46 protein-coding genes, 1 tRNA gene and 1 rRNA gene (1 of these 48 running past the window's edge) are annotated in these 57,671 nt (G+C 35.1%); 25 read left to right on the top strand and 23 right to left on the bottom strand.

Annotated features, from left to right (window positions below):
• From E0F98_RS07490 to hpt, 7 genes are all read right to left on the bottom strand, one after another.
• Nucleotides 1-1,118 carry the 5' portion of a UDP-N-acetylmuramate--L-alanine ligase gene (locus tag E0F98_RS07490; protein ID WP_132110088.1) on the bottom strand. The gene continues 241 nt to the left of window position 1, outside the view, so 1,118 of the gene's 1,359 nt are visible here — the first part of the coding sequence; it begins with the start codon at nt 1,116-1,118; its stop codon lies beyond the left edge, outside the window.
• 50 nt (nt 1,119-1,168) lie between these two features.
• Nucleotides 1,169-1,873: a tetratricopeptide repeat protein gene (locus E0F98_RS07485; protein ID WP_132110086.1), complete on the bottom strand. Its 705-nt coding sequence runs from the start codon at nt 1,871-1,873 to the stop codon at nt 1,169-1,171.
• A 125-nt stretch (nt 1,874-1,998) separates the two neighbouring features.
• Nucleotides 1,999-4,143 carry a S46 family peptidase gene (locus E0F98_RS07480; RefSeq protein ID WP_132110084.1) on the bottom strand — a complete coding sequence of 715 codons (2,145 nt, stop codon included), beginning with the start codon at nt 4,141-4,143 and terminating at the stop codon, nt 1,999-2,001.
• 183 nt (nt 4,144-4,326) lie between these two features.
• The gene (gene obgE / locus E0F98_RS07475; protein WP_132110082.1) at nt 4,327-5,328 is read right to left on the bottom strand and encodes a GTPase ObgE; all 1,002 of its coding nucleotides are present in this window, start codon (nt 5,326-5,328) and stop codon (nt 4,327-4,329) included.
• An 83-nt stretch (nt 5,329-5,411) separates the two neighbouring features.
• Entirely contained in the window at nt 5,412-6,632 is a 1,221-nt protein-coding gene (locus tag E0F98_RS07470; protein ID WP_243699216.1) for a hemolysin family protein, read from the bottom strand.
• Between the two features lie 121 nt (nt 6,633-6,753).
• Nucleotides 6,754-7,326: an adenylate kinase gene (locus E0F98_RS07465; protein ID WP_132110078.1), complete on the bottom strand. Its 573-nt coding sequence runs from the start codon at nt 7,324-7,326 to the stop codon at nt 6,754-6,756.
• 16 nt (nt 7,327-7,342) lie between these two features.
• Nucleotides 7,343-7,873, bottom strand: coding sequence for a hypoxanthine phosphoribosyltransferase (gene hpt, locus E0F98_RS07460; RefSeq protein ID WP_132110076.1), 531 nt, complete (start codon nt 7,871-7,873; stop codon nt 7,343-7,345).
• A gap of 112 nt (nt 7,874-7,985) precedes the next feature.
• Here hpt and E0F98_RS07455 point away from each other — a divergent pair, with 112 nt between their 5' ends.
• The 3 genes from E0F98_RS07455 (at nt 7,986) to purE (ending at nt 10,312) form a co-directional block, all read left to right on the top strand.
• Nucleotides 7,986-8,516, top strand: coding sequence for a hypothetical protein (locus tag E0F98_RS07455; RefSeq protein WP_132110074.1), 531 nt, complete (start codon nt 7,986-7,988; stop codon nt 8,514-8,516).
• A 56-nt stretch (nt 8,517-8,572) separates the two neighbouring features.
• On the top strand, nt 8,573-9,730 hold the full coding sequence (locus E0F98_RS07450; protein ID WP_132110072.1) for a 5-(carboxyamino)imidazole ribonucleotide synthase: 1,158 nt from the start codon (nt 8,573-8,575) through the stop codon (nt 9,728-9,730).
• Nucleotides 9,731-9,823: 93 nt separating this feature from the next.
• Entirely contained in the window at nt 9,824-10,312 is a 489-nt protein-coding gene (gene purE, locus E0F98_RS07445) for a 5-(carboxyamino)imidazole ribonucleotide mutase (protein ID WP_132110070.1), read from the top strand.
• Nucleotides 10,313-10,393: 81 nt separating this feature from the next.
• Here the strand turns inward: purE and E0F98_RS07440 are convergent, their stop codons facing one another.
• Nucleotides 10,394-11,065 carry a hypothetical protein gene (locus E0F98_RS07440; RefSeq protein WP_132110068.1) on the bottom strand — a complete coding sequence of 224 codons (672 nt, stop codon included), beginning with the start codon at nt 11,063-11,065 and terminating at the stop codon, nt 10,394-10,396.
• A 235-nt stretch (nt 11,066-11,300) separates the two neighbouring features.
• Here E0F98_RS07440 and E0F98_RS07435 point away from each other — a divergent pair, with 235 nt between their 5' ends.
• The gene (locus E0F98_RS07435) at nt 11,301-13,328 is read left to right on the top strand and encodes a M3 family metallopeptidase (protein ID WP_132110066.1); all 2,028 of its coding nucleotides are present in this window, start codon (nt 11,301-11,303) and stop codon (nt 13,326-13,328) included.
• Nucleotides 13,329-13,379: 51 nt separating this feature from the next.
• Here E0F98_RS07435 and E0F98_RS07430 read toward each other — a convergent pair whose 3' ends face one another.
• Together E0F98_RS07430 and E0F98_RS07425 are read right to left on the bottom strand one after the other, a co-directional pair.
• Nucleotides 13,380-14,495 carry an ATP-binding protein gene (locus E0F98_RS07430; RefSeq protein ID WP_132110064.1) on the bottom strand — a complete coding sequence of 372 codons (1,116 nt, stop codon included), beginning with the start codon at nt 14,493-14,495 and terminating at the stop codon, nt 13,380-13,382.
• A gap of 124 nt (nt 14,496-14,619) precedes the next feature.
• Nucleotides 14,620-15,432, bottom strand: a complete 813-nt coding sequence (locus E0F98_RS07425) for a hypothetical protein (protein WP_132110062.1) — start codon at nt 15,430-15,432, stop codon at nt 14,620-14,622.
• Nucleotides 15,433-15,570: 138 nt separating this feature from the next.
• On the opposite strand from E0F98_RS07425, the gene gcvP reads away from it, so the two are divergent.
• The 6 genes from gcvP to E0F98_RS07395 all read left to right on the top strand — a co-directional run bounded on the left by gcvP (nt 15,571) and on the right by E0F98_RS07395 (nt 22,976).
• Complete coding sequence (gene gcvP / locus E0F98_RS07420) at nt 15,571-18,414, top strand: aminomethyl-transferring glycine dehydrogenase (RefSeq protein WP_132110060.1); 2,844 nt, start codon at nt 15,571-15,573, stop codon at nt 18,412-18,414.
• Nucleotides 18,415-18,705: 291 nt separating this feature from the next.
• Nucleotides 18,706-19,764, top strand: coding sequence for a 3-oxoacyl-ACP synthase III family protein (locus E0F98_RS07415; RefSeq protein WP_132110058.1), 1,059 nt, complete (start codon nt 18,706-18,708; stop codon nt 19,762-19,764).
• A gap of 176 nt (nt 19,765-19,940) precedes the next feature.
• Entirely contained in the window at nt 19,941-20,468 is a 528-nt protein-coding gene (locus E0F98_RS07410) for a methyltransferase domain-containing protein (protein WP_132110451.1), read from the top strand.
• 61 nt (nt 20,469-20,529) lie between these two features.
• Entirely contained in the window at nt 20,530-21,381 is an 852-nt protein-coding gene (locus E0F98_RS07405; RefSeq protein WP_132110056.1) for a glycosyltransferase, read from the top strand.
• Between the two features lie 87 nt (nt 21,382-21,468).
• The gene (locus E0F98_RS07400) at nt 21,469-22,218 is read left to right on the top strand and encodes an MlaE family ABC transporter permease (protein ID WP_132110054.1); all 750 of its coding nucleotides are present in this window, start codon (nt 21,469-21,471) and stop codon (nt 22,216-22,218) included.
• A complete protein-coding gene (locus E0F98_RS07395; RefSeq protein ID WP_132110052.1) occupies nt 22,215-22,976 on the top strand; it encodes an ABC transporter ATP-binding protein in 762 nt (253 codons plus the stop codon). The genes E0F98_RS07400 and E0F98_RS07395 overlap by 4 nt, the downstream gene beginning before the upstream one ends.
• A 381-nt stretch (nt 22,977-23,357) precedes the next feature.
• Here E0F98_RS07395 and E0F98_RS07390 read toward each other — a convergent pair whose 3' ends face one another.
• From E0F98_RS07390 to E0F98_RS07375, 4 genes are all read right to left on the bottom strand, one after another.
• Entirely contained in the window at nt 23,358-23,957 is a 600-nt protein-coding gene (locus E0F98_RS07390) for a SprT-like domain-containing protein (RefSeq protein ID WP_132110050.1), read from the bottom strand.
• A 38-nt stretch (nt 23,958-23,995) separates the two neighbouring features.
• Nucleotides 23,996-24,673, bottom strand: a complete 678-nt coding sequence (locus tag E0F98_RS07385) for an SDR family NAD(P)-dependent oxidoreductase (RefSeq protein ID WP_132110048.1) — start codon at nt 24,671-24,673, stop codon at nt 23,996-23,998.
• A gap of 56 nt (nt 24,674-24,729) precedes the next feature.
• The gene (locus E0F98_RS07380; protein ID WP_132110046.1) at nt 24,730-25,707 is read right to left on the bottom strand and encodes a M28 family peptidase; all 978 of its coding nucleotides are present in this window, start codon (nt 25,705-25,707) and stop codon (nt 24,730-24,732) included.
• Nucleotides 25,708-25,924: 217 nt separating this feature from the next.
• Nucleotides 25,925-27,064 (bottom strand): acyl-CoA dehydrogenase family protein, encoded by a 1,140-nt coding sequence (locus E0F98_RS07375; RefSeq protein ID WP_132110044.1) that lies wholly within the window; start codon nt 27,062-27,064, stop codon nt 25,925-25,927.
• A 222-nt stretch (nt 27,065-27,286) separates the two neighbouring features.
• Here E0F98_RS07375 and E0F98_RS07370 point away from each other — a divergent pair, with 222 nt between their 5' ends.
• The 7 genes from E0F98_RS07370 (at nt 27,287) to E0F98_RS07340 (ending at nt 33,252) form a co-directional block, all read left to right on the top strand.
• Nucleotides 27,287-28,357, top strand: a complete 1,071-nt coding sequence (locus E0F98_RS07370; protein WP_132110042.1) for an anhydro-N-acetylmuramic acid kinase — start codon at nt 27,287-27,289, stop codon at nt 28,355-28,357.
• 67 nt (nt 28,358-28,424) lie between these two features.
• Nucleotides 28,425-29,651, top strand: coding sequence for a Glu/Leu/Phe/Val dehydrogenase dimerization domain-containing protein (locus E0F98_RS07365; protein WP_132110040.1), 1,227 nt, complete (start codon nt 28,425-28,427; stop codon nt 29,649-29,651).
• A 226-nt stretch (nt 29,652-29,877) separates the two neighbouring features.
• Nucleotides 29,878-30,582 carry a MotA/TolQ/ExbB proton channel family protein gene (locus E0F98_RS07360; protein WP_132110038.1) on the top strand — a complete coding sequence of 235 codons (705 nt, stop codon included), beginning with the start codon at nt 29,878-29,880 and terminating at the stop codon, nt 30,580-30,582.
• Nucleotides 30,583-30,584: 2 nt separating this feature from the next.
• The gene (locus tag E0F98_RS07355; RefSeq protein WP_132110036.1) at nt 30,585-30,977 is read left to right on the top strand and encodes an ExbD/TolR family protein; all 393 of its coding nucleotides are present in this window, start codon (nt 30,585-30,587) and stop codon (nt 30,975-30,977) included.
• A gap of 34 nt (nt 30,978-31,011) precedes the next feature.
• Entirely contained in the window at nt 31,012-31,809 is a 798-nt protein-coding gene (locus tag E0F98_RS07350; protein ID WP_132110034.1) for an energy transducer TonB, read from the top strand.
• 57 nt (nt 31,810-31,866) lie between these two features.
• Entirely contained in the window at nt 31,867-33,087 is a 1,221-nt protein-coding gene (locus tag E0F98_RS07345) for a bifunctional folylpolyglutamate synthase/dihydrofolate synthase (protein ID WP_132110032.1), read from the top strand.
• 87 nt (nt 33,088-33,174) lie between these two features.
• A tRNA-Val gene (locus E0F98_RS07340) sits at nt 33,175-33,252 on the top strand.
• Nucleotides 33,253-33,406: 154 nt separating this feature from the next.
• Here E0F98_RS07340 and E0F98_RS07335 read toward each other — a convergent pair.
• Nucleotides 33,407-33,619 (bottom strand): transposase, encoded by a 213-nt coding sequence (locus E0F98_RS07335; protein ID WP_132110030.1) that lies wholly within the window; start codon nt 33,617-33,619, stop codon nt 33,407-33,409.
• Between the two features lie 104 nt (nt 33,620-33,723).
• Nucleotides 33,724-34,374, bottom strand: coding sequence for a DUF1349 domain-containing protein (locus E0F98_RS07330; RefSeq protein ID WP_132110028.1), 651 nt, complete (start codon nt 34,372-34,374; stop codon nt 33,724-33,726).
• Nucleotides 34,375-34,522: 148 nt separating this feature from the next.
• On the opposite strand from E0F98_RS07330, the gene E0F98_RS07325 reads away from it, so the two are divergent.
• Nucleotides 34,523-35,293 carry a response regulator transcription factor gene (locus E0F98_RS07325; RefSeq protein ID WP_132110026.1) on the top strand — a complete coding sequence of 257 codons (771 nt, stop codon included), beginning with the start codon at nt 34,523-34,525 and terminating at the stop codon, nt 35,291-35,293.
• 382 nt (nt 35,294-35,675) lie between these two features.
• Here the strand turns inward: E0F98_RS07325 and E0F98_RS07320 are convergent, their stop codons facing one another.
• Nucleotides 35,676-36,959 carry a UDP-N-acetylmuramoyl-tripeptide--D-alanyl-D-alanine ligase gene (locus tag E0F98_RS07320; protein WP_132110024.1) on the bottom strand — a complete coding sequence of 428 codons (1,284 nt, stop codon included), beginning with the start codon at nt 36,957-36,959 and terminating at the stop codon, nt 35,676-35,678.
• A gap of 67 nt (nt 36,960-37,026) precedes the next feature.
• Nucleotides 37,027-38,685 carry a gliding motility lipoprotein GldJ gene (gene gldJ / locus E0F98_RS07315; protein ID WP_132110022.1) on the bottom strand — a complete coding sequence of 553 codons (1,659 nt, stop codon included), beginning with the start codon at nt 38,683-38,685 and terminating at the stop codon, nt 37,027-37,029.
• A gap of 210 nt (nt 38,686-38,895) precedes the next feature.
• Between gldJ and porU the strand changes: the two genes are divergently transcribed.
• From porU to E0F98_RS07285, 6 genes are all read left to right on the top strand, one after another.
• On the top strand, nt 38,896-42,735 hold the full coding sequence (gene porU, locus E0F98_RS07310; protein ID WP_132110020.1) for a type IX secretion system sortase PorU: 3,840 nt from the start codon (nt 38,896-38,898) through the stop codon (nt 42,733-42,735).
• Between the two features lie 38 nt (nt 42,736-42,773).
• On the top strand, nt 42,774-43,943 hold the full coding sequence (gene porV, locus E0F98_RS07305; RefSeq protein WP_132110018.1) for a type IX secretion system outer membrane channel protein PorV: 1,170 nt from the start codon (nt 42,774-42,776) through the stop codon (nt 43,941-43,943).
• A gap of 94 nt (nt 43,944-44,037) precedes the next feature.
• Nucleotides 44,038-44,520: a cytidine deaminase gene (cdd, locus tag E0F98_RS07300; RefSeq protein WP_132110016.1), complete on the top strand. Its 483-nt coding sequence runs from the start codon at nt 44,038-44,040 to the stop codon at nt 44,518-44,520.
• Nucleotides 44,521-44,663: 143 nt separating this feature from the next.
• Nucleotides 44,664-45,662 (top strand): pyruvate dehydrogenase (acetyl-transferring) E1 component subunit alpha, encoded by a 999-nt coding sequence (gene pdhA, locus E0F98_RS07295; protein WP_132110014.1) that lies wholly within the window; start codon nt 44,664-44,666, stop codon nt 45,660-45,662.
• Nucleotides 45,663-45,669: 7 nt separating this feature from the next.
• A complete protein-coding gene (locus tag E0F98_RS07290) occupies nt 45,670-47,319 on the top strand; it encodes a pyruvate dehydrogenase complex dihydrolipoamide acetyltransferase (protein WP_132110012.1) in 1,650 nt (549 codons plus the stop codon).
• Between the two features lie 325 nt (nt 47,320-47,644).
• The gene (locus E0F98_RS07285; RefSeq protein ID WP_132110010.1) at nt 47,645-48,016 is read left to right on the top strand and encodes a RidA family protein; all 372 of its coding nucleotides are present in this window, start codon (nt 47,645-47,647) and stop codon (nt 48,014-48,016) included.
• Between the two features lie 64 nt (nt 48,017-48,080).
• Here E0F98_RS07285 and E0F98_RS07280 read toward each other — a convergent pair whose 3' ends face one another.
• A complete protein-coding gene (locus tag E0F98_RS07280) occupies nt 48,081-49,325 on the bottom strand; it encodes a glycosyltransferase (RefSeq protein ID WP_132110008.1) in 1,245 nt (414 codons plus the stop codon).
• Between the two features lie 110 nt (nt 49,326-49,435).
• Between E0F98_RS07280 and miaE the strand changes: the two genes are divergently transcribed.
• Complete coding sequence (gene miaE / locus E0F98_RS07275; protein WP_132110006.1) at nt 49,436-50,017, top strand: tRNA-(ms[2]io[6]A)-hydroxylase; 582 nt, start codon at nt 49,436-49,438, stop codon at nt 50,015-50,017.
• 51 nt (nt 50,018-50,068) lie between these two features.
• Here the strand turns inward: miaE and E0F98_RS07270 are convergent, their stop codons facing one another.
• The 4 genes from E0F98_RS07270 to rrf all read right to left on the bottom strand — a co-directional run bounded on the left by E0F98_RS07270 (nt 50,069) and on the right by rrf (nt 57,618).
• Nucleotides 50,069-51,940 (bottom strand): OmpA family protein, encoded by a 1,872-nt coding sequence (locus E0F98_RS07270; RefSeq protein WP_132110004.1) that lies wholly within the window; start codon nt 51,938-51,940, stop codon nt 50,069-50,071.
• 16 nt (nt 51,941-51,956) lie between these two features.
• Entirely contained in the window at nt 51,957-52,874 is a 918-nt protein-coding gene (locus E0F98_RS07265; protein ID WP_132110002.1) for a PorP/SprF family type IX secretion system membrane protein, read from the bottom strand.
• A gap of 65 nt (nt 52,875-52,939) precedes the next feature.
• On the bottom strand, nt 52,940-57,115 hold the full coding sequence (locus E0F98_RS07260; protein ID WP_132110000.1) for a T9SS type B sorting domain-containing protein: 4,176 nt from the start codon (nt 57,113-57,115) through the stop codon (nt 52,940-52,942).
• A gap of 393 nt (nt 57,116-57,508) precedes the next feature.
• Nucleotides 57,509-57,618 (bottom strand): 5S ribosomal RNA (gene rrf / locus E0F98_RS07255).
• Nucleotides 57,619-57,671: the final 53 nt, after the last annotated feature.

Below are 57,671 nucleotides of genomic sequence, written 5' to 3'. Positions count from 1 at the left end.
GCATGTTCTAAGGCGCCTTCGTATTCTTTCAAAAACTCTGAATTTAAACTACTATAAGTATGCAATTCTAAACAGGCCACGAGTGTTCTGTTCGGATATTGTTCTTTTACTGCCTTTGTGGTAGCAGCCACCTTACTTGGGGAATGCGCAAAATCTTTGTAAGCTACTGTAGTTTTACTTTCAGCAATTTTTTCTAATCGTTTAGAGGCTCCTTTAAAACTAGCAATCGCTTCATAAAAATCAGCTTCGTCCACGCCCATGTTTTGGCAGATCCATTTGGCTCCAGCCAAATTATTTAGATTATGAGCACCAAAAACTTCGATAGGCATATCACCTTCTGGAGTTTCTAATAGAGTCATTCCGTTTTCTACTTTATAATTGGGAGTTGTATAGCCTAATTTACGTGTTGGGTTTACAGCCGCTTCCGATACACGTTTCACTTCGGCATCGTCTTCATTATACACTAGAATTCCGCCACGCGTGATTTTCTCAACGAAAATCTCAAATTGTTCTACATAATTTTCATAGGTAGGAAAAACATTGATATGGTCCCAAGCAATTCCTGATATCAAAGCAATATTTGGTTGGTATAAATGGAATTTTGGCCTTCTGTCAATTGGCGAAGACAAGTATTCATCTCCTTCTAAAACAATAAAATCATTTTCCTCCGTAAGATGCACCATGGTATCAAAACCTTCTAACTGCGCTCCCACCATATAATCCACAGCGATATCATTATAGTGCATCACATGTAAAATCATCGAGGTGATGGTCGTTTTCCCATGAGATCCGCCTATTACAACACGCGTTTTGTTTTTAGACTGCTCATATAAAAATTCAGGATACGAATATATTTTAAGTCCTAATTCTTGCGCTTTTAAGAGCTCTGGATTATCCGCCTTAGCATGCATCCCTAAAATTACAGCCTCAATATCATTTGTGATTTTTTCTGGAAACCAGCCTAATTCTGCAGGTAAAATTCCTTTTTTGTCCAGTCTTGATTTAGAAGGTTCAAAGATTGCATCGTCACTTCCTGTTACCTTGTATCCTTTATTATGTAATGCTAATGCAAGGTTGTGCATAGCACTTCCTCCTATTGCGATGAAATGTGTTCTCATTTATGTATATTCAATTGTGCGTTTGTACGTTTTTTTAATCAAATTAATTATCAGTTAATCTCTTGACTTCGTTTCTTGTATTCGGCTAAGGTGATTCTCGCTCTTTCAGGATCATTCATCTTGTTTTTATATAATTCAGCAAGCTTTTGATAACTCTTGGCTGAATTACCTATTTCAATTGCTTTCTTATATTGGATCTCTGCTGCTTTATATCTTTTATAATATTCTTCGATACGCGCTCTTGACATATAACCATCAACAGGAGATAACTTTAGCAATTCATTAGAATATCGTATCGCTTTCCCCTCACTTCCCCCTACAATCCTTGGCAACTGAATATTTAGCTCCACCAAAGCCCACCTAGCATCAACATGTTTTGGGTCTAATTGAATTGCTTTTTCGAATGAAGTTCTTATATCATCAATCATTCCAAGCGCTTTGAACTTATTTACCTCCAAAGCTCGCATACCTGTTGCCCCTCCATATTTATAAAAATAATCAGCTTCCGAAGGTTTTAGATTTTTCAGTTTTTCATAGTAGTCTATCGCTTGTTCCCATGACTTACGACTGCCTGCAATGTCACCTAAATATTCGATTACTTCAATATTAGACGGATTGGTTTTTAGAAGTGCTTCAAAAATAGGTTGCGCCTGATCGTACTTTTCAGCTTTGAAGAGTTTTTCAGCTTTTTCGAAATTAGATTGCGACCAAATCATCATTGGTAAAAATAAAAAGAGGATTACAATGTTTTTCATTCTTCAAAAATAAGGAATTTCTAATTGTAAACTATTTTCTCATCAAAAAGCTTTCACAATAAAAAACCTCTTAACTTGATTTGAACACAAGATAAGAGGTTTTTCTAATTATTTAATGCAGTATGTTATTTCACTATTGTCATTTCATCAACAATATGCTTAGCACCAGCATACTTGTCAATTATCCAAAGTACATAACGAATATCTACACTAATAGTTCTTTGCAATTTGGCATCAAAAATAACATCACCAGCCATCGCTTCAATGTTCCCATCAAATGCGATACCAACTAGCTCTCCTTTACCATTCAATACCGGAGAACCAGAATTTCCACCTGTAATATCATTGTCAGTTAAAAAATTAACTGGCATATATCCATTTTTATCAGCATATTGTCCAAAATCCTTTGCCTCGTTCAATTCCAATACTCGAGCTGGCAAATCAAATTCTGGATCACCTGCTTTATACTTTTTAACCAAACCGGTCATAGTCGTATAATTATTTACTTTTGCATCATTGCGCTTATCAACAGGTAAAGCACGCACTTTTCCGTAAGTCAATCTCAAAGTTGAATTTGCATCAGGATACTTTATCGAATTCATCTTAGATTCACGTAAACCTTCTACTAATGAACGGAATGCTTTAGCAAAATCATCATCTGCTTTTAATTGCGCATCTGATTTAGCTCTAATTTTTGTCATTAAATCATTCGACACTACATACAAAGGATCGTTTGCAATATTTTCTGGTTTTGGATCTTTCATGAAAGCAAAAACACTTTCTTTAGTGGCAAAAATACTTTTGGCAACAGCGTCATTCACATAAGAAGTAAAATCACCTTTATTTTCCTCTTTTAATTTCGCAACACTTTCAGGAAGTCCGTAAGCAGCCGCTTTTGAAGAGTATAAATTTAATTGTGCCGTAAAAACATCTTTCTCTAAAGGAGCGTGAAATTTCCCGTAAACACCATCAATATATTGGGTAACTCGAGGTAACATCTCTTGTCTCTTAGCTTCATTCTCTTTGTAATAAGCGATCAAGGTATTTCCTATATTAGCAGGAGCAGCTCCATAAGTAGCTGTTCTTATTAATTGAGTTAAATAATTATCATGCGTTGTTTTTAAGTTATTTTGAGAATAGTAGTTGTTGATCGTAGCGATTACATTACCATATTTTGCTTTGTTTGCTCTCTTGTTAGCCCAAGCATTGAATTTAGTTTCTTCTTTTGCCTTAGTAGCTGCAGTTCCCGCTTTTGTCAAAGCATCAATCATTCCTTGGCGGTTTTTCCAGTAGTTAGCAGTTGAAGCGTACTTAGAAGCATAATCTAAATTAACTTTTTCATTCGCATCCATATACACCTTCATTCTATCCATTCCGGTTTTTGCACCTTCAACCCAAGCAGGATAAGCAAACTTTACGTTTTGTTCAATTCCACCCGCTGGCATCCAACGATTTGTACGCCCTGGATAACCTAAAATCATGGCGAAATCATTTTCCTCCACTCCTTTTAAACTTACAGGCAAATGATGTTTTGGTTGCAATGGCACATTATCTTTAGAATATTCTGCTGGATTTCCATTTGCATCAGCATAAACTCTAAACATAGAGAAATCTGCGGTATGTCTTGGCCATTCCCAGTTATCAGTATCACCACCAAATTTCCCTAAACTTTCAGGTGGTGTTCCCACTAGACGAACATCTTTGTAGTCTTGGTAAACAAAATAGTAATATTCATTTCCTTCAAAGAAAGGTCGAACAGAAACAGTATATTTTCCACCTTCGTTATTCTCTTTTTCGATCAAAGCCATTTCTTGCTGAATCGCTTTGTTACGTTCAGTTTCTGTCATTTTATCATTTACTTTCGATAAAATTCTTTTAGAAACGTCATCCATGCGCACAAAAAAGCGAACGTATAACGATTTTGGTTTCATCTCTTCACTTTTGTCTTTTGCCCAAAAACCATTTTTTAAATAATTTTGTTCTTCAGACGAAAGCTCAGCGATCGCACCGTAACCACAATGATGATTTGTTAAAACAAGTCCTTCTCTTGAAACGATTTCGGCAGTACACCCACCGTTAAATTGAACAACTGCGTCTTTCAAACTGTGGTTGTTAATGCTATAGATTTCCTCAGCTGTAAGTTGCAATCCCATTTTCTCCATATCTCTATGGTTCAATCTTTCGATAAACATCAAAAACCACATTCCTTCGTCTGCTTTCACTGGGAAAGTCATCAGACACATGGTCAAGAATAAAATTATTTTTTTCATAATTTAACTATTTTTTTTGTGCTGCGAATATAAATCATTTTCGCAATTTTAAGTACTATCTGTCTTAAAAAACAACAACTACGCATCTGGTTTTAACTTAATTTTATGGATTTAATAATTGTTTAAATAAAAAACCGTTTCAATTGCTTGAAACGGTTTTTCTTATATCAGTAAAATGATTACTTAATCATTCAACATTTTCCATAATTTGTCTTTCAACTCTGTCAATCCTTGTTGAGCAACCGAAGAGATAAACATATAAGGAATCCCTTTGAAGGAAACATCTAATTCTGCTTTCAGTTCTGCTTTTAGATCATCATCTAGCATATCACATTTAGAAATAACAACCATACGCTCCTTATCAAGCATTTCTGGGTTGTATTTTGTCAATTCGTTTACCAAAATATCATATTCTCCTTTAATATCTGGCGTGTCAACAGGAACTAAGAATAGTAAGGTTGAATTTCTTTCGATATGTCTCAAGAAATAATGACCTAGGCCTTTTCCTTCTGCTGCACCTTCTATAATTCCAGGAATATCTGCTATTACAAAAGATTGAAAATCTCTGTAAGCTACAATTCCAAGGTTTGGCTTTAAAGTTGTAAACGGATAATCTGCAATTTTTGGCTTAGCCGATGTTAAAACAGACAATAGTGTTGATTTTCCAGCATTTGGAAAACCTACTAAACCTACATCTGCTAAAACTTTAAGTTCTAAAATAACATCCATCTCCGTTCCAGGTAATCCCGGTTGCGAGTATCTAGGAGTTTGGTTTGTAGAACTTCTAAAGTGCCAGTTTCCTAAACCTCCTTTACCACCTCTAGACAATACTTGTTTTTCACCGTCTTCGGTGATTTCAAACAAGGTTTCACCAGTTTCTTTATCTTTCACAACAGTTCCTAAAGGAACTTCGATAAACTTGTCATCACCATCGGCGCCAGTGCTTCTATCTCCACTACCGTCACCACCGTTTCCAGCTTTGATGTGACGAGCAAATTTAAGGTGAAATAAAGTCCAAAGCCCTTTGTTCCCTACAAGATAAACATGACCTCCACGTCCTCCATCACCCCCATCAGGTCCACCCTTTTCAATAAATTTTTCTCTATGCAAATGCGTAGATCCTTTTCCACCTTTACCCGATGAAACAAATATTTTTACATAATCTACGAAATTCCCTTCAGTCATAACTTTTAGTATTCAGTGGTCAGCAATTATTTTTTCAAGTACTCAGTGTAATTACTTTGTACTAAAATCAATCCTTTGCACTATTATTTTAAGGCTCTCACCATTACTTTATCAATCTTCACTCCATCCATATCAATCACTTCCAATTCGAATTTACGCCAAATCAATTTTTCCCCTTGTTTTGGAATATGCGAAAGTTCCGTCATTATTAAACCACCAACGGTTGTCACGTCATAGTCATTTATTAATTCGTCCAAATCAAAGTACGTTAGAAAATCATGTAGCGAATAATGTCCGTCTACCATCCATGTTCCATCTTCTCTTTTAACCAATTGGAATTCTTCTCTATAAAAATCAGACACATTTCCCACTAAGGCTTCCAGAATATCATTTAAGGTGATCACTCCTTGAAAAATACCATATTCATCAGCGACCATGGTATAATGAACACCTGTTTTCTTAAATCGCTCCAATGCCTTGTAAGCAGTCGTTTGTTCCATCATGAACGGAGCTTCAGTCATTAAATTTGCCAAATTGAAATTCTCATCATCAATATGTGCAAAAATATTTTTCAAATTTACCACTCCCACAATATCGTCGTAATTCTGATTGTAAACTGGGTAAACAGAATGCAACTCATGTCTCATTAACGTCTTCACCTCTTCTTTATTCGAATGTAACGGCAAATAAACCACAGATTTTCTATGGGTCATTAACGAATTTATTTTCCTGTCTCCAATGTAAAAAACGCGCTCTACAATATCTTGTTCAATCTCTTGAACTTCTCCAGTTTCTGTACCCTCTTTTATAATCGCCTTAATTTCTTCTTCGGTAATTTTTCCGTCAGATGAAGGTCTAATTTGAAGAATATCTAATAAAAACTCTGTAGAAGTTGTCAGTAACCAAATAAATGGAGCAGTTACCACAGAAATTATTTTCATGGGCATCGCAAAAGTTTTTGCGATCGCTTCAGGATGATTTAAACCAATTCTTTTGGGCAGTAACTCTCCTAAAACCAAGGAGAAAAAAGTCAATATTACGACAACAATACCTACTGCAATCGTCTCAGCATAAGGTTTTAAAATCTCGAATCCCACAACGAATGTTTCAACATCAGTCGTGATCTTATCCCCACTGTAAATACCAGTAAGAATACCTATCAAGGTAATTCCTATTTGAACTGTAGACAGGAATTTATTTGGCGAATTAGCCAAATTAAGTGCAATTTGAGCACTTTTATTCCCCTTCTTCGCCGAAGACTCTAATCTGCTTTTTCTAGCCGAAATTAATGCGATTTCAGACATGGAGAAAACTCCATTTAATAAAATCAGAAAAAGTATTATTAATATTTCCATTTACACTATTTAAAGCCAAAAGTCAATTGATACTATACCTAACTTCGACTTTTAAAAAAACCGAATTTCACTATAAATTATCGATAACTGCACTTAAACGCTCGGTAATTTCTTGAACACTTCCTATTCCGTTTACAGCGTGAAATTTCCCTTGATCGTTATAATACTGCATTAAAGGAGCCGTTTTTTCATTGTATTCGTCGTACCTGTTTCTAATTTTATCTTCATCTTGATCATCAATTCTACCACTTGTTTTTCCTCTTTCAAGTAAGCGTTTAATCAAAATTTCATCATCAGCTTCTAAGGCTACTGTAGCAGTCACTTTAGAACCAATCGACGACAAAAACGCATCTAAAGCAACCGCTTGTGAAATCGTTCTTGGATAGCCGTCAAATAAAACACCGTTAGTATCTGTATGTTTATTTACCTCATCAATAAGCATCTTAGTAGTCAATTCATCAGGCACTAAATCTCCAGCATCCATATAAACCCTCACTTGTTTACCTAGCTCTGTATCGTTTTTTAGATTAAAACGAAAAACATCACCTGTAGATATGTGTGTTAATTTATATTTTTCTTTCAAAAATTCTGCTTGAGTTCCTTTTCCTGCTCCTGGTTTTCCAAATAAAACAATGTTGATCATAATGTGTGTTGCCTAGTTATTCTTTTAGTTTATATACTTCTGGTAAGTTTCTTCCTAACCCGTCATAATCAAGACCAAAACCGACTATGAATTTATTTGGAATCCTGATTCCTACATAATCTATTTTAATGTCTTTTTGATATGCTTCTGGCTTAAAGAAGAGGGTAGCTATTTTAAAATGCTTTACGTTTTGCGCTTTGAATAATTGTTTCAATTCAACCAATGTATTTCCGGTATCAATGATATCTTCGATAACAATAACGGAGCGCCCGGTTAAATCCTGATTCAATCCTATCAATTGTCTTACTTCATTTGTAGAAGAAGTTCCTTCATAGGAAGACATTTTTATAAAACTTACTTCACATGGCTTTTTATACGCTTTCATAAAGTCAGAAACGACCATAAAAGCACCATTTAAAACTCCCACAAACACAGGAATATCATCAGCAAAATCGGCTTCTATCTGTTCGGCCATTTTTGTTATTGCAAACTGTATTTCTTTAGCAGAAATAAACGGAACAAATTCTTTATCGTGAAGTTGAATCATGATTATTCTATTTAAAATAATTCGCAAATATAGGAATTTCTGAATTGAGAACTCCGTTTTAAACCCATAAGAATACCGTACATTTGAAAATAATATGTTTTTTTAACCTTAGATGAATAACGACCTTTATAAAAATATCGCGAACAGCACTGCATATAGATCTAGTAGAGACGAAAATGCCCAGCATATTTTAACCAATTCCAACTTATTTCCTGATTTACTGCAAATTGCTTTAACAATCGAGGATAAAAACCACCACAAAGCCTGTTGGATCCTAGAATTAGTTCTAGAAAAACAACTCCATTTACTTACAAATCATCTTCCAGTCTTCTGTAGTAGTCTTTCAACATTTACAAACGAAAGCGCCTTGCGTTCTATTTCGAAAATTTGTATGTTCTTAAGCCAACACCTCAGCTTAACCAACATACAAGAACAACAAATTACCGAAAGCTGCTTTGATTGGCTCATTAACGAAAACGGAAAAGTAGCCACAAAAGCCTACGCCATTCGAGCTTTGTATGAATTGGGTAAAAAATACGATTGGATATATCCTGAATTGAAGCGTATTCTTAGCGATGATTACCATAAACATTCGGCAGCTTACAAAGCCGTTGCAAGAGAAATATTGAAGAAAATAAAATAGCATTTTCCTATTCAATCATTATAAAGTATCTTTGTCCTGAACAAACTTTCAATACAATGAATTATTTTTCTTCCGATTTTAAACTAGGAATATTAGGTGGCGGACAACTGGGTAAAATGCTTTTGTTTGACACTAGAAAATTTGACATACAAACCTATGTTCTGGATCCAAGTGATGAAGCACCTTGCAAAATCGCCTGCGATCAGTTCTTCAAAGGAGATTTGATGGATTTTGACACCGTTTACAATTTTGGAAAAAAAGTCGATGTTTTGACTTTCGAAATTGAACTTGTCAATTTGAGCGCCTTAGAAAAATTAGAAAACGAAGGTGTAAAAGTTTTTCCTTCGCCAAAAACACTAAAACTAATTCAGAATAAAGGAATTCAGAAAGATTTTTATACAAAACATAATTTACCAACAGCAGCTTACAAGCGTTTTAACGACTTAAAAAGTTTAGTAGTTCAAATATTAGATTCTAAATTAAGAATGCCTTTTGTATGGAAATGCACTGAATTTGGTTATGACGGAAATGGGGTAAAAGTTATTAGAGACATTTCAGATTTAGAGAATCTCCCAAACGTTGAATGCATTGCAGAGGAAATGGTACCATTCAAAAATGAATTGGCAGTTATCGTTTGTCGTAATCCTTCTGGCGAAATTAGAACCTATCCTGTAGTCGAAATGGAATTTCATCCAGAGGCTAACCAAGTAGAATATGTAATTTGTCCTGCAAGAATTGATAATCTAGTTGCCGAAAAAGCGAGAGCCATCGCATTACAAGTTTCTGAAAAATTCAATCACGTAGGATTATTGGCTGTTGAAATGTTCCAAACAGAAGACGATGAAATATTAATAAACGAAGTAGCACCAAGACCACATAACTCAGGACATTACTCTATTGAAAGTAGTTATACTTCACAATTTGAAAACCACCTTAGAGCCATTCTAAACTTACCTTTGGGAAACACAGATAGTAAAGCAGCTGGGATTATGGTTAATTTAGTAGGTGCTGAAGGTTTTTCTGGTGATGTTATTTACGAAAATATCGAAAAAATATTAGGCTGGAATGGTGTTACGCCACATATTTACGGAAAAAAACAAACACGTCCATTTAGAAAAATGGGACATGTTACTATTGTAAACACCGACATTAAAGAAGCACGAAGAATCGCCGAAGAAGTTAAAAACACGATTAGAGTAATCAGTTTACAGTAATAAATTAATTAAAAGATTGAAAAATTGAAGGATTTAGAAGATTCATTCTATTTAACCTTTATACCAATCTTTAAATACTTTAAATAAAAAACAATGAGCAAAGTAGCTATAATAATGGGAAGCATCTCAGACATGCCTGTAATGCAAGAAGCCATAGAAGTATTGAAAGGCTTCGGAATAGAGATCGAAGTGGATATCGTTTCGGCACATAGAACTCCTGAAAAATTATTCGATTTTAGTCAAAACGCACATACTCGCGGAATTTCGGTAGTTATTGCTGGTGCTGGCGGAGCAGCTCATTTACCAGGAATGGTCGCTTCCATGTCTCCACTTCCAGTAATTGGAGTTCCTGTAAAATCAAGTAATTCAATCGATGGCTGGGATAGTATTTTATCAATCTTACAAATGCCAGGCGGAGTTCCTGTAGCCACTGTCGCTTTAAACGGTGCTAAAAACGCAGGAATCTTGGCCGCTCAAATTATTGGAAGTCACGATAAAAACATATTAGACAAAGTGATCCAATATAAATTAGGTCTTAAAGAGTCTGTAATTATCGCTTCTGAAAGTCTTTTGAAACAATAATAAAACCAAAAAAAGCTTCTCATCACGAGAAGCTTTTTTTGGTTTTATTAAATTCTAATTTTAAAGAAAACAGCTTTTGAATTACAGTTCTCCTATCAATTCTTCCAAAACTCCTTCAAATTCAAAACTTATAAAATCTTCTTTATTTATCCAGTTCTCAGAAGTTACTAAAGTATAATTCACATTATCGGCAGTATTCAACTCCCAAATTATTCCTTCTGCTTCTGGAAATGGAATATTCTGAGTCATTTGATCATCAAATAATCGCTTGATTAAATTCCTGTCAGACAATCCATTATTAAATAATTTTAGTACATTTTCTCTTGTCAATATCTTAGTTTCATCTACTTCGTTAGCTGTTATTGAAAAATGAACAACCGAGGCTTTTGCATTTGGAAATTTCCCATTATACGCTTTAAAAAGCAATTGATTTACATTAAAAAGCCTTCCTTGCATGTGAATTTCAGGATACTCCTCACATACTTTATCAATTAACATATTATGCGAGATTTGCTCAATTTGCCCTTCATTTAAATCTTCTCCTAATTGATAAGCAAGCACAATTTCGGCTGCCTCACTGGGTCCATAATCAGATATTGCCATTTCCAATAACTCTGGCAAATTCTTTTTTTCTGCTGTTGCTCCATCAGGATAGTTAAATTTTTCTAATAATTGAATATAATCATCATCTGACCAATATCCTTCTACTTCATTTACAGTATCAATACGTTTTATTATAATTTGATAATTCATTTTGTTTATTTTAAAATTGTTTACGATTAGCTCTTCTATAAAACTCTAATCGGATTTTTTACAATTTAAGACTTTTAAACACTACCACGAAATAAATAACATTTAAATAACAGAATCATTCACACTCCTATACAAAGTGAATCAATTCTATATGAGTTGCTAAATTTTTATAAATTACTACCTTTACACATCTAAAAAAAAATTGATTTCTAACACTGAAAATAATTATATACTAATGAATGTTCTAACTTCAAAGTTTGCCACAAAACACGATACCGCTCCTTTTTCGAAAATAAAAAACGAGGATTTCCTTCCTGCTTTCATCGAAGGAATAGCATTGGCAAAAGCCGAAATTGACGTGATTGTAAAAAATGAAGCTGCTCCCACTTTCGAAAACACCATTGAAGCTTTAGATTTTAGCGGTTACACACTAGATCGTATTTCGAGCATTTTCTTCAATTTAAATTCAGCAGAAACTAACGACGAAATTCAAAAAATTGCTCAAGAAGTTTCTCCTTTGCTATCTGAGTTTGGAAACGATGTACGTTTGAACACTGAATTATTTGCAAAAGTTAAAGCAGTATATGAGCAAAAATCAACTTTGAACCTCAACGCAGAGCAAACTACTTTATTAGACGAAAAATACAAGAGTTTTTCTCGAAATGGAGCAAATCTCGCAGAAGACAAAAAGATTACACTACGCGAAATCGACAAAGAATTATCAAAGACCAGCTTACTTTTTGGCGAAAATGTATTGGCCGAAACTCAAGCTTTTGAACTGCATCTTACGAATGAAAAAGACTTATCTGGCTTACCGGAAGGCACAATAGAAGCCGCTCGCTCTTTGGCAAAAAGCCAAGAAAAAGAAGGTTGGATTTTTACTTTAGATCACCCAAGCTATGTTCCGTTTGTGACTTATGCTGACAATCGCGAACTGCGCAAGAAGATGGCAATTGCTTTTGGAGCCAAAGGTTTTCAGAACAATGAATTAGACAACCAACAAAATGTTTTTAAAATAGCCAAACTGCGTTTTGAAAGAGCGCAACTTTTAGGATATGCAACTCATGCGCATTTTGTGCTGGAAGAAAGAATGGCTGAGAGTCCAGAAAAGGTTCTGACATTCGCAAAAAATTTATTGGAAAAAGCAAAACCAGCTGCCCTAAAAGAATTTGCTGATTTAACGGCTTTCGCCAAAAAACTAGACGGCTTGGATCAACTAGAAAAATGGGATGGCGCCTATTACTCAGAAAAATTGAAACAAGAATTATTCAATTTAGACGACGAGAAATTAAAACCTTATTTTCAACTAGAAAAAGTATTAGAAGGTGCATTTAATATCGCTGGTAAACTATACGGCTTGACTTTTACCGAAGTTTTTGATATTGACAAGTACCATGAAGAAGTGACTACTTATGAAGTAAAAGATAATAACAACGAATTAGTTTCTATTTTTTATGCCGATTTTTTCCCTCGACAAGGAAAACGCAATGGCGCTTGGATGACTTCGTACAAATCACAATTTGTAAAAAACGGAATTAACGAAAGACCGCACATCTCTAACGTATGTAATTTCACTAAACCTACAGAGACAAAACCTTCCTTATTAACTTTTAATGAGGTGCTCACTTTGTTCCATGAATTCGGACATGGATTACATGGTATGCTTGCAAACACTAAGTACCCAAGTTTGTCTGGAACTTCGGTATATTGGGATTTTGTAGAATTACCAAGCCAGATTATGGAAAACTGGTGTTACGAGCCAGAGGCTTTAGCATTGTTTGCGACGCATTACAAGACGGGCGAAATCATACCAATTGAATTTGTTCAAAAAATTAAAGAAAGCTCTAATTTTCAAGAAGGAATGGCAACCATGCGTCAGTTAAGTTTTGGAATGTTAGACATGGGATGGCACGGACAGGATCCTTCTACTATCAAGGACATAAAAACATTTGAAACAGAGCAATTTGCCGAAACACAATTGTATCCTGATGTGAAAGAAAATGCTATGAGTACCGCTTTCTCTCATATTTTCCAAGGTGGATATTCAGCCGGTTATTACAGCTACAAATGGGCCGAAGTATTAGATGCAGATGCTTTCGAGTTTTTCCAAGAAAAAGGAATTTTCAATAAAGAAGTCGCTGATAAATTTAAAGACAATATTCTTTCTAAAGGTGGAACCGAACATCCGATGACATTATACAAACGTTTTAGAGGACACGAACCAAGTCCAGATGCTTTATTAAAAAGAGCCGGATTGTTGTAGATAACTGAAAAAACCGAAGTAGCAATGCTTCGGTTTTTTTTATGAAATTTTTCACTTCAAAAATTCCCTGAAATTTTCTTTAGTAACGACTAAAAATTCTGGATGGTAAGCTTCTTCAAATGATTTAGGAATTTTTACTTTTTTCAAAGGCGACCACTTAAATTCAAATGCACTTACAACATCAGCATTTGTTTCAATGTAATCAATTTCTTGTTGGGAAGTCGTTCTCCAAAAATATGGCTTTGCTAAACTATTAGTATAAGAAAGTTTTTTAATTCGTTCCGAAACTAAAAAATTCTCCCACAAAGCACCTTTATCTTGCCTAAATTCTAAAGTATTGAAATTTCCAATCAACATATTACGAACACCATTATCATAAAAATAAATTTTACGATTAGCTTTGATTTCGTTCCGAATATTTTTATTAAAACTATTGAGTCTAAAAATCACAAATGCTTTTTCGAGCAAATCGATATAATTGCTAACCGTATTCTTATCTACACCTACTAATTGCGCTATTTCATTATAACTCACTTCACTCCCTACTTGTAAAGCCAAAGCTTGTAGAATTTTCTCCAGCACTTCTGATTTTCGGATACCTGCTAAACTCAAAACATCTTTATACAAGTAACTCGAAACTAAATTTTTAAGAATCTCATACTCATTCCCAAAATTAGTAATCACATCAGGATACATACCATACAATAATCTTAACTCCAACTGTTGTTGCGCCTTGATATACCCAACATTTCCCTCAAACTCATTCCAGGAAACAGGAAATAAATGGTATTCAAATTTGCGACCTGTAAATGGCTCTTGAGTTACATGATTAATATCAAAAGCTGACGAACCACTCACGATTGCTTGAACCTCTTTAATTTGGTCAACAATAATTTTCAACTTCAGATCAATGTTTGGAATCCGTTGCACCTCGTCTATAAATACGTACTTATAATTACCTATTATACTTTTTAAAGTTTCAGTATTCGCGTTTGCCAAAGTATCGACTACTACAGCGTCATCCCCATCAAGGAAGAGAAATGGAGTGTCCTTTAGTAAGGAATTACTCAATGTCGATTTACCCACTTGGCGTGGCCCTATGAATACGATTACTTTTCCTTTATCTATTTTTTTTTTTATAACTGGCGTTAAATCTCTTATAATCATAACAGTGAACTTTAAAAAAAGTTATGAATTTATATCCTATTCACCAATTTTATAGTGTTTTTGGTGAACGTATTCACCAAAATTATAGTGTTTTCGATGAACGTATTCACCAAAATTGACTTTTTTACAAGAAAACCACCATCAACCACCAAAAAATAGGAATACTTTCGACCCAAAAAGAAGTATAATACCTGGATCTTTTTTCATTGGCGAAGATTAAAAATAGTGAAAGAGCCGCAACTAAAATCAAGTTTATTATCAATTGCTTTTCGATAAAGTTGGTCTTCAAAAACTCTAAAAAATAGAATGGAATCAATAATAACAGCCCAACTATCTTAGTATTTTTTACTCCTATTTGTTGCGGTACCGTTTGAAGATGCGGATCATCATTAGCCAAATCAAGAATTTCGAAAATAAGAATCAGCACAAAAACAAGAATAAAACGCTGTATACATTTGAGATAAAAATCGAGTCCCAAATCAACATGGGCATTTACCAAAGGCAACACCAATGTCACTCCTACCCAACACAAAGCGACAATATAAATCTTTACACCAGCCCAATTTCTAGCATTCTTTCTATTTGGAAAAAACGGCAACGTATAAAGTAATGTCAATGCTAAAACACCAACGGAAACTAGTTGTGTAATTGACTGCAATTGGAAAAAATAATAACCTACGCCCACTAATGCAAAGAGACTCAGCACCGAAATAACTTTTAATTCATTTCGCATTTGATTTTTTTGGGCCCTTGCCAAAGCATCATACTTCACAAAATTATAACCTACTATTGTTCCAAAAAAGGCAAAATTAGCCATGACTTGCTCGTCAGAAATGTTGAACATAAAATGCGTCATTCGAACCAGCGCATACACTGACAAAGCCACATGAATGCTACTTCTAATATAAAAATCAAATACTTTTTTAAAACTAACCATTAAACAAAATTAATCAATTGTGAGTAATTACATCCTCTTGCTGAAAATTTGATAAAAAATCAATCGAAAAACACGAAATAGATTGTTTATAATACTTATTTTTGCACCACTAAAAAAACACAACATTACTAAACATACATGAAAACAGACTCATTTGCTTTAAGACACTTAGGACCAAGAGATAATGATTTACCGAAAATGCTTGAAACTATAGGTGTTGAAACTTTAGATCAACTAATAGACGAAACAATTCCAACTGATATTCGCTTGAAAAAACCGTTGGAATTAGAGCATATAATGACAGAATACGAATATGCAAATCACATTCGAATATTAGGTCGTACTAACAAAGTTTTTAAATCTTACATAGGATTGGGTTATCACCCAACAATTGTACCACCAGCAATTCAAAGAAATATTTTTGAAAACCCAGGATGGTACACTGCTTACACACCATACCAAGCAGAAATTGCTCAAGGTCGTTTAGAAGCAATATTGAATTTCCAAACAACAGTTATCGAGTTAACTGGAATGGAAATTGCCAATGCCTCACTATTAGACGAAAGTACTGCTGCTGCTGAAGCAATGGCTTTATTGTTTGATGTTCGAACTAGAGATCAAAAGAAAAACAATGTGAATAAATTCTTCGTTTCTGAAGAAATATTACCACAAACCTTATCTGTTCTACAAACGCGCTCTACTCCAGTGGGTATCGAATTAGTTGTAGGAAACCACCAAGAATTTGATTTTTCGAATGAATATTACGGAGCAATACTGCAATATCCTGGAAAATACGGTCAGGTTTACGATTATGCTGACTTTATAAAACAAGCTGCAGACAACGATATAAAAGTAGCTGTAGCCGCTGACATTTTATCATTAGTAAAATTAACGCCTCCAGGAGAAATGGGAGCTGCAGTAGTTGTGGGAACTACACAACGTTTTGGGATCCCAATGGGTTACGGTGGTCCACACGCTGCTTATTTTGCTACAAAAGAAGAATACAAACGTTCTATGCCAGGAAGAATCATTGGAGTCTCACAAGACGCTAATGGAAATCGTGCCTTGCGTATGGCTTTACAAACACGTGAGCAACATATTAAGCGTGAAAAAGCAACGTCTAACATCTGTACTGCTCAGGTTTTACTATCTGTAATGGCAGGAATGTATGCCGTTTATCACGGTCCAAAAGGATTGCGATACATTGCAAATAAAGTACACTCGATGGCAGCGACTTTAGCAGATGCCTTGAATAAATTAGGAGTTCAGCAAACAAACACCTCTTTCTTCGATACCATTGTAGTAAAAGCTGACGCTAAAAAAGTGAGAGCGATTGCAGAGAAAAACGAAATCAATTTCTTTTATATCGATGACGAAACTATTTCAATTTCGCTCAACGAAACTATTTTGTTTAAAGATGTGAACGAAGTAATTTCAGTTTTTGCTGAAGTAGTAGGAAAAGAAGCTTTTGAAGTAAGTGAATATACTTTGGAAAATAACTACCCAACGACTTTAAACAGAACAACTGAGTTTTTAACGCACGACGTATTTAACAACTATCATTCTGAAACTAGTTTGATGCGTTACATCAAGAAATTAGAGCGTAAAGATTTATCATTAAACCATTCGATGATTGCCTTAGGTTCTTGTACAATGAAATTAAATGCAGCAGCTGAAATGTTACCTCTAAGCATGCCTTATTGGAATACTATCCACCCATTTGCTCCTTTAGACCAAGTACAAGGATACACTACAATGCTTAAAAAATTAGAGCATCAGTTAAACGTAATTACTGGTTTTGCCGGAACAACATTACAACCAAACTCTGGTGCACAAGGAGAATATGCTGGTTTAATGACTATTCGTGCTTATCACCAATCAAGAGGGGACGACCAAAGAACGGTATGTTTAATTCCTGCTTCGGCACACGGAACAAATCCTGCTTCGGCGGCGATGGCTGGAATGAAAATTATCGTGACCAAAACAATGGAAAACGGTAATATCGATGTGGAAGATGTAAGAGAGAAAGCCCTTCAATATAAAGATGAATTGTCATGTTTAATGGTAACTTACCCATCTACACATGGTGTTTTTGAAAGTGCTATTAGAGAAATTACTCAAATCATTCACGATAATGGTGGATTAGTTTATATGGATGGTGCAAATATGAATGCTCAAGTAGGATTAACAAATCCAGCAACCATTGGCGCTGACGTATGTCACTTAAACCTACATAAAACATTCGCTATCCCTCATGGTGGTGGTGGACCAGGTGTAGGACCAATTTGTGTAAACGAAAAATTAGTTCCGTTTTTACCAAGTAATCCACTAGTTCAAGTAGGTGGTGAAAAAGCAATAACAGCTATTTCAGGCGCTCCTTATGGATCAGCTTTAGTGTGCTTAATTTCTTACGGATACATTTGCATGCTAGGATCGGAAGGAATTACAAACGCAACTAAATATGCTATCCTAAATGCAAACTACATGAAAGCGCGTTTAGAAGCTCATTATCCAATTTTATATTCTGGAGAAAAAGGAAGAGCAGCTCACGAAATGATCTTAGACTGTAGAGGTTTTAAAGAAAAAGGAATTGAAGTATCTGATATTGCAAAACGTTTAATGGATTATGGCTTCCATGCTCCAACAGTTTCTTTCCCAGTAGCAGGAACTTTAATGATTGAGCCTACAGAATCTGAAGATGTTGCTGAATTAGACCGTTTTTGTGACGCTATGATTTCGATTCGACAAGAAATTGAAGAATCATCAATTGACGAGCCAAACAACATATTAAAAAATGCACCTCATACTTTGGCGATGCTAACTGACGATTTCTGGGCATTACCTTATTCAAGAGAAAAAGCAGCGTATCCATTAGACTATGTTGCTGACAATAAATTCTGGCCAAGCGTTCGTCGTGTAGATGAAACCTATGGTGACAGAAATTTAATATGCAGCTGTGCTCCTATTGAAGCTTACATGTAATATTTACTATTACAATTATATAAAATGCCTCGAAACTATCGAGGCATTTTTTTTGTAATCAACTCCCAAGACCTAACACTTTGTAAAATAGGAATAGATAAAAGAAATAGGTTTCTACTGACACAAAAACACACTGAAAAAACTATCGCTTTTTCGAATAATTATTAAAAAATCATCAGTAAATTAGCCAAATAATTATTATTCTATAATTATATGCACGCATAGTAAATAACATGGCTATAATTATTATTTTATCATTAAATTAGCCTAAATTTTTTGGAAAACAAACCGATGAAAATAAAAATAACTGGAATAGGAAGTTACATTCCTGAGAAAAAAGTAAGTAATACAGACTTTAGCAATCACGTTTTTTTGAATGAAGATGGTACAACCTTTGGCTATCCGAATGATGTGGTCATCAAAAAATTTAAAAGCATAACCGGAATTGAGCAAAGGCGCTACGCTGACGACAATTTAAACTCATCTGACTTAGCCTTTATGGCATCAAAAAAAGCGATCGAAAACGCTAATATTGATCCAGAGACTATCGATTATATCATTTTTGCGCATAATTTTGGAGATGTTAAATGTGGAACTACACAATCTGACATGCTTCCTAGTTTAGCTACCCGCGTCAAAAACAAATTACAAATAAAGAACCCAAAGTGTGTTGCCTATGATATCCTTTTTGGATGTCCCGGATGGATTGAAGGAGTACTTCAAGCAAATGCTTATATCAAATCTGGAATGGCTAAACGCTGTTTAGTTATTGGCTCTGAAACTTTATCAAGAGTCGTGGACGATCACGATAGAGATTCAATGATCTACTCAGATGGAGCTGGCGCTTCTATTATTGAAGCTTCTGATGACGAAACAGGCTTGCTCTCTTATGAAAGTGGTACATATGCCATGGATGAAGCTAACTATTTATTTTTTGGAAAATCATACAATCCAGACTTAGATCCTGATACACGCTATATAAAAATGCACGGTCGTAAAATATACGAATTTGCATTAACTACCGTTCCTGTGGCAATGAAAAGCTGTTTAGACAAAAGTGGGATTAACATAGATGATGTCAAAAAAATCCTTATCCATCAGGCCAATGAGAAAATGGATGAGGCGATTATACAACGTTTTTACAAATTACACGACAGACCCGTTCCTCAGGATATTATGCCAATGAGTATTCATGAATTAGGAAACAGCAGTGTAGCAACCGTACCTACTTTATTTGATTTATTAATAAGAGGAGAAATAAAAGATCAAGAAATTAATAAAGGAGACATTCTACTTTTTGCTTCTGTAGGAGCAGGAATGAATGTTAATGCCTTTATTTACAGATATTAGTAGTAAATCTCTAAACTATACAAAACAAAACCACGGTCTAAAAATCAACTTTTTAAATCGTGGTTTTTTCGTTTCCATCTACACTAAAAATCTGCAAAATAAGAAACATATGTTTGTATCTTTGCACCATTATCAACTCTAACGAACGAAATATTACTTCGTTCCGCACAATGACTATGTACGAAAAAACGTTTCCCAATAAAAGATTCAAACACACTTTAGAATTTTTAAATAAACACATTACCACTTCTCAAACTATTTTAGATTTAGGTGTTGAAAATCCATTTTCTAAAATCATGAAAGAAGAAGGTTTTTCGGTTACTAATACAACTGGTGAAGATTTAGACCTCAATCAAAGTGTTTTTTCTACAACGCAAACTGATGTAGTTACTGCTTTTGAAATCTTCGAACACTTATTGAATCCCTACACTATTTTAAGCGAAATAAAATCGGATAAACTTTTTATTTCTATACCAATGCGCTTGTGGTTCTCTCCTGCTTATCGCAGTAAAACAGACATGTGGGACAGACATTATCATGAATTTGAAGATTGGCAACTAGACTGGTTACTGGAAAAAACAGGTTGGAAAATTATAGATCGCCAAAAATGGACAAATCCTGTAAAGAAATTTGGATTCCGCCCTTTATTACGCTATTTTACCAATCGATATTATATCGTTTATGCTGAGAGATTGAAAGAGTAAATAATTTATTTCAGCAAATTATGATATTGCACTTAACAATTTATAATTCATAATTACTATCATGAACTACTACATAGTTATTCCGGCACACAACGAGGAAGCATTTATTGCTTTAACCTTACAGTCCTTGATTTCGCAGACTCACTTACCTTCAAAAGTAGTGGTAGTCAACGATAATTCTACTGATGAAACTGCCGAAATTGTTCTGGCTTTCGCCAAAGACAATCCGTATATCTCATTAGTAGAAAAAAAATCAAGTGCCATTCATTTGCCAGGAAGCAAGGTCATTCAGGCTTTCCAAAAAGGATTTGAAACACTAGATGACAATTATGATATCATTGTAAAACTAGACGCTGATTTAATCCTACCCAAGAATTATTTTGAAACGATTGTTAAGCATTTCGAAGAAAATCCCACAACAGGAATGGCCGGCGGATTTGCTTATATCGAAAAAAACGGAGGTTGGATCTTAGAAAACTTAACCGATAAAGACCATATTCGTGGCGCTTTTAAAGCATATCGCAAAGCTTGTTTCAAACAAATGGGCGGCTTAAAAGCAGCAATGGGCTGGGATACCGTAGACGAATTATTGTCTAAATTCTACGGCTGGAAAGTAGTTACCGATGATTCTCTTATCGTAAAACACCTAAAACCAACGGGAGCTAATTACAATAAAACAGCACGATACAAACAAGGCGAAGCCTTTTACACCCTTGGCTACGGTTTTACTATTACGGCGATAGCTTCGGCTAAGTTGTCTTTCATGAAAAAGAAACCACTTTTGTTTTTTGACTATATCCAAGGTTTTCTAAAAGCTAAATCAGCCAAAACACCTTTATTAGTTACTGAATCACAAGCTAAATTTATAAGGGATTATCGCATTGAAAAAATGAAAGAGAAGATTTTTAAATAATGTGATTTTTTGTTTTTCTTAAAAAACTACAAACTCTAAACCGTAAACTGGCTACTAATTATTAATTTAGCCCATATTTGAAAATATATGATGCTCATTAGATACATATCGCAGATAGGAAGATACTTTCTAATGCTTAGAGAAGTCTTTATCAAACAAACCAAATGGTCTGTGATGAAAAATTTGATCTTTAAAGAAATTGACGACTTAATCATCAATTCCCTAGGAATTGTAGCCTTCATTTCTTTCTTCGTTGGTGGAGTTGTTGCTATTCAAACTGCACTTAACTTGACCAATCCATTAATCCCGAAATACCTTATTGGTTTCGCCACAAGACAATCAGTAATCTTAGAGTTTGCCCCTACTTTTATCTCGGTGATTATGGCCGGAAAAATGGGCTCCTTTATCACATCAAGCATTGGTACAATGCGTGTAACAGAGCAAATTGATGCTCTAGAAGTGATGGGTGTTAACTCAGTAAATTACTTAGTTTTTCCAAAAATCATTGCCTTATTATTGTATCCGTTTGTAATTGGTATAAGTATGTTTCTAGGGATTTTAGGAGGATGGATGGCTGGTGTTTACGGAGGATTTACTTCGAGCACTGAATTTATCACAGGTGCACAAATGGATTTTATTCCTTTTCATATTGCTTACGCATTTTTAAAGACCTTAATTTTTGCAATGCTATTAGCAACTATACCTTCTTTTCATGGCTACTACATGAAAGGTGGTGCTCTAGAAGTGGGTAAAGCTAGTACCGTTGCCTTTGTTTGGACATCGGTTTCTATAATATTATTCAATTATATATTAACGCAATTGTTACTGGGATCATGATAGAAATAAAAAACATAGAAAAATCATTTGGAGACGCGATGATTCTCAAAGGCATTTCAACTGTTTTTGAAACTGGAAAAACCAATCTGATCATTGGCCAAAGTGGTTCCGGTAAAACGGTCTTACTAAAAAGCCTTTTAGGAATCCACACTCCAGAGTCGGGAAAAATTTGCTTTGATGGCAGAGTTTATTCGGAACTCGAAGCGGATGAAAAAAGAGAGCTGCGAACAGAAATCGGAATGGTTTTTCAAGGCAGCGCATTATTCGATTCGATGACCGTAGCCGAAAACGTGGCATTCCCATTAAAGATGTTCACCAGAGACAACAGAGCTAAAATTAAGGAGCGTGTTGACTTTGTATTAGAAAGAGTTGCTCTAACTGATGCGCATGACAAACTTCCTTCTGAGATTTCGGGAGGAATGCAAAAACGTGTCGCTATTGCCCGCGCCATTGTTAACAAACCAAAATACTTGTTTTGTGATGAGCCAAATTCTGGTTTAGATCCAAATACTGCTATATTGATTGACAACTTAATTAAAGAAATCACAGAAGAGTACGATATAACGACCGTAATTAACACCCACGATATGAACTCCGTAATGGAAATTGGGGAACGTATTTTATTTCTTAAAGACGGATTAAAAGCTTGGGAAGGAACTAAAGAAGAGATTTTTATAACTGACAATGAAGCCGTAGTAGATTTTGTTTATTCTTCTAATTTATTCAAGAAAGTAAGAGAAGCGTATTTGAAGGGATAATTTTTAGGAGTAGAAAAAGCTGTTTTAACACTTACTATTCCTGCCGATGCTTCGGGATTATACCATATCAGCATCGAAATTAATGTAAAATTTTTACACCCTAAATCTACTATTTAGTTTGTCCTTCCCACGGGGGAGGAACCTCAACAAACTACTTCCGCAACTGGGATTCCTCCTTCGTAGGATGACAAGTTTGTGGCTATGTTTTATTGTAGTATTATCAAAATCAAATAGCATTATCAAGAAATAAAATTCATTTACAAAAGGATACAAAAAGCACAGTCTGTTAAAAATGACTGTGCTTTTTTTTACGTTTTACAAGAATATATTTTTGTGAGCACAAGCAAGATACTTGCGCTCGAAGTGAGAAATATTTTATATTTAATTCAGCAGCAATTCTACCTCAGCATTTGGATTAAATAGATACAATTTTCCAGAGCTTACTTCGAGACATTCAAAACGCTTGGTTCTAATAGCAATTTTTTTGAAAATCTTTCCGTTTTCGATTCTGAAAACGCTGCCGTAAGGAATCTCAAACACATAATTTTTATCATTTTGAGCGTCGAACTGTTTTAGCGCCAGCGACAAAGTCGCATCAGTATCACTGCTGGCGGTCGGATTTTTGAAATGCCGAGCTAATAATGGCAACAATTGACTTGGGAAGATCTCTGGACGAATAAAAGGAATCATCAAACGTTGAAAGGAATATTTCCATTCCGTACCGTGGGGCTTTATTTTTCGACCAAATTTCTCAAAAGCTACTAAATGAGAAATCTCATGAATCAAAGTAATCAAAAACTTATACTTATTGAGACTAGAATTGACCGTTATTTCATGTTTTCCGTTGAGTCCTTTTCGATAATCACCATGACGGGTTTGCCTCTCATTGACAATCTTAAGATGGACTTGATTGACAACAATGAGTTCAAAAACTGGTTTTACCGCATGTTCTGGGATGTATCTTGCTAAGGTTTCGCTCAATTCTCTTTGGTTTTTAGAATTTGGAGATTGTTTTTAAATTACGGATTCGTAGAAGAAACTTGCATTACTTTTCCATTGTAATATTTACTCGCCGTTAACGTAAAATCGTAGATATAATCAGCCATTTCATTTGCTTTAACTGGCGCTTGATACCCTGGAAAAGCCTCTTCTAACATTTCTGTCTGAACTGCTCCTAATGCCAATACATTAAACGAGATGCCTCTTTCTTTGTATTCTTCGGCTAACAACTCTGACAAAGTGATTACGGCTCCTTTACTCGAACTATAAGCTGCGAGTCCAGGGAATTTCAAGCTTCCTTGAATTCCTCCCATAGAGCTTATAGTAACTACATGACTTCCTTTTTGTAAAAACGGTAAACAGATTCGCGTTAGATTAGCAACAGCAAAAACATTCACTTTATAGACATTTTCAAAATCTTCTTGCGTAGTTTCTGCAAATGGCTTCGACAAGAAACTTCCTGCATTGTGCACAATTGCATCTACTGATTTCCAGGAAGCAGAAAGCACCTTCTCCACTTTCGCTAAATCTGATTCGCTTGACAAATCGACAGCGATGCAAGTTATATTTTCATGCTCAATAAGTATTCTTGGCGTTTTTCTAGAAATGGCCAGCACTTGATGTCCAGCATTAGCAAACTTCAATGCTAACTCATATCCTATTCCGCGACTTGTTCCTGTAATAATAATCTTTTTCATATAGCAAAAATAAACAAAACCTTTAAAACATCCGTTTGGATCCTCCAAAAAACAATTTAATTCATGCGAATTTCTTGACTAGAAGAATTGGTCATTTTTGTCATCGCAGGCAACATTTCTTGAATAAATTGGGTCATATGCACTATGTCCATTTTTTCAAATTCATCTGAAACATGATGGTAATAGTCAAAATTCTCAAAGTCAAACGTACTAACAGACTGACAAGGAACCTTGAAAATATCATAAAATGGATAATTATCTGATCTGTAAAATAACTTGTATTCTTCGGCTTTTGGCAAAAAGCCAATACTATTCTTTCCAGTATATTCGTTTATTTTTGATGCCATATTCGATTTTTCAAAACCGGTCAGGTACGCCAGATAATCTCTTTTCATTGGCAGGCCTATCATCTCAATATTGAATTGTGCGTAGAGATTAAAGTTTTGCTGTTTTAGCTTTTTGGCCAAATGCTTAGAGCCTAGCAATCCTTTTTCTTCGGCTACAAAGAGAACAAAAAGAATACTTCTTTTATTTGACTTAGAAATGCTAAAGTACTTAGCCATTTCGGCAACTGCAGTAGTTCCCGAGGCATCATCATTAGCTCCATTATTTATGAAATCGCCATTAACAGCCTCTTTTGATAAACCAATGTGATCATAATGCGCACTAATTATTAAAAACTCATTCTTTAGAACAGGATCAGTTCCCTCAAGATAACCCACAACATTGTAAGCTGTCCCTTTAAAGTTAGATAATGTGTCTTTATAAGAATTAAAATATGGCTTTACATTATTAGTCTTAAAAAATTCCTCTAAATAATCTGCGGCTTTTTCCATTCCTTTCGTCCCACTATCTCGTCCTTCTAATTCATCTGAAGCAAGATATTTCAAGGTCGCAGCAACTTCGTTTTCTTTTACCTTATACAGCGTTTCAATTGGTTTGTCTACTGTCGCGGTTTTTGGCTTTGAAACCAAATCTACATTGGATTTACATCCTAATAGAACAAAAGGAAGCAGCATCAGTATTTTCTTCATGTTTTAAGTTTATGGTTATTTAATGTGTTTTTTAAAGACTTAGCATCCTTGAAGGCAAGCCAAAACTATGAAAAATAACGGAATTATTATAGCGAATCGGTATTTTGAAAAACATTATCCTGAATAAACAGGAAATTAAGAATTCAATTCTCGAAACAAAAAAATCCCGACTCAATATTTTGAGCCGGGATTTATATCTAATCGTAAACTTAGTGGATTATGAAACTAACGTTCTCGAAATTACAATTCTTTGTATCTCTGAAGTTCCCTCATATATTTGAGTGATTTTAGCATCACGCATCATGCGTTCTACATGATATTCTGCAACGTACCCATTTCCACCGTGAATTTGAACCGCTTCAATTGTGGTATCCATCGCTGTTTGAGACGCAAATAATTTTGCCATAGCACCAGATTGAGAAATATCCATTCCTTGATCTTTTTCAGATGCCGCTTTCAAAACCAGCATTTTTGCTGCCATGATTTGCGTCGCCATATCCGCTAATTTAAATGCAATAGCTTGGTGTTTGAAAATTTCTTTTCCAAAAGCTTTACGCTCTTGCGAATATTTCAATGACAATTCATAAGACCCGGTTGCTATTCCTAAAGCCTGTGAAGCAATACCAATTCTACCGCCGTTTAATACTGCCATAGCAAATGCAAAACCAAAACCGTCAGCTCCAATTCTATTTTCCTTTGGCACTTTTACATCAGAAAACATTAAAGAATGCGTATCTGATCCACGAATTCCCATTTTCTTTTCTTTTATACCAATATCAAAACCAGCCCAACCTTTTTCAACTATAAAAGCATTAATTCCTTTATGCCCTTTTTCAACATCCGTTTGTGCAATTACAATATAAGTAGATGCTGACGAACCATTAGTGATCCAGTTTTTTGTACCGTTTAATAAATAATGGTCTCCTTTATCGATCGCAGTCGTTTTTTGAGAAGTTGCATCAGATCCTGCTTCTGGTTCTGACAAACAGAATGCACCTATGACATCACCTTTTGCAAGCGGCACTAAATATTTTAGTTTTTGCTCTTCATTGCAATATTTTTCTATTCCTGCACAAACTAATGAATTGTTTACAGACATAATCACAGCAGCAGAAGCATCCACTTTAGCTATTTCAGTTATTGCTAACACATAAGAAACACTATCTAATCCAGAACCTCCATATTTAGGATCAACCATCATCCCCATAAACCCAAGTTCAGCCATTTTTTTGACTTGCTCTGTAGGGAATTTTGAAAATTCATCTCTTTCAATTACCCCTGGCAACAATTCACTTTGAGCAAAATCTCTAGCGGCTTGTTGAATCATTAATTGTTCTTCTGTTAGATTAAAATCCATAACTGTATTTCTTTTTATTAATTTTTTTAATTCTAGAAACAAAACAAAATGTATAAAGCATTGTCTTTAAAACTAAAATTAGCTTTGTTTTTACACTACTTCTGAGTTTAGAATTGAATATTATTACACGTTGTTTAATTTACCCTGCTTTTTATTTAAAAAAAGTAGTCAAAGATACTTTTTTCTTGTGAAATTATCAATTTTGATTTGTAATTTTGGATTATGAAATTAGAAAACTATAACGTTATCGGTGTGATGTCAGGAACTTCATTAGACGGAGTTGATTTGGCACATATTCAATTTCGAATAAAAGACAAGAAATGGGACTTTACTATCCTTGAAAGTGAGACTATTCCATACGATTTAACTTGGGTACAAACTTTAAAAACAGCAGTAGATTTTTCACAAATTGAGCTTGAAAAATTAAATCAGGAATATACTTCGCTACTTGCTTCCATTATTTCTGATTTTATAACACGCCATAAAATTGAAAATCTCGATGCCATTTGTTCACATGGACACACGATATTGCACCAACCTCATAACGGATTTACACTCCAAATTGGGAATTTACCGGAGATTGCAGATTTAGTACAGCAAACCGTAGTCTGTGATTTTAGAGTACAAGATGTTCAGTTAGGAGGACAAGGTGCTCCTTTAGTCCCTATCGGTGATCGCATCCTATTTCCAGAGTATGATTATTGCATGAATCTAGGTGGTTTTTCGAATGTATCATTCGAAGAAAACGGCACTAGAATTGCCTTTGACATTTCGCCAGTCAACACCGTTCTGAATTTCTACGCAAATCAGTTCGGATTCGATTATGATGATAAAGGCCAAATTTCGGCAAGCGGTGAAATTAACGAAGCATTATTCAATGAATTAAATAATTTGGATTTCTACCAACAAAATTACCCGAAATCTCTTGGTTTCGAATTTGTAAAAGAAACGGTCCTACCTATTATAGAAAGCTTCGAAATAGACATTACGGATAAAATGAGAACCTTTACGGAACATGTAGCGTTACAAATTGCCCAAGCTTTACCTAATAAAAATGGAAGACTTCTTATAACTGGTGGCGGTGCTTACAACGATTTTCTTATCGAGCGCATACAATTTCACTTACCGTCTATCCAAATCATCATTCCGGACAACAAAATTCTGGAATTTAAAGAAGCAATTATATTTGCTCTTCTGGGAGTGCTGAAATTACGCGGAGAAATTAACGTACTATCAAGTGTAACGGGAGCGGAAACAGATCATAGTAGCGGAAATATCTATCAACCAAAATAATACCTCAAATACACAATTCACATTATTCTATTTTTTACATTTGTCAAAATTAAACATATCGCAGTAAATGAAAGATTTATTAAAGAAATTCGAAAATAAAGAGCCTGAAATAATTTTTAACTGGAAAGATGCTGAAACTGAAGCAGAAGGCTGGACAGTTATCAACTCTCTTCGAGGTGGTGCTGCAGGTGGCGGAACAAGAATGAGAAAAGGCCTAGATAGTAATGAAGTTTTGTCATTGGCAAAAACAATGGAAGTAAAATTTACGGTTTCTGGACCAGCCATTGGTGGTGCAAAATCAGGTATTAATTTCGATCCAAATGATCCTAGAAAAAAAGGCGTTTTACAACGTTGGTACAAAGCGGTATCACCATTATTGAAAAGTTATTATGGAACGGGTGGCGATTTAAACGTTGATGAAATCCATGAAGTGATCCCTATGACAGAAGAATGTGGTGTTTGGCATCCACAAGAAGGAGTTTTTAATGGTCATTTCAAACCTACTGAAGCTGACAAAATCAACAGAATTGGTCAGTTGCGTCAAGGTGTGGTTAAAGTAATCGAAAACCCAAAATTCTCTCCAGATGTTTCTAGAAAATATACCATTGCAGATATGATTACCGGTTATGGTGTTGCAGAAGCGGTGCGTCATTACTACGCAACTTATGGAGGTGATGTAAAAGGTAAGAAAGCTATTGTACAAGGTTTTGGAAATGTAGGTTCGGCTGCTGCTTTCTATTTAGCCGAAATGGGTGCAAAAGTTATAGGAATAATCGACAGAGATGGAGGTTTAATCAATGAGAATGGTTTTACTTTCGAAGAAATAAAAACTTTATTCCTTAAAAAAGACGGAAACAAATTAGTTGCTGAAAAAATGATTCCTTTTGAAGAAATCAATGAAAAAATATGGACTATAGGTGCTGAAATTTTCACTCCTTGTGCCGCATCAAGATTAGTTGCTCAGTCTCAAATTGATAGTTTAATTGCTAATGGACTTGAAGTAATTTCTTGTGGTGCCAATGTTCCTTTTGCTGACAAAGAAATATTCTTTGGCCCTATTATGGAAGATGTAGATCACAAAGTAAGTTTGATTCCAGATTTTATATCTAATTGCGGAATGGCTCGTGTGTTTGCTTATTTCATGGAGAAAAAAGTACAAATGACCGATGAAGCTATTTTTCTTGACACCTCAGAAACCATTAAAAACGCAATTGAAAAAGCGCACGCTTTAAACAGCGGTAAAACTAACATTAGTGCTACTGCCTTTGAAATTGCCTTAAAACAACTAGTGTAGATTTACTATAAATTTGCAAGCTTTCATTCTAACTAGTTTGAAATTGCATAATTTAATCAGTTCCACAATCTCACTCAAAAAGTGAATTTGTCGAACTGATTTTTTTTACCCAGTATTAAATACTTCTTTTTAGTATCGAATTACTGTCTTCCGTTTTTAATATATTAATCGAAAAAAATAACAATTTTTATAATATATTAGCGTTTCCATAATAAAGAAAATTTCTATGAGTATATTGTTACAAGCAGATACCCTATCTGTTGCACAAGAAAGTTTAGCCGATGCGGTTCCAGTTGAAAAAACATTATCTATTATCGAATTACTAACAAGCGGAGGATTAGCGGGTCAGATCATAATGACGGCACTATTTCTAATGTTTTTTGTAGCGCTGTATCTTTACTTCGAACGTTTGATGGCGATCAATGAAGCATCAAAAATTGATGGTAATTTCATGGGACAAATTAGAGATAATATTAGAAATGGACGCATAGATAACGCTAAAATGGCTTGCGCCCATTCAAAATCTCCTGTTGCACGATTAATTGAGAAAGGAATTTCAAGAATTGGCAAGCCTCTTGATGATATCAATACGGCAATTGAAAACGCCGGAAAACTAGAAATTTACAAACTTGAAAAAAATGTAAGTATGCTAGCTACCATTTCTGGAGCTGGACCTATGACTGGTTTCTTAGGAACAGTAGTCGGGATGATTCAAGCTTTTCATAAAATGGCAAGTTCTGGCGGACAAATAGAAGTTGGCGCACTTTCAGAAGGAATTTACACCGCAATGACAACAACCGTTGTTGGTCTGGTCGTTGGAATTATAGCTTACGTAGGCTACAATCATTTAGTTGTAAAAACTGACAAAATTGTTCATCAGATGGAAGCAAATGCAGTTGACTTTTTGGACTTATTAAACGACCCAGCATAATTATGAATTTAAGAGGAAGAAATAAAGTTAGTGCTGAATTCAATATGTCATCTATGACTGATATTGTTTTTCTATTGCTGATATTCTTTATGCTAACATCAACCATGGTAACCACCAACGCTTTAGACTTGGTGCTTCCAAAAGCAAAAGGAAAAACCGACAGTAATAAAAATATCGCGGTGAGTATCAATAAGAAACTAGAGTTTTTTATTGACAAAGAACCCGTTTCAGAAACCGAATTAGAGGCAAAATTATTATCACTGTTTACTGCAGATAAGGATAGAGCAATCATTTTAAGAGCTGAAGAAGGAGTGCCGATTGAAAAAGCAGTGAATGTTTTGGATATTGCAAACCGAAACCAAATCAAAGTTGTTTTAGCAGTAAGACCTAAATAACGGTAGCTAGCCTTCAATAAAAGATTTATTCTACATGAAATATTTAGAAACAAAAGAAGAACAAAAATCATTTGCAATCACATCAATTATTTTTGTGATTCTCTTAGTATTGTTCTTTTATTTAGGATTGACTTCACTGGACCCACCTCCTGAAAACGGGATTGCCATCAACTTTGGAACAACCGAATTTGGATCTGGAACCGTTCAACCCACAGAACCAATCCAATCTGCACCAAAAGCTACAGCGGCAAAACAAGCAGCATCGAGCGATGAAGATATTCTCTCACAAGATATTGAAGAAGCAGTTGTGATGAAGCAAACAAAAAAAATCCAACCTTCTAAGCAAATAGCAAAAGAAGAGGTCAAACCAAAACCGAAAGAAAATCCGACACCTTCAAAAAGCACATCTGATGCACTTTCAAGCATTTTAAACGGGCCAAAGTCTGACGGCAAAGCTAAAGGCGGAGAAGGAAATGATAAAGTTGCTGGCGATAAAGGTAGTTTAAATGGCGATCCTTATGCAAACAGTTACTATGGATCCGGAAGCGGCACTGGTAATGGAAGCGGATGGGGTTTAAACGGACGAAGCATCGCCTCAAGAGGGAAAGAAGTGCAGAAATGCAATGAATTTGGTACTGTCGTTGTACAAATAACAGTAAACAGAAGCGGGAATGTTATTGCGGCCAAATACACTAAAGGAACAACAAACACAAACCCTTGCCTAGTCGAACCTGCATTAGCAACAGCCAGAAAATACAGATGGCAACCAGACTCAAATGCACCGGAAACGCAAATTGGTTTTATTACCGTAAATTTCAAATTAGGAGAATAATTTCATTTCGCAACTTGCTACCCTTAAGTACGAAAAACAATATACACTACAAACAAAATGAATTATCAAGAAACTACGGATTGGATGTTTAACCAACTCCCTATGTATCAGCTTCAGGGCGCCTCTGCCTATAAAAAAGACTTGACAAACACGCACTTGCTGACTAATCATCTTGACAATCCACATAAAAAGGTACGTTGCCTTCATGTTGCCGGAACTAACGGCAAAGGATCTACATCCCACATGTTAGCCTCAATAATTCAAGCGGCTGGATACAAAGTAGGCTTATACACTTCTCCGCATCTAAAAGATTTCAGAGAACGCATTAAAATAAATGGTATTGATATCACAGAAGAATTTGTATGTGCTTTTATCAATGAAAACAAACCATTTTTTGAATCGAATGACATCAGTTTTTTCGAAATGAGCGTAGGTATGGCCTTCGATTACTTTGCCAAAGAAAAAGTAGATATCGCTATTATCGAAGTTGGTATGGGCGGTCGCTTAGACGCAACAAATATCATCACTCCGCTAGTATCAGTAATTACAAATATTGGCTTAGATCACACTCAGTTTCTCGGAAACACTATCGAAGCTATCGCTGGCGAGAAAGCCGGTATAATCAAACCACATATTCCTGTCGTCATTGGAGAATATACTCCAGAAACGAAAGCTGTTTTTTGGGCTACAGCCAAAGAAAACAACTCAGAAATCTATTTCGCTTCCGACTTAATTTCAGAAAATCACCCTTCAGATTTAATAGGTGACTACCAAGTACACAATAAAAAAGCCGTTTTACAGACGATCGAGATTCTAAACTCACAAGCAGAATTTAAAATTACCGAAGAGATAATAAGAATCGGCCTTCAAAATGTGGTAAAAAATACCGGACTTCAAGGAAGATGGCAGCAACTAGGTGATAATCCAAAAGTAATTTGCGACACTGCGCACAATAAAAACGGACTGGAGATTGTCTTGAATCAAATTCAAAAAGAGACATTTAAAAAACTACATATTGTTTTAGGAGTGGTTAATGACAAAGACTTAGATCAAATCCTGCCACTTTTCCCGCAAAATGCAATTTACTATTTCTCAAAGCCAAATAATCCACGCGGTTTAGACGCAACAATTTTAGCAACTAAAGCAAGTGAACACGGTTTAACAGGAACAGTATTTAATTCAATTACAACAGCTTACGAAAAAGCACTGGAAGCAGCCGAAGACACTGACTTTATATACATTGGCGGAAGTACATTTGTGGTTGCAGAAATTTTATAATTTTTTCTCTTTTTTGCTTGCGTATTCAAAAAACAGCCTTATATTTGCACTCGCAATAAGGAAATGAAAATTATCGAATTGCACTGAGGGCGATTAGCTCAGCTGGTTCAGAGCACCTCGTTTACACCGAGGGGGTCGGGGGTTCGAACCCCTCATCGCCCACCATAAGAGACAAAACAGAAATATTCTGGTTTGTCTCTTTTTTATTTGACCCTAATTGCTTGTTAATCAAGTAGATTAGCTGCACTGCTTCATTGACTCTTTTGGTTCGAAATCCAGTGGATAATAACGAAAACCTGTGGAGCAGTAAAAATTAGGCCTAAAAAGTAGTGCGTCTAAAAAGGAAAAATTCTATCTTTCTCACTCCTCTAAACTGAGTTCTAAATGCTTTTATTTTTGCATTGAAAGATTCTGCAGAGGCATTGGCACTTCTATTATCAAAATAGTTCAATATGGTTTGATAATCATTGCTAATTGTACCAGAGATTGTACCGAAAGACTTATACCAGATTAATCTAATTTTTGATGCCATTTGGCTAATTTTGCAAACCAATGACTATTATCAATAAAAAAACTGCTGAAATAATTTTGCTCAGCAGTTTTCTTCATTTTAAATTAAAGACCTTATTAATAGATTTATTGATTGTTCTTCAACCATTCTAGTCGTCTTTGGTCGGGCAGGTGTGTAATTTTGAAATCTTCAAATGCTGCAGTAAAACCTTTTCCGTCTGGGCTTGCAGCCATCATGCCAACTTGAACCGTTTTAAATTCTGGAAAATAGACCGTGTTGGTCATCGTAAAATTCTTTCCATCTGTAGAGTAGAAAATTTCAACTGCATCTAATCTTCTTACGGCTTTCATCCAAACATTTTTTGGCTGTTCTTTTAAACCTAAAACACTCCAGGAACTTTTATCAATGGTGTGCACCGTACTTATGTTATAGATTCCATCAACATATTCAACACCGGTTTTGATATAATTCTTTTCATCTATTCGCAGCATTAGACACACTTGGTCAAATCTGGTTTTGTAAGCGCCGCTCATTTTAAGCACTACCTCAAATTCGCCACTTCGTTCGGTGTAAAGAAATGGGCCATCATGTACTGTAAAACCATAGTGGCTTTTTGTCCAGTAGTCAGATTGAGGTGTCACCTGCATTGTAAGCTTATTGTCTTTTATTTCCCAATTTTCCGGTTCGTTTAACCAGTTCATTGAATTCAATTTTTGGGCATTAGTTTTTATAGCGGTCATACTTAAAACGATTAATATTAAATAGATTCTCTTCATTATTTTTTAATTTTTTATTAGCCTACAAAGTTTAAAAATCTTAATTTATGTGACAATAGTTATTTATAACCATTTTACTGTCAAGATACTCATATTTATTAACTTTGTAATCTTAATTGTTTTTTAAAAACAAAAAATACAATCTCGCATGAGTGTTATTACAAACATGGAAAATAAATTTTCTTCAGAATCAATTGATAGCGTAGACAAACGCAGAGAATCTATTGACGAAGTTATAGAAATGATGAAGGGATATGTGCAAATAGAACATTCTGTAGCAGTAATATCAGACCTTGCAGAAAAAAAGAGTTATATTTTATCAGGAAATTTTCGAAATTTTCTTGAGATGGATTCTTCTGAATATTTTACCATTGATTCAATTTGGGAAGATGATATTTACCAAAGAATTCACCCGGATGATCTTTTCGAAAGGCATCTTTTAGAATTAGATTTTTTTAATTTTTTAAAGGCTTTAGCGCCGGAAGAACGCTTGAACTATACAACCAATTGTAAAATTAGAGCTATAAATAGTAATAAGGAATATCAGCATATTATGCATCGTAATTTCTATCTAAAGAACAGTTCTAAAGGAGGCTTGTGGCTTGCTGTTTGTCTTTACAACTATTCCTACGAGATGCCAGAATCTTTTAGCGGAATCGACGGAAAAATAATAAATACAAAAACGGGTGCTTTTTTTCATGTTGAAACATACGATAATTGTATCGGGTTGTTGTCAGTGAGGGAAAAAGAAATTTTAGTATTAATCAGTAAAGGAATAATCAGTAAAGAAATTGCAAATAAATTGACTATCAGTATCAATACTGTAAATAGGCACAGGCAAAATATTTTAGAAAAATTAAATGTTAGTAATTCGATAGAGGCTGTAAGAACTGCAAATGCGCTGCATTTGTTAAAATGATTTTAGTGAAAGATAATTATAACTAAGTATCGAACAAAGAAAAATAATGTCGTTGCCCATCAAATAGCATTATTTGCCTTTGAATTTATATTATTTTAATATTTCAAAAAAGGTTAAAATAGGTATAAGGTGTTCGATTGTAACCCCTGATAGCCCACAGAAAGACAAACAACGCCATTGGAAGATAATGGCGTTTTTGTTTTCAGATTTATACTATTTTAGGTTTTTGAAAAACGTCAAAATTGGTATCAAGTGTTCGGTTGCTGTCCCTGACAGCCCACAAAACTCCTTAAGAAATTAAGGAGTTTTTTTTATAACCATAAAAAATACACCATCTGATCTAATCTGGATGATGTATTTTTGTTTTATAACATTCACTAAACTATAAAAAATCCAATGTTCGTTCTAAAGCCATTCCACGGGAACCTTTTATAAGAATAGTATAGTTTTCAATACCAACATCCTTTAACGAAGTAGAGAAAGAGTCAAATGATTCATAAAATTTAAACTGAGGATTATCAACTCTACTTAAATAAAACGCCTCACCTACAAAATAGCATTGTAGTTCTTTTTCTTTCAAAAGCGAAGCAACAATTTCCTGATGTTCTTTCTTACTTTCGGCACCTAATTCAAACATATCACCCAAGATCATTATTTTATTTAGACTATCTAGCTGAAGGAAGTTTTCAATTGCTACAGCCATACTACTGGGATTAGCGTTGTAAGCATCAAGGATAATCTGATTTGTTCCTTTCGTCAACATTTGCGATCTGTTATTCTCAGGAATATAACTCTCTAAAGCTGCTTCTATAGATAAATCACCTACTTCAAAGAACTTTCCTATCGAGATTGCCGCATTTAGATTATTGGCGTTGTAAAGCCCTATTAAATGAGAAGAAATCACAACGTCTGAATAACAAATAACCACAAAAGGATTCGCCTTAATAGATGTAATACATACATCCGTATTAATCCTATTTACACCAAAAGAAAATATTTTTAGACCTTTAGTCCTCTCCACTTGAATTGGATCTTCTAAGTTTACAAAGGCTAACTTATCATTTTGTGATAAATACTTGTACATTTCGCTTTTACCCTCTATAACACCTGCAACACCTCCAAATCCTTCTAAATGTGCTTTACCAAAATTCGTAATATATCCATAATCAGGTTTTGCAATTTCACAAAGAAATTCAATTTCCTTTTTATGATTAGCTCCCATTTCGACAATACCTATTTCCGTTTCTTTATTAAAAGACAACAAAGTCAAAGGAACCCCAATATGATTGTTAAGGTTGCCAACAGTCGCTTTTGTTCTATATTTTTTGGCCAAAACGACCTGAATTAACTCTTTAGTAGTTGTTTTCCCGTTACTTCCCGTAAGTGCTATAATAGGCAGATTTAGATACGTCCTATGGAATTTTGCTAATTCTTGCAAAGTAACCAAGCTATCTTTTACCAGAATAGTTCTTTCATCAATATAATAACTTTCATTATCAATTATCACGTAAGACGCACCCTTTGCCAAAGCTTCAACAGCAAATGTATTGGCATCAAATCGATCTCCTTTTATGGCAACAAATAATGAATTTGACTTTATTTTACGAGTGTCTATTGAAACTGATTTACAATTCAAAAATAAACTATGAATTTTAGCTATATCCATTTTAAAAACGATTAAAAAAAAAGCCCTAATGAAAGGGCTTTTATTATTATTTTATATTTTATTTAAATTAATTTCTTGCAGATTTTCTCTTTTCTGCTTTTGGACCAACTCTTGACATCGCGCATCTAAATCCGATGTAATCAGTAGCCATATCTTGTGGGAAATACCTTCTTTGAGCAGGGTCTAACCAATATGCTCTATCTCTCCAAGAACCACCTTTATAAACTCGTACATCATCATTTATCAAAGTAGTTCTCTTACTTGATTTATCGTATTTTCTAACCATCAAACCTAAACTATCTGTTGTCACATTGTGTTTAGGTGAATTATACATTGCTTTATCCTCTTTCAAATTATCTGTTTCAGATGATCCAAAATCATAATATATAGAAGACTGCTTATCACCATCTCTATAATTTATATTATTACTCTTGTCAAAATTTTGTCTTAAGTAAGTTTCATTTTCGTCAACCGGAACCTGTGCAATTTCTCCTGGGAAACTTCTTACAATAATTTTACCATTACTTAAGGTGTCTTTCTTCATCGTCTCTAAAGTGACTATTTCTACTTTACCGTCCTCACCAATTTTATTTTTCGTGTAACGGTTTCCTCTAAAGTAATTGAAATCATTTGCTTCCTTATCTACAATAGGTCTATAAACATCAGCTACCCATTCAGCCACATTTCCAGCCATATCATACAAGCCAAAATCATTTGCTGGATATTTTTTAACAGCATTCGTTATATCAGCTCCATCATCAGACCAACCTGCTATACCACCGTAATCTCCATTACCCTGCTTAAAGTTAGCCAACTGATCTCCCCTGTTCTGTCTCTTCCCAGAACGGGTATAACTACCAGACCAAGGATATTTTTTCTGTCCTTTATAAATATTATATTCTCTTTGCCCCACATCGGCTGCAGCTGCATACTCCCATTCTGCCTCAGTAGGAAGCCTATACTCGGGTAAAATAATCCCTGAAGAACGTTGCGCATAAACATTCTTTTGTTCCGCCCCTTTGGCTTGTCGTCCATTTGACTTTTTAAGCACTACAGTCTCATTCTTACCTCCGTAAGAACTTGTAGGGGAATTAATATAAGTTTCTGTATCGAAAACACTTTCAGCATCAACCTCATCCGTTTTGGCATTCTTTTTCAAATATCCGTTTTTCTCTAAGATTGCTTCGTTTACTCGGTTTGTTCTCCATTTACTAAACTCTTGAGCTTGAATCCAGTTTACACCAACCACAGGGTAATCAGCATAAGAAGGGTGTCTCAAATAATTATTAGTCATAGTTTCATTATAACCCAATCTGTTTCTCCACACTAAAGTATCTGGAGAAGCACCTTCATAGATATGCTTATAATTATCTTCACTTGGAGGAAACACACTTTTTAACCAATCCAAATACTCCAAATACATAAAGTTAGTCACCTCGGTTTCATCCATATAAAAGGATTGCACGTGCTGTTGCGTTGGAGTATTGTTCCAATCATGCATGACATCGTCCTGTACTTTACCCATAGTAAAAGTTCCACCTTCAACAAAAACTAATCCAGGTCCAGCGATTTGCTTTTTACCATCCGAAGCTTTTTTACGATCTACGTTCCAACCAGTAGCTCTTGATGAATTTTTCGAACTTGATTTTTTACTACAACTCGCCAAACCAATAATCATTGTTATTGACAGCATCAATCGTAAGGCTGTAATTTTATTTACTTTCATACTCTTTTAAAGGTAATAATTTAGGTCTTGCAATATAATAATTAACAATTAACTCACAACGCCGTTTGAAATAATTTTATCCAGATGATTTGTATCAAACGTATTATACAAATCAAACGCAAATTTATACTATTTATTATTTGTTTTTATACTAAAAGATATATTTTTACTTTAGACATCTACTAACCTTTTATGCAATTTAAGCAAAAAATGCAAAAACTACTACTTTATAGTTTATTACTACTTTCTTATATAACCTTTGGACAGGCCGCTGGTGACGTGACTATTGAATGGACAGAAAAAAGAGCAACTTCTTTTGAAACGTATACAATCAATATCCCACAATTTAATGGTAGCAGTTATCAGTATGATGCAGCTGAAAAAAAACTTATATATACCTTAGAATTAACAGCACCGATACTTTCTCCCAACGCTGATATCCAAATCAGCAATTTAATTTTCGAATCTATCACCGCAGCTCAAATTGGAGACTTATCAGCTGAAAATATTCCGAAAAAAATATCATATTCACTAAGAAATACGGAGTCTAGAGGCATTACACAATCCTTCCTCAGCGTATCTCCTATAATTAATGACGAAAATGGCTATAAAAGGATTAAATCTTTTTCGTACAAGATAAACAACACCACTACAGCAACAGCAAAAACGTCAAACTCAAATAAAGTAACAAACTCAATCTCCAATTCTGTATTAGCTTCCGGAGATTGGTATCGCTTTTATGTTGAAAAATCTGGCGTTTATAAAATATCAAAAAGCTTCCTGCAAGAATTAGGCATAGACTTGAACACAGTCAATCCTAAAAAACTTAAAATCTTTGGAAACGGCGGGAGAATGCTACCCATGTCAAACGCCATTGATTACCCTTCTGATTTAACCGAAAACGCAATTCAACTTATTGGAGAGAACGACGGCAAATTCGATAATGAAGATTATATTTTATTTTATGCTGAAGGCGTTGACACCTATAATACAGAAAGCCAAACTAACATTAATCTCTATGACACTAAATCGTATTACTACATCACCACTTCAAGTGAGGATGGAAAAAGAATTAAGGAAATAGATCAACCTTCTGGCAACAGCACGATAAACATAAACACTTTTGATGATCACCAGTTCCATGAATTGGATTTAGTAAATATTGCAAAACTAGGCCGACAATGGTTTGGCGAAGCTTTTGACATTAACCAAGATCAGGAATTTGAATTTAATTTTCCAAACATAGACCTTTCGACACCAATAAAAATTAAAACGACTGCAGCTTCTGCAGCTTACACTCCAACATCTTTTAAAATTACTTCCGATGAACAACTCATCAATATGATATTCTTTCCAGCATTAAACACCAATTCCGACGTTGAATTTAATGTTGGTTCTTTACCGAATAACACTACTCTTACTGCATCAGAAAATGTGAAAATAAAATTAAGTTATAATAATAACGGTGTACCTGGCTCAAAAGGTTTTTTAGACAACATTCAATTAATAGCCAAAAGGAAACTTCAAGGTTATGGCAAACAATTTCACTTTCAATACGACGCCTCAATTGCTAGTCTGGGAATAGCAAACTACAACTTTTCTAACTCAGCAGCGATTAACCAAGTTTGGGATGTTACAGACCTATATAATGTAACGACAATTACAAACAACAATCAGCAAGACTTTTCCTTTAAAGCAACTCTAGGAGAACTCCGTAAATATATAGCAATTGACGCTGCTGACTATTACCTTCCTTTAAAAGACAATAGACCTAAAGTCCAAAATCAAAACATTAAGGGTACTGTCTTCAAAAGCAATCAAGGTCAATTTGAAGATATTGATTATGTAATTATCACTCCAAATTCTTTACTATCACAAGCCGAAAAACTAGCTGTTTTCCATCGAAACTATTCTAAGCTGAACGTAAAAGTCATTACAACGGAGTCAATATATCCTGAATTTTCCTCAGGAAAACAAGATATAGCAGCAATTAGAAACTGTATCAAATATATTTATGACAACGCCTCGACTCCTGCAAAAAGGATAAAGTACGTCAATCTTTTTGGAGACGCTTCCTTTGATTATAAAAACCGAACCATCAACAATACAAACATCGTACCTATATTTCATGCGCTTAACAGCAACACAACGGGAGAACGCTCTTTTTCATCTGATGATTTTTTCGGCTTGATGGATAGTAATGAAGGAAATATAGTTTCTTTTTTTGGCGGTATTGATATTGCTGTTGGACGAATGATTGTAAACAACCCACAGCAGGCCGAGGAAATGGTCAATAAAGTAATCGAGTACCATGACGCGAAATCATACGGAAGCTGGAGAAACAATTTTGTAATGATTAGCGATGACTCAGATGCAACTTCGGACGCCTCTTTGCAAAGCAGGCAAAATAAATTGGCCGAAAAAATCACATCCGAAAAGTCCTTTTTCAACATCAATAAGATTTTTTTGGATTCCTATACTCAAGAAGCATCTGCAGGAGGTTTTAGGTATCCAAAAGCAAGAACAGATATATTTAATGCATTCGAAAAAGGAGCATTAGTATTCAATTATTTAGGCCATGGAGGAGAAGACGGATTAGCTGCAGAAAGAATTTGGGAGAAATCTGACGGGCAAAATTTAAGCAACCAATACAAATACCCGCTATTCATAACGCTTACGTGTGAATTCTCCCGTTTTGACAATCCATTAAGACCCACAGCTGGCGAATATACTTACTGGAATCCAAAAGGTGGAGCCATCGCAATGATCACCACCGTTCGTGCTATCGGACAATTTAGCGCTGAAAATTTCAACGATGTACTTTCTGAAAAACTATTCTCTTTTGGCTCCAGCCAATACACCTCAATTGCTGAAGCCTTACGAATTGCAAAAAACAGCAATCCAAACAGTGCCACAAATGTGGTTTTTTATTTAGGTGATCCCGCATTAATCCTAGCAATACCGAAGCCAAAAATAAAACTCACAAAAGTAAATGATGTTCCTATTACACAAAGTACAGACGACTTTAAATCGTTAGCCCGCATGAAAGTGAGCGGAGAAATCACTGACGAAAAGGACCAACTGCTAAGCAATTATAATGGCGAAGTTTCCACTACAATATTTGACAAAACAATTCAAAGGGCTACATTTAATAATGACAACAATAGTCCTCCTATGAATTTTAATACACTAGGCGAAACGATTTTCAGAGGAAATGCTTCCGTTACAAATGGATTATTTGAATTTGATTTCGTAGTACCTAGAGACATTCGCATTCCTTTAGGTAATGGAAAAATCAGTTTTTATGCTAAAAAAGGTCAGGCGTTAGAAAATGAAAGTGGATTTGAAACCAGTATCAAGATAGGAGGCGTTAATGAAAATGCCATCGAAGACAATAATAGTCCAAAAGTTAAGTTATATATGAATGACGAAACTTTTGTTTCTGGCGGTATAACAAACGCATCCCCATTCCTACTGGCTTTTCTCGAAGATGAAAATGGTATCAATACTGCTAGTGGTATTGGACATGATATTGTGGCTATTTTAGACGGAGACGTTAGTAATCCTTATTTATTAAATGATTATTATCAAACGAATCTGGATGATTATACAAAAGGAAGTTTACGGTTTCCGCTGCGCAATTTAGCGATCGGTTTACATACTATTACATTCAAGGCTTGGGACGTATACAATAATCCCATAACTACTGAAATCCAGTTTGTAGTAGTTGGAGATGAAACGATAACTTTGACACATGTATTAAATTATCCAAATCCATTTGTTAATTACACACAGTTTTGGTTTACCCATAACAGGCCATACGAACCATTGATGGTACAAGTACAAGTAATGACAATAACGGGAAAGGTGGTCTGGACAACAAACCAAATTATTTCGACCGAAGGTTTTTTATCGAAAGAGATTACATGGGATGGTAAAGATGATTTTGGTAATAAGATAGGAAAAGGAGTATATATCTACAAACTAACTGTCAAATCAACCTTAACCAATAAAAGAGCAGAAAAGTTTGAAAAGCTTGTACTGCTTTAATAAAACACTATATTTGTTTAATGAATTTTTATAAAAAAATGAGGAAATTAATACTCTTTACAAGCTGTATACTCGCCGTTTCTTTTGCAAGCGCACAAGATAGAGTAATCACCACTGCAGTTCCTTTCTTATTAGTTTCTGCAGACGCCAGAGCTGCGGGTATGGCAGACATAGGAGTCGCTACATCAGCAGATGCTTTTTCACAACAATGGAATCCTGCAAAATATGCTTTTTCAATTGACAAGCAAGGATTCTCCATGAGTTACACTCCCTATCTTACGGATTTAGCTAATGATATTTCTTTGGGGCAATTAACCTATTACAATAAAATAAGCGAGCGCAGTGCTTTTGCCACTAGCATTCGATACTTCGGTTTTGGTGAAATCGAATTGCGCGAAACCGGAGATCAGAACGAAGTACCAAGAAAAGTAGCTCCAAATGAGTTTGCTCTTGACGGCTCTTACTCGTTAAAATTAAGCGAACAATTCTCTATGGCTGTTGCCGGCCGATATATTCATTCGAATTTAAAAGTAGTTACTGATAATGGAGATGCATCTGCAGCTAATTCATTTGCAATCGATGTTGCAGGGTTCTACCAATCAGAAGAAATAGCATACAATGAATTTAACGGAAGATGGAGAGCGGGATTTAATATTCAGAACTTAGGGCCAAAAATCAGTTATGACAACGACGAAATAAGCACCAACTTTTTACCTGCAAATTTAAAACTAGGAACAGGGTTTGATTTTATTTTGGACGATTATAATAAAATTGCATTAAATGTCGAGTTCAATAAACTACTAGTACCAACTCCTCAAGATCCTGATTTAAATGGCGACGGTACAATTACAACCGAAGAAAGAGCGCAAAATTTAGACAATTACCGATCTATTGGTTGGGTATCTGGTGTATTTAAATCATTTGGTGATGCCCCAGATGGCTTTGGCGAAGAAGCAAAAGAAGTAACTTACTCTATAGGAGCTGAATATTCATACCAAGAGTCCTTTGCCTTGCGCTTGGGATACTTTAATGAAAGCTCTCAGAAAGGCGCTAGAAAATTCTTCACTATGGGAGCAGGATTTAAATACAATATCGTTAAAGTAGACCTCTCCTATTTATTTTCGGCTTCGAAAGTTAAAAATCCTTTAGAGAACACCTTACGTTTCTCTCTTACTTTTAATTTTGGTGACAAATATGATGTATATTAGCCAACTGTAAAATCTAATTTACAATCCAAATTTCCATCCCGCAAATGCGGACATGAAATTTGGATTTTTTTTGTTTAAAAACAATTCTATAACTATGAAGGAAATATCTATTGTTAACACATTCTCTGTCTATAATTCAATATCGGAATTACCAACTGACATTCAGGATTTAATGTCTCAAGCGGCTGAAGTTCGAAAAAATGCATACGCTCCCTATTCTAAATTTAGAGTAGGCGTGGCTCTATTTTTAGACAACGGAAAAGTGGTAGTGGGCTCAAACCAAGAAAATGCAGCATATCCGTCAGGACTTTGTGCTGAGCGCGTGGCAATTTTTTATGCAGGCGCCGCTTATCCTGAAGCAAAGATTTTAAAAATGGCTATCACAGCAGCTTCTGACTCTAATAAAACTATGGCTCCTATTCCGCCATGCGGCGCTTGCAGGCAATCAATAGCCGAATATGAAATCCGACAAGAGGCTCCAATCGAAATTTATTTTATGGGAGAAATAGGCGATATCTACAAATCAGATTCCCTAAAAAATTTACTGCCATTTATGTTCGACAAAAAATTCTTGTAAAAATTCTAAAAATTACCTATTAAATTTTACTGCTTAGATGGAATGTCTTATTTTTGCCATTCGCAAATTTGTGTGAGGAGACTATTTTGCGGTATAGGTACTAGTTGACAACACAATAAAACTTTAGCAAAAGAACAATTGAGATGAAAGAAGTTACAAAAGAGGTATACTTAAAGTGGTATGAAGACATGCTACTTTGGAGAAAGTTTGAAGACAAACTTGCAGCATTATACATTCAACAAAAAGTCCGAGGATTTTTACATTTATACAATGGTCAAGAAGCTGTACTTGCAGGTGCTCTGCATGCGATGGACTTGTCTAAAGATAAAATGATTACTGCTTATAGAAATCACGTTCAACCTATAGGAATGGGTGTAGACCCAAGACGAGTTATGGCTGAGCTTTTAGGAAAAGTTACCGGAACTTCTAAAGGAATGGGGGGCTCTATGCATATCTTCTCTAAAGAACACCGTTTTTATGGTGGACACGGGATTGTAGGTGGACAAATTCCTGTAGGAGCTGGACTGGCTTTTGCGGATAAATATTTTGAAACAGGGGGAGTAACTATGACCTATTTTGGTGATGGTGCAGCCCGTCAAGGTTCCTTACACGAAGCTTTTAATATGGCTATGTTATGGAAATTACCAGTTGTTTTTATCGTTGAAAATAACGGCTATGCAATGGGAACTTCTGTAGAAAGAACAGCCAACCACACAGATATATGGAAACTAGGTTTAGGCTACGAAATGCCTTGCGGACCTGTTGATGGAATGAATCCTGTAAAAGTAGCAGAAGCTATGACAGAGGCTATCGATAGAGCAAGACGTGGAGACGGACCAACATTCCTAGAAATGAAAACGTATCGTTACAGAGGACACTCAATGTCTGACGCACAACTATACCGTTCTAAAGAAGAAGTAGAAGAGTACAAAAAAATAGATCCTATTACTCAAGTTTTAGACTTGATAAAAGATCAAAATTATGCTACCGAAGAAGAAATTGCAGCGATTGATCAAAGAGTAAAAGATTTAGTTCAAGAATGTGTAGACTTTGCTGAAGAATCTGATTACCCACCAGTGCAACAACTTTACGACGTAGTATACGATCAAGAAAACTATCCATTCATACCTCATAAACTATAAATCAATTATGGCAACAATTATTACAATGCCTCGTTTGAGCGATACTATGACGGAAGGAACGGTAGCGACTTGGCTTAAAAAAGTAGGAGACAAAATTAGCGAAGGAGATATTCTAGCTGAAATTGAAACTGACAAAGCAACAATGGAATTTGAGTCTTTCAATGAAGGGACTCTATTACATATAGGAATTCCAGAAGGAGAAACTGCAGCAGTAGATTCTTTACTTGCTATTATTGGAGAAGAAGGTGAAGATATTGCTGCTTTGATAGCAGGAAAGTCCTCAACGACTACAGAAGCAGCTGAAACTGCTCCTACTCCATCTGAAACCACAAAAGAAGAAAAAGCAACACCAGCTGCAGCAGCCACTTTACCAAAAGGAGTTGTTGTAGTTACTATGCCACGTTTAAGCGATACCATGACAGAAGGTACAGTAGCGACTTGGTTAAAAAAGGTAGGTGATAAAATTAGTGAAGGTGATATCCTAGCTGAAATCGAAACTGATAAAGCAACTATGGAATTTGAGTCTTTTAACGAAGGAACTTTATTATACATAGGAATTGAAGAAGGAAACGCAGCTCCTGTTGATAGCTTATTAGCTATTATAGGCCCAGCAGGAACAGACATTTCAGGTATTGCAGAAAATCACGGTACTGATGGTTCAGCAAAACCTACTGGATCAACTGAAGAAACTAAATCAGCACCAGCTGAAGCAGCAGCAACAGTAACTCAAGAAGCTGCCGCTGACGGAAAACGAATTTTAGCTTCTCCACTAGCAAAGAAAATTGCAAGTGACAAGGGAATTCAATTGACACAAGTAAAAGGTTCAGGCGAAAATGGACGTATTGTAAAAAGCGATATTGAAAATTTCACTCCTGCAACTGCTGCTCCACAACAAGCAGCTACTACACCAGCAACAAAAACCGACGCTGCCGCCGCTCCTGCTGCCGCACCAAAAGTATTTGTTCCTGCTGGAGAAGTATTTACAGAAGAAATCAAAAATTCGCAAATGCGTAAAATCATTGCGAAAAGATTGGCAGAATCTTTATTCACTGCACCTCATTACAACTTAACTATAGAAGTTACGATGGATGACGCAATGAAATCTAGAACTATAATCAACAGCGTTCCTGATACAAAAGTTTCTTTTAATGATATGGTCATCAAAGCATGTGCTATGGCATTAAAGAAACATCCAAAAATTAACTCTCAGTGGAAAGAAGATGCAATTACGATCAATCATCATGTTAATATTGGTGTTGCTGTAGCTGTAGAAGATGGATTAGTTGTACCTGTATTGAAATTTACAGATGCAATGAGTTTATCTCAAATTGGAGGAAGTGTGAGAGATCTTGCGGGAAGAGCTAAAAACAAAAAACTACTACCAACAGAAATGGAAGGAAGTACGTTTACAGTTTCTAACCTAGGAATGTTTGGTATCGTAGAATTTAATTCTATCATCAACCAACCTAACTCTGCAATCCTATCTGTAGGAGCAATTGTAGAGAAACCAGTGGTTAAAAATGGCCAAATTGTTGTAGGAAACACTATGATGTTATCTCTTGCATGCGACCACCGTACTATCGATGGAGCAACTGGAGCTCAGTTCTTACAAACATTAAAACAATACATTGAAAACCCAGTAACGATGCTTGCATAATTACTGATTCCGTATAAAAGTAAAACCCGTCTTGAGTAATCTTGGCGGGTTTTTTATTTGGGCATGACCCCGCTTCCACTAAAGTTTCAGCGGTGTCGGGCTGTTCGCTATATCTTTTATTCCTCTCGTTAAAAAACGAGATCCATAAAAGGATGCCGCTTCCATCCCTCATGCAAAAAAACATAATACTAAACAGAAAAATCCAATAATTAAGATTACTCTATCCTTAATGATTGGCATTTCAGCATCAACTAACGCGGAGAACAGAATTCCAATTATATTAAAAATTTTCAACTAATTTTACAAAAATTAAATTTTTCATTTCATGATTGAAAAACAATATATCGAACCTAATGAAGGTTTTTCTCAAACAGTTGTTGTAAAAACGGGAACTTACAAAACAATTTATATTTCGGGCCAAATTGGACTTGGCGGTACTTTAGAATTACAAACTATTGCTACCTTCCAAAATTTAGAAAAGCAACTGCACAATTGTGGCGCAACATTTAAAGATGTCGTTAAAATGACTACCTATATAGTGAATTTTAATCCAGAAATTGATTTACCCGTTTTTAGAAAAATTAGAAATGCTTTTCTAGGAAATGAAAATTATCCCGCTAGTACCTTAGTCGGTGTCACGATACTAGGAAACAGAGGCTGGTTAATAGAGATTGAGGCAATTGCCATAGTTCTATAAAGCAAAAACTCCACCCTAGGACAGATGCTAAACATATTATTAAATTAGCACAAATTGAAAGCAACTACACTTTATTCTTCCCCTCAATCCACATAGACATATACTTTGTACTTTTCAGAGTATGATGTTGCAGTAACGATCCCATAAAATTATTCAAACGATGCTGTTCCAAATTAGCTTGCAAATATTTTATTTTTTCCTTAAAATCAGCATCAAATAATCGTTTTAAATATCGGTGATTAATTATTTCAATTCCGTTTTCTTGCGCTTTCAGCCAAAGCGCTTCAACTTGATACAATTGTACGGCGTGCTTTGCAAAAGCTTCCACATCATCAGATATAAAACCATTCCAGTCCAAATTCCCATGCATCGATTCTGCACCAATAGTAGTTGTAACACTAGGCGTTCCACAATACATAGCTTCTAATAGTTTACCTTTAATTCCGGCGCCAAAACGCAAAGGCGCTAAAACCACACGCGCTTGCTCAACTACTTCATTAGCATTAGCGGCACGACCACGTATCAAGAAACCTTCCTTGACATTATTCAATTGTAAAACCTTTTGAGACGGATAAGCACCATAAACATTTAAAACCGCCTCTGGTAATTGCTTTTTTATTTTCGACCACATGGTTTCTTTCAAATATTGAACAGCATTCCAATTAGGTTCATGCAGAAAATTACCTATGAAAACAAAATTCTTTCTTTCTTCGAATGAAGGCAATAAATCTAAATCCGCATTAGTTAAAGGTTCCAATAAAAAAGGCAAATAAAACAACAAACAACTATCAATTTTAAAAGTATCTGTAAGTAATTCCATTTCATATTCTGAAATCATCAAAGATAAATCGCAACGTAAAAGACTTGCAATTTCTCTTTTAGCGACTTCTTCCATCAACAAATCAGCGATTTTAAACTGCCTTTTCTCCTTAAATGCCTTTTGACGTGCTAATCGCAAACAGTGTAAATCTTCGGTGTCTAGCAATCTTAATGCATCTGGACAATTTTCGCTAACCCGCCATCCAAATTGTTCTTCCATCATAAAACGATCAAACAATACTATTGATGGATCCAATTCTTTGACGAATGCATCGAAACTTGAGCAATTTAAAACAATCGTTTTTTTCACTACATCTATCTCTTCTAAATCAAACATAAAATCACTATCCGTAGCGGGGCTGGCCAATGTAATCCCGAATCCTTCCTCTTTAAATAGAGAAATTAACTGTAGCATTCTGCTTCCCGCAGCCGAAGAATTAGGTTCTGGCCAGACGCTACCAATTATTAAAAGCTTTTTTAACTGATTCATATTGATATTTAAATTCGATTACAAAATAATACAATTTAAACCTCTAAACCATCATTAAAACTAAAAATCAGAAAGAAAACACTAATTTTGCTATAATTAAATAAAATGACATGTTAGGATTAAAATTAGTCACAGACCCAAGATGGGTAAATATAGTTGAATCAAATATTGAAGAAATTTTGACAGACCATGCCTGGTGTGAACAAAAAGCGGCGTCGAATGCTATAAGTCTTATCACGCAAAATTCGGAAAAAGAAGAATTAGTAACTGAATTGATGATTGTTGCCCGAGAAGAATTAGAACACCTACAAATGGTCCACGATTTAATAAAAAGCAAAGGACTGACTTTGGGCCGTGAACGAAAGGATCACTATGTAAATGAACTTTTTAAATTCATGAAAAAAGATGGTAGCCGCAATGACGCTTTGTGTGAGCGTTTACTGTTTTCTGCTATGATTGAAGCTCGCAGCTGTGAACGATTTAAGGTGCTATCAGAAAACATTAAAGATCCAGTATTGGCTAAATTCTATCGCGACCTTATGATTTCCGAAGCTGGACATTATACGATGTTTTTAGGCTTTGCCAGAAAATATGCAGACAATGTTGATGTCGACAAAAGATGGCAAGAATGGATTGAATTTGAAACTTCCATCATCGTCAACTACGGAAAAAACGAAACAATTCACGGTTAATAAATCTATTATATAAAAAAGGGATATCTTTCGATCATCCCTTCTTTATTTTTATTTAATTATCATAAATTCTGATCGTCTATTTACTGCGTGATCTTCATCACTACATTTCGAATGACAATCAATTTTTAATTCAGATTTTCCAAAACCTTTTCCTGAAATATTTTCAGGACTTACTCCCTTATAAACTAAATAGTTGACAGTTGACTTAGCTCTTCTCTCCGAAAGTTTCATGTTATAATCATCAGTACCTCTGCTATCAGTATGCGATTTAACATATATTTTTAAACTACTATTTTGTGACATCATATAAACCAATTTGTCTAACTCAGTAGCAGCTAATGTGGTAATATCACTTTTATCATAATCGAAATAAATTGGATTTAAAATAATCTCGCTTTCTGTTACAACAACATTAATAGGATCAAGTTTAGCTTCAACTACAAACTCACCACCATTGATAACAGTTACGGGAAGTGATTTTGACACGTATCCATCTTTTCCGACCTCTACAAGATAAGACCTATCATTTTTCGCACTATAAATCACCTCCCCTTTTGGATTACTTAATTGCCTATCCAATTGTTTTTTATCAGCATCGAAAATAGCTACTCTGGCATTGTCTAAAATATTTCCGTTAACAGAATTACTAACGATTGCACGTATTTGCCCATTTCCAATTACAACAACTGAAGAATAAATCTGATCTCTACCAGAACGGTTACTGGAAATATATCCCTTTTTATCTTTCTTATTAAAAGTGAAAGCAAAATCATCTTTTTCAGAATTGACTGGCTTTCCTAAGTTACTTGCTAGCTGCATTATATCTGGATTAAACGAAAATACATCAAAACCACCTAAACCAGTTAGTCCTTTCGATGAAAAATACAATACGCCTTCATCAGAAATAAATGGAAAACTCTCGTCTTCGGTAGTGTTAACTTTATCACCTAAATTCATAGGCGTCCCAAAGCTTCCATCTGCATTAACACTTGCTCTCCATATATCTAAACCACCGATTGATCCAGGCATATTAGAAGCAAAATAAAGCGTACTTCCATCTTTTGAAATCGAAGGATTACTAACTGAATAGCTTTTTCCATTAAATGGCAATGGCATAATATTTATCCATTTCCCATTATCATTACTCGCCTTAAACAAGTTTACTTGTCCGTATTTTACTTTTCTAGCCTTATTTTTCTCGAACATCTTTTCGTTAAAACTTTCACTGGAAAAATAAACTGTTTTTCCATCCCTGGTCATTGTTAAAGGCCCTTCATGATAAACTGAATTAAGCCCAGACATAAGAGTAGGCTTTGAATAAGTCGCCCCTTCTTCCTCAAAATTTGATTGATATATATCTAAGAAAGGCTCGTTGTTCCAACCGTAAATTTTTCGACTTTCATTCCTCGAACTCGCAAAATAAACAACATTGTTATATTGTATAGCACCAAAATCAGATTTATCTGAATTAAATTCTAATTTATTTAGATCGAATAATTTCTCTTGCGCTGATAACTTAGATAAATAATCTGGATTCTTAATAAATTCAATTGCCCTTGGATCGTTTGGTCTCATAGCGGCAAATACTTTCATCTCGCGATCAGACTCTGCATACTTCCCATTTGACTTCAACAGTTGCGCATACCTGTAATAAGTATCTGCATCCTCTTTAGAGGTAAAGGCTTGCGCATACCACTTTTCAGCTTCAGCTGTATTATTCATGTAATAATAACAGGCTCCAAGTTGTTTTAAAACGTAAGAATCATTGTTCCCTTTTTCGACTAACAACTTATAAGCATCCGCCGCTTTAACATAATCGTAACTATCAAACAAATTATCCGCAGATCTAGTTTGTTTACTTTGTGCCAAAATAGCCATGCTACTAAAAACAAAAAATAAAATGGTAGTATATTTTTTCATTAATTAATTTTTTGTATTAGAAAAATCGAGGTGAACGTGAAGCTTTTTTTGCTGTAAACAAATCATATAAGATTATAAACTCGTGCGATGATGGCGTCGAAATTTTTAAATTCGAAACAATATGATCATAGGCATATCCAATTCTTAATTCAGGAGTAATGGCAAAATTTACCATAGCGCCAAAACTATCTTCTAATCGGTATGTCGCTCCAAGCTCTATTTTCTCCATGTATAAAAAATTCGCAGATGCATCTAGAGACGGCGTAACATTAAACGCAGATTTCAACATGAAAGAAGGCTTGAACTTTAATTCATAACTAAGGTCAAAAACATATCCTCCTGTTAAAAAATAATGAGAAACATCTGAACCATACTCACGTCCATTGTAATCCAAATGAGCCGATTTGGCCATATTAGGTACTGACAAAGCCACATAATATTTATCAGAGTAATAAAAAATACCCGCTCCTATATTTAAAGTAGCATCATTTATATCCTCTCCAAAAACTCCATCAGAAGGATCAGGTAAAGTAGATTGAATATCTCTTAAACCAACTTGATGAAACGACACACCCGCTTTTATTCCGAATGCCAATCGGTGCGTCTCATTTAATTTTAATGTATACGAAAAATCCCCGAAAACATTTTGCTCTGTTACTGGTCCAATTTTATCTGAAATAACAGACAATCCAAGTCCAACATTACTCCCTACAGGAGCGTGTCCCGAAAAAGTAAAAGTTGTAGGAGCATCATCGATATTGACCCACTGCTTTCTATACAGCGCTCCAAAAGAAATACTTTCTTTTGAACCTGCGTAAGCAGGATTAACAACATTCATATTATACATATACTGAGTATAATGGGGGTTCTGTTGTGCATATGAATCCATATAGGCAATAAGAACTATAATAGAGGTCAAAAATATTTTATTCATATCTATTTGTTTTTTGTTTTGTTCGTCCAAATCGTAATTGTGGAGTTACAAAATAAATTAATCTATTATTTTTCTCTGATTAAATAAATCCAACCTGTTTTTATTTCGCCTTTATCAAGTTCCATTACATAGTAATACGTTGCGCTAGGAAGATTTTCGCCTTTATTTGACTGTCCTTTCCATTGGTCCGCATAATTTGCTTGCTCATAAACTTTAATTCCATATCTATTAAATATTTCCAGTTTTTTCACATCCATTAATGTTAAATCAAAATAGTCATTTACCCCATTACCATCTGGCGAAATTCCTTTTTGTATATTACAATAAATGGTCTCCACTGTAATCGTTTTGTTTGTTGCACAACCCGTTGCTGTTGATGTTACCGTTAAACTATAGTTTAAAGGAAATACTTCCTTTGCAGGAGTTGAAGCTATCAGATCTGAAACATTTAAAATATTTGAATTTGTTCCAACTGGAAAACCGGAACTATCTTTCCATTGGTAATCTACATTATTGGGGTCATATGAACTAGACAATGGATTAGCTGTAATAACATAATCTTTATCTATACAGTCACCGATGATTTCAAATTGAATTTGTGGAGGTATTGGATTAACTGTAATACTTGCTGAAGCAGAACATGTTCCAAAAGTGGCTGTCACAACATAATTCCCTGAAGGCGCAGTTACTAAATCCACGGACCTTACAACCCCTGTTGATGGACTTATCGTGTATGAATAAGCAGCATTATAATTGGAAATCTTAAAGCTTCCCGAAGAAGAAATACAACTTGGCTGGGCATTAATACTTAATATAGGTTGAACTGGTAATGAAAGCACTGAATTAGTGATTCCTGAGCTTGTAGTTATACAACCTGAAGCATTAGTAACAACCACATCTACATTTTGACCATTTATTAAACTTGATGTTACATAAGTTGCCGAAGTTCCATTTTGAACACTTGAATTATTTACTCTAAAATTATAATTAACACCACCCCCTGCAGTGAAGGTTACTGAAGTACCTGAGCAAAATGAATTATCAGAATCATTACTTGACAAAGTAGCGATTGGCAAAGGATTTACAGTAAAAGTTTGTGTTATTTCACATCCATTACTATTGGTATAGGTTATTAAACTAGTACCAATTGCAACCCCAGTCAAAACCCCAGTACTATTTATCGTAGCAATACTCGGGGAAGCGGATACCCATGGATTTGTAGCGTTTGGTGTAGCTGAGCCTATTAATGTTGTTGTTAACCCAATACAAACGTTTAGAGTACCAGTGATGGTTGGTAAAGAATTTACAGTTACTGTTTGAGTAACGTTACAACCATTACTATTTGTATATGTTATTACACTTGTACCAGCTGAAACTCCTGTTACAACTCCAGAATTACTAACCGTTGCTATAGATGGACTAGCAGAAACCCAAGGATTGGTAGCATTAGGAGTAGTCGAAGCTGTTAATATTGTTGTAGAACCAACACAAAGAGTCGAAGTACCTGTTATCGTTGGCAAAGGATTTACAGTTATTGTTTGCGTAATTGTACAACTATTAATATCAGTATATGTTATCAAACTAGTACCAGCTGAAACTCCTGTTACAACTCCAAAACTACTAATAGTAGCTACACTTGGAGTAGCAGACGTCCATGGATTTGTAGCATTTGGTGTTCCTGAACCTGTTAATGAAGTTGTTAAACCAACACAAACAGTTGGACTACCTGAAATAGTAGGCGTCGCATAAACAGTAAAAATTTGATTTATTGTACATCCATTACTATTTGTGTACGTAATTATACTTGTACCACCTGAAACTCCTGTCACAACTCCGGAATTATTTACGGTAGCGACACTTGGAGTAGCAGATATCCAAGGATTGGAAGTATTTGGCGTAGCTGAACCTGTTAGAGTCGTTGAAAAACCAATACACACATTTGGAGTACCAGTTATCGTTGGTAATGGATTTACTGTTATTGTTTGAGTAACAGAACAACCATTACTATTTGTATATGTAATTACACTTGTACCAGCTGAAACTCCTGTTACAACTCCAGAACTACTAACTGTAGCTACACTTGGAGTAGCAGATACCCAAGCATTGGTAGCATTTGGTGTAGCTGATCCTGTTAAAGTAGTTGTTAAACCAACACAAACAGTCGTAGCTCCAGAAATCGTTGGTAAAGCATTTACAGTAAATGTTTGTGTTATTTCACATCCATTACTATTGGTATAGGTTATTAAGCTCGTACCAACTGCAACTCCCGTTACAACTCCAGAACTATTTATCGTAGCAACACTCGGGGAAGCGGATACCCATGGATTTGTAGTATTTTGTGTAGCTGAGCCTGTTAATGTTGTCGTTAAGCCAACACAAACGTTTAGAGTACCAGTTATTGTTGGCAATGGATTTACAACTACTGTTTGAGTAACTGTACAACCATTACTATTTGTATATGTAATTACACTCGTACCATCTGAAACTCCTGTTACAACTCCAGAATTACTAACCGTAGCTACACTTGGAGTAGCAGATACCCAAGGATTGGTAGCATTTGGCGTAGCCGAACCTGTTAATGTTGTTGTAGAACCAACACAAACAATTGGAGTACCTGTTATCCTTGCCAAAGAATTTACAGTTACTGTCTGTGTACTGGTACAACCATTTACATCAGTATATCTTATCACACTAGTACCAGCAGAAACTCCTGTTACAACACCAGAATTATTTACTGTAGCAACACTAGGAGATTCAGACGTCCATGGGTTTGTAGCACTTGGTGCTCCTGAACCTGTTAATGCAGTTGTTAAACCAACACATACAGTTGAATCACCAGATATTGTTGGTAAAGGAGCAATAGTAATTGTCTTTGAATCCTCTTTATAACATGGCTTTAAAGCATCTCCAGACACAACGACAGCATTAGGGTTTTCATTATTATAATCCACAAATCCAGCACCAAAATCAATTGTTTTTACTGTCTCTGGGCTTAAAAATGAATTAGTTACAATATTATCTTGCATTGTAAGCGCAAAAAATTTAATATCTCCAACACTGTACCCAAGAAGTGCCTTGAAAACTCCAACTTCGAAACCTAAATTATAATCATTAATTCCAGAATTTCCAGAATTAATTCCCATGGAAGCAGAGGGGGAGCCAGTAGAGGCGCTTCCCAAATTAATTTTAGTAGATGTACCCGATTTTAATTCTATAACATCCGCAAAATAAGTAATTCCACCATCACTAGATTGTATTGCTAAACAATAATCTGGAAAAAAATACGAATCAAAAATATTATATGGATTGTTATTATTGAAATAATTAAATCCTTTTACTAACTGAGGTGTAATTGGTTCATCTCCATAATTAGCAATATTAAAACCTCCAGGTTTTGTATCTAAAAACAGCAACAAACTTTTATCACCACTTAACCTACTTGAGATACCAAAAACCAATTGATCCTCAGTAGAACTCATTTTGATAGAATTAATATGACCATCAACTGCATTAGGGGACAGAGCTGCCGACATCAAATTATCTTCCAAAGCCCCAGTGCCCCATACGGTTTCAGTAATTACACCATCATAGATAACACCATACCTAGAACGAACTTTAACTGTTTGACCATCCGTTAAACCGCTTGCAGAAAAAGTATTACTAGTTGACATCGCTTGCTTAATACTTCCATCAACTAAAAATTCATACAAATTGCCACCACCAGTCGCTGTAAAAACAATTGACTCACCCTGGCAAATACCATTTCCAGAAGGCGACATAGATAAAATTAAAGTAGGAGGGTTGATATAAACCGAAGCAACAACCGGAACCCGGATACTAAAATCAGTACCAGAACGAGTCCGCACATAATAAGTAGTCGTAGAACCGATTAAAGGTGCATAAATAGACCCAGTATGTAAAATAGATGATGATGATTGACTACCATACCACTCTAAAACATCTCCACTACCACCAGAAGCATTAAGAAAAACTTGCACTGTAGCTTGAGAAGCATCTTTACAAGCACTACCAGCAGTAGTTAATGGTGGAGGAATTATCGCCTTTGTTCCAACTGTTTTTGAGGCGAGAATCTTCTTTTTAACAGTATCGTTTAAACTTACAGATGCCTTTAGCTGTAAATTTTGCTTATAATTATTTATAATATGCTCGAAATTTTTGGCTTCAACTTTACTTCCGAAAAATGAAAAAAACAATAAAAATAAAAGTAATTTATTTTTCATATAATATTTTTTATTAAATTAAAACTTAAGAGCAAGACTCCACAGAACTATCCGTTGAATTAAAAAAATAAAAGTAAAGTTTTATTTTGGCAAAGCCAATGAAATTTTAATATATAATTAACAAAATAATAAACAATATTTTAAATTTTGGTACAACTATACAACGAGCTAAGTTAAATATTACACCGTCCTACACTACAAAAAAAACACAAACAAACGGAAAGGCTTGCAATAAATCCAAATAGTTTTCGTTATCATCCACAGCTTTTCGTTATGATCCCTAATTTTTGCTACTCCACAGCTTTTCGTTATGATCCTATATATGAACTCTGCTTCCAAGTTTGAATCCGATTAAAAACAAAAAAGCCTATCTTTTCAGATAGGCTTTTCAAAGAAAGGCGACGACATACTCTCCCACATAACTGCAGTACCATCTGCGCAGGCGGGCTTAACTACTCTGTTCGGGATGGGAAGAGGTGAGCCCCGCCGCAATAACCACCTTAAGAGGTTATAATTGCTTTGGGCAATTATTGTAATGTTGTTTATTGTTTTATAA

This window comes from Flavobacterium hiemivividum (assembly GCF_004349145.1).
In the GTDB taxonomy this organism is placed as follows: Bacteria; Bacteroidota; Bacteroidia; order Flavobacteriales; family Flavobacteriaceae; genus Flavobacterium; species Flavobacterium hiemivividum.
The sequence above is the reverse complement of the archived record's forward strand: the minus strand, read 5'-3'. Positions and strand labels throughout refer to the sequence as shown.

Bases quoted from the DNA above. Each gene is read 5' to 3' on its own strand.
- E0F98_RS07485 (WP_132110086.1), bottom strand. From the start codon at position 1,873: ATGAAAAACATTGTAATCCTCTTTTTATTTTTACCAATGATGATTTGG.
- E0F98_RS07480 (WP_132110084.1), bottom strand. From the start codon at position 4,143: ATGAAAAAAATAATTTTATTCTTGACCATGTGTCTGATGACTTTCCCA.
- obgE (WP_132110082.1), bottom strand. From the start codon at position 5,328: ATGACTGAAGGGAATTTCGTAGATTATGTAAAAATATTTGTTTCATCG.
- E0F98_RS07470 (WP_243699216.1), bottom strand. From the start codon at position 6,632: ATGTCTGAAATCGCATTAATTTCGGCTAGAAAAAGCAGATTAGAGTCT.
- E0F98_RS07465 (WP_132110078.1), bottom strand. From the start codon at position 7,326: ATGATCAACATTGTTTTATTTGGAAAACCAGGAGCAGGAAAAGGAACT.
- hpt (WP_132110076.1), bottom strand. From the start codon at position 7,873: ATGATTCAACTTCACGATAAAGAATTTGTTCCGTTTATTTCTGCTAAA.
- E0F98_RS07455 (WP_132110074.1), top strand. From the start codon at position 7,986: ATGAATAACGACCTTTATAAAAATATCGCGAACAGCACTGCATATAGA.
- E0F98_RS07450 (WP_132110072.1), top strand. From the start codon at position 8,573: ATGAATTATTTTTCTTCCGATTTTAAACTAGGAATATTAGGTGGCGGA.
- purE (WP_132110070.1), top strand. From the start codon at position 9,824: ATGAGCAAAGTAGCTATAATAATGGGAAGCATCTCAGACATGCCTGTA.
- E0F98_RS07440 (WP_132110068.1), bottom strand. From the start codon at position 11,065: ATGAATTATCAAATTATAATAAAACGTATTGATACTGTAAATGAAGTA.
- E0F98_RS07435 (WP_132110066.1), top strand. From the start codon at position 11,301: ATGAATGTTCTAACTTCAAAGTTTGCCACAAAACACGATACCGCTCCT.
- E0F98_RS07430 (WP_132110064.1), bottom strand. From the start codon at position 14,495: ATGATTATAAGAGATTTAACGCCAGTTATAAAAAAAAAAATAGATAAA.
- E0F98_RS07425 (WP_132110062.1), bottom strand. From the start codon at position 15,432: ATGGTTAGTTTTAAAAAAGTATTTGATTTTTATATTAGAAGTAGCATT.
- gcvP (WP_132110060.1), top strand. From the start codon at position 15,571: ATGAAAACAGACTCATTTGCTTTAAGACACTTAGGACCAAGAGATAAT.
- E0F98_RS07415 (WP_132110058.1), top strand. From the start codon at position 18,706: ATGAAAATAAAAATAACTGGAATAGGAAGTTACATTCCTGAGAAAAAA.
- E0F98_RS07410 (WP_132110451.1), top strand. From the start codon at position 19,941: ATGTACGAAAAAACGTTTCCCAATAAAAGATTCAAACACACTTTAGAA.
- E0F98_RS07405 (WP_132110056.1), top strand. From the start codon at position 20,530: ATGAACTACTACATAGTTATTCCGGCACACAACGAGGAAGCATTTATT.
- E0F98_RS07400 (WP_132110054.1), top strand. From the start codon at position 21,469: ATGATGCTCATTAGATACATATCGCAGATAGGAAGATACTTTCTAATG.
- E0F98_RS07395 (WP_132110052.1), top strand. From the start codon at position 22,215: ATGATAGAAATAAAAAACATAGAAAAATCATTTGGAGACGCGATGATT.
- E0F98_RS07385 (WP_132110048.1), bottom strand. From the start codon at position 24,673: ATGAAAAAGATTATTATTACAGGAACAAGTCGCGGAATAGGATATGAG.
- E0F98_RS07380 (WP_132110046.1), bottom strand. From the start codon at position 25,707: ATGAAGAAAATACTGATGCTGCTTCCTTTTGTTCTATTAGGATGTAAA.
- E0F98_RS07375 (WP_132110044.1), bottom strand. From the start codon at position 27,064: ATGGATTTTAATCTAACAGAAGAACAATTAATGATTCAACAAGCCGCT.
- E0F98_RS07370 (WP_132110042.1), top strand. From the start codon at position 27,287: ATGAAATTAGAAAACTATAACGTTATCGGTGTGATGTCAGGAACTTCA.
- E0F98_RS07365 (WP_132110040.1), top strand. From the start codon at position 28,425: ATGAAAGATTTATTAAAGAAATTCGAAAATAAAGAGCCTGAAATAATT.
- E0F98_RS07360 (WP_132110038.1), top strand. From the start codon at position 29,878: ATGAGTATATTGTTACAAGCAGATACCCTATCTGTTGCACAAGAAAGT.
- E0F98_RS07355 (WP_132110036.1), top strand. From the start codon at position 30,585: ATGAATTTAAGAGGAAGAAATAAAGTTAGTGCTGAATTCAATATGTCA.
- E0F98_RS07350 (WP_132110034.1), top strand. From the start codon at position 31,012: ATGAAATATTTAGAAACAAAAGAAGAACAAAAATCATTTGCAATCACA.
- E0F98_RS07345 (WP_132110032.1), top strand. From the start codon at position 31,867: ATGAATTATCAAGAAACTACGGATTGGATGTTTAACCAACTCCCTATG.
- E0F98_RS07335 (WP_132110030.1), bottom strand. From the start codon at position 33,619: ATGGCATCAAAAATTAGATTAATCTGGTATAAGTCTTTCGGTACAATC.
- E0F98_RS07330 (WP_132110028.1), bottom strand. From the start codon at position 34,374: ATGAAGAGAATCTATTTAATATTAATCGTTTTAAGTATGACCGCTATA.
- E0F98_RS07325 (WP_132110026.1), top strand. From the start codon at position 34,523: ATGAGTGTTATTACAAACATGGAAAATAAATTTTCTTCAGAATCAATT.
- E0F98_RS07320 (WP_132110024.1), bottom strand. From the start codon at position 36,959: ATGGATATAGCTAAAATTCATAGTTTATTTTTGAATTGTAAATCAGTT.
- gldJ (WP_132110022.1), bottom strand. From the start codon at position 38,685: ATGAAAGTAAATAAAATTACAGCCTTACGATTGATGCTGTCAATAACA.
- porU (WP_132110020.1), top strand. From the start codon at position 38,896: ATGCAAAAACTACTACTTTATAGTTTATTACTACTTTCTTATATAACC.
- porV (WP_132110018.1), top strand. From the start codon at position 42,774: ATGAGGAAATTAATACTCTTTACAAGCTGTATACTCGCCGTTTCTTTT.
- cdd (WP_132110016.1), top strand. From the start codon at position 44,038: ATGAAGGAAATATCTATTGTTAACACATTCTCTGTCTATAATTCAATA.
- pdhA (WP_132110014.1), top strand. From the start codon at position 44,664: ATGAAAGAAGTTACAAAAGAGGTATACTTAAAGTGGTATGAAGACATG.
- E0F98_RS07290 (WP_132110012.1), top strand. From the start codon at position 45,670: ATGGCAACAATTATTACAATGCCTCGTTTGAGCGATACTATGACGGAA.
- E0F98_RS07285 (WP_132110010.1), top strand. From the start codon at position 47,645: ATGATTGAAAAACAATATATCGAACCTAATGAAGGTTTTTCTCAAACA.
- E0F98_RS07280 (WP_132110008.1), bottom strand. From the start codon at position 49,325: ATGAATCAGTTAAAAAAGCTTTTAATAATTGGTAGCGTCTGGCCAGAA.
- miaE (WP_132110006.1), top strand. From the start codon at position 49,436: ATGTTAGGATTAAAATTAGTCACAGACCCAAGATGGGTAAATATAGTT.
- E0F98_RS07270 (WP_132110004.1), bottom strand. From the start codon at position 51,940: ATGAAAAAATATACTACCATTTTATTTTTTGTTTTTAGTAGCATGGCT.
- E0F98_RS07265 (WP_132110002.1), bottom strand. From the start codon at position 52,874: ATGAATAAAATATTTTTGACCTCTATTATAGTTCTTATTGCCTATATG.
- E0F98_RS07260 (WP_132110000.1), bottom strand. From the start codon at position 57,115: ATGAAAAATAAATTACTTTTATTTTTATTGTTTTTTTCATTTTTCGGA.